The 57,671-nt window shown below is 50.8% G+C and carries 53 protein-coding genes (2 of these 53 cut by a window edge); 32 read left to right on the forward strand and 21 right to left on the reverse strand.

The features are described from left to right. Together B157_RS0111935 and B157_RS0111940 are read right to left on the reverse strand one after the other, a co-directional pair. Positions 1–1,062: the 5' portion of a porin family protein gene (locus tag B157_RS0111935; RefSeq protein WP_020603558.1), read on the reverse strand. Its footprint begins 522 nt before the window's first position; the window shows 1,062 of its 1,584 coding nt (coding positions 1–1,062); its start codon is at positions 1,060–1,062; its stop codon lies beyond the left edge, outside the window. Then, on the reverse strand, positions 1,052–1,660 hold the full coding sequence (locus B157_RS0111940) for an RNA polymerase sigma factor (RefSeq protein WP_020603559.1): 609 nt from the start codon (positions 1,658–1,660) through the stop codon (positions 1,052–1,054). Before B157_RS0111940 ends, B157_RS0111935 begins: the two co-directional genes overlap by 11 nt. 186 nt (positions 1,661–1,846) lie before the next feature. On the opposite strand from B157_RS0111940, the gene B157_RS36830 reads away from it, so the two are divergent. Genes B157_RS36830 through B157_RS0111965 form a run of 5 tightly spaced genes read left to right on the forward strand, consistent with a single transcriptional unit; the run spans position 1,847 to position 4,790 of the window. Further along, a complete protein-coding gene (locus tag B157_RS36830) occupies positions 1,847–2,662 on the forward strand; it encodes a hypothetical protein (protein WP_157618405.1) in 816 nt (271 codons plus the stop codon). Between the two features lie 33 nt (positions 2,663–2,695). Further along, positions 2,696–3,043: a hypothetical protein gene (locus tag B157_RS0111950; RefSeq protein ID WP_020603561.1), complete on the forward strand. Its 348-nt coding sequence runs from the start codon at positions 2,696–2,698 to the stop codon at positions 3,041–3,043. An 18-nt stretch (positions 3,044–3,061) separates the two neighbouring features. Next, positions 3,062–3,520: a QcrA and Rieske domain-containing protein gene (locus tag B157_RS0111955; protein ID WP_020603562.1), complete on the forward strand. Its 459-nt coding sequence runs from the start codon at positions 3,062–3,064 to the stop codon at positions 3,518–3,520. A gap of 6 nt (positions 3,521–3,526) precedes the next feature. Further along, on the forward strand, positions 3,527–4,204 hold the full coding sequence (locus tag B157_RS0111960) for a hypothetical protein (RefSeq protein WP_020603563.1): 678 nt from the start codon (positions 3,527–3,529) through the stop codon (positions 4,202–4,204). A 25-nt stretch (positions 4,205–4,229) separates the two neighbouring features. Further along, on the forward strand, positions 4,230–4,790 hold the full coding sequence (locus tag B157_RS0111965; protein WP_020603564.1) for a YceI family protein: 561 nt from the start codon (positions 4,230–4,232) through the stop codon (positions 4,788–4,790). A gap of 52 nt (positions 4,791–4,842) precedes the next feature. Here B157_RS0111965 and B157_RS0111970 read toward each other — a convergent pair whose 3' ends face one another. Together B157_RS0111970 and B157_RS0111975 are read right to left on the reverse strand one after the other, a co-directional pair. Beyond that, the gene (locus tag B157_RS0111970; RefSeq protein ID WP_020603565.1) at positions 4,843–5,991 is read right to left on the reverse strand and encodes a 5-(carboxyamino)imidazole ribonucleotide synthase; all 1,149 of its coding nucleotides are present in this window, start codon (positions 5,989–5,991) and stop codon (positions 4,843–4,845) included. A 107-nt stretch (positions 5,992–6,098) separates the two neighbouring features. Then, a complete protein-coding gene (locus B157_RS0111975) occupies positions 6,099–6,800 on the reverse strand; it encodes a head GIN domain-containing protein (protein WP_026308651.1) in 702 nt (233 codons plus the stop codon). A gap of 230 nt (positions 6,801–7,030) precedes the next feature. Here B157_RS0111975 and B157_RS0111980 point away from each other — a divergent pair, with 230 nt between their 5' ends. The 3 genes from B157_RS0111980 (at position 7,031) to B157_RS0111990 (ending at position 11,078) form a co-directional block, all read left to right on the forward strand. After that, the gene (locus B157_RS0111980; RefSeq protein ID WP_020603567.1) at positions 7,031–7,732 is read left to right on the forward strand and encodes an ABC transporter ATP-binding protein; all 702 of its coding nucleotides are present in this window, start codon (positions 7,031–7,033) and stop codon (positions 7,730–7,732) included. Between the two features lie 320 nt (positions 7,733–8,052). Beyond that, entirely contained in the window at positions 8,053–9,567 is a 1,515-nt protein-coding gene (locus B157_RS0111985) for a TolC family protein (RefSeq protein ID WP_245565065.1), read from the forward strand. Between the two features lie 98 nt (positions 9,568–9,665). Then, the gene (locus B157_RS0111990) at positions 9,666–11,078 is read left to right on the forward strand and encodes an efflux RND transporter periplasmic adaptor subunit (RefSeq protein WP_020603569.1); all 1,413 of its coding nucleotides are present in this window, start codon (positions 9,666–9,668) and stop codon (positions 11,076–11,078) included. A 353-nt stretch (positions 11,079–11,431) separates the two neighbouring features. On the opposite strand, the gene B157_RS0111995 is transcribed toward B157_RS0111990, so the two are convergent. Further along, entirely contained in the window at positions 11,432–12,091 is a 660-nt protein-coding gene (locus tag B157_RS0111995) for an ABC transporter ATP-binding protein (RefSeq protein WP_020603570.1), read from the reverse strand. Positions 12,092–12,257: 166 nt separating this feature from the next. Between B157_RS0111995 and sucC the strand changes: the two genes are divergently transcribed. Continuing rightward, positions 12,258–13,475, forward strand: a complete 1,218-nt coding sequence (gene sucC, locus B157_RS0112000; RefSeq protein ID WP_020603571.1) for an ADP-forming succinate--CoA ligase subunit beta — start codon at positions 12,258–12,260, stop codon at positions 13,473–13,475. An 83-nt stretch (positions 13,476–13,558) separates the two neighbouring features. Here sucC and B157_RS0112005 read toward each other — a convergent pair whose 3' ends face one another. Further along, a complete protein-coding gene (locus B157_RS0112005) occupies positions 13,559–14,380 on the reverse strand; it encodes a M48 family metallopeptidase (protein ID WP_020603572.1) in 822 nt (273 codons plus the stop codon). A gap of 200 nt (positions 14,381–14,580) precedes the next feature. On the opposite strand from B157_RS0112005, the gene B157_RS0112010 reads away from it, so the two are divergent. From B157_RS0112010 to B157_RS0112060, 11 genes are all read left to right on the forward strand, one after another. Then, a complete protein-coding gene (locus B157_RS0112010) occupies positions 14,581–15,192 on the forward strand; it encodes a fumarylacetoacetate hydrolase family protein (protein WP_020603573.1) in 612 nt (203 codons plus the stop codon). Between the two features lie 104 nt (positions 15,193–15,296). Next, the gene (locus B157_RS0112015) at positions 15,297–17,330 is read left to right on the forward strand and encodes a M23 family metallopeptidase (RefSeq protein WP_425423198.1); all 2,034 of its coding nucleotides are present in this window, start codon (positions 15,297–15,299) and stop codon (positions 17,328–17,330) included. A 78-nt stretch (positions 17,331–17,408) separates the two neighbouring features. Further along, the gene (bcp, locus tag B157_RS0112020) at positions 17,409–17,858 is read left to right on the forward strand and encodes a thioredoxin-dependent thiol peroxidase (protein WP_020603575.1); all 450 of its coding nucleotides are present in this window, start codon (positions 17,409–17,411) and stop codon (positions 17,856–17,858) included. A 102-nt stretch (positions 17,859–17,960) separates the two neighbouring features. Continuing rightward, complete coding sequence (locus tag B157_RS0112025; protein WP_020603576.1) at positions 17,961–18,818, forward strand: transketolase; 858 nt, start codon at positions 17,961–17,963, stop codon at positions 18,816–18,818. A gap of 91 nt (positions 18,819–18,909) precedes the next feature. Continuing rightward, the gene (locus B157_RS0112030; protein WP_020603577.1) at positions 18,910–19,878 is read left to right on the forward strand and encodes an AAA family ATPase; all 969 of its coding nucleotides are present in this window, start codon (positions 18,910–18,912) and stop codon (positions 19,876–19,878) included. 146 nt (positions 19,879–20,024) lie between these two features. After that, entirely contained in the window at positions 20,025–20,441 is a 417-nt protein-coding gene (locus tag B157_RS0112035) for a hypothetical protein (RefSeq protein WP_157618406.1), read from the forward strand. Between the two features lie 8 nt (positions 20,442–20,449). Then, the gene (locus B157_RS0112040; RefSeq protein WP_020603579.1) at positions 20,450–21,403 is read left to right on the forward strand and encodes a transketolase family protein; all 954 of its coding nucleotides are present in this window, start codon (positions 20,450–20,452) and stop codon (positions 21,401–21,403) included. Positions 21,404–21,523: 120 nt separating this feature from the next. Next, the gene (locus B157_RS0112045) at positions 21,524–22,096 is read left to right on the forward strand and encodes an RNA polymerase sigma factor (protein ID WP_020603580.1); all 573 of its coding nucleotides are present in this window, start codon (positions 21,524–21,526) and stop codon (positions 22,094–22,096) included. A 71-nt stretch (positions 22,097–22,167) separates the two neighbouring features. Next, positions 22,168–22,632, forward strand: coding sequence for a hypothetical protein (locus B157_RS0112050; protein ID WP_020603581.1), 465 nt, complete (start codon positions 22,168–22,170; stop codon positions 22,630–22,632). 9 nt (positions 22,633–22,641) lie between these two features. Then, positions 22,642–23,094 carry a hypothetical protein gene (locus B157_RS0112055; RefSeq protein ID WP_020603582.1) on the forward strand — a complete coding sequence of 151 codons (453 nt, stop codon included), beginning with the start codon at positions 22,642–22,644 and terminating at the stop codon, positions 23,092–23,094. 255 nt (positions 23,095–23,349) lie between these two features. After that, positions 23,350–23,772, forward strand: coding sequence for an OsmC family protein (locus tag B157_RS0112060; RefSeq protein WP_020603583.1), 423 nt, complete (start codon positions 23,350–23,352; stop codon positions 23,770–23,772). A 116-nt stretch (positions 23,773–23,888) separates the two neighbouring features. Here the strand turns inward: B157_RS0112060 and B157_RS0112065 are convergent, their stop codons facing one another. Continuing rightward, a complete protein-coding gene (locus tag B157_RS0112065; RefSeq protein WP_245565066.1) occupies positions 23,889–24,125 on the reverse strand; it encodes a hypothetical protein in 237 nt (78 codons plus the stop codon). Between the two features lie 263 nt (positions 24,126–24,388). Between B157_RS0112065 and B157_RS0112070 the strand changes: the two genes are divergently transcribed. The 7 genes from B157_RS0112070 (at position 24,389) to B157_RS0112100 (ending at position 33,425) form a co-directional block, all read left to right on the forward strand. Next, entirely contained in the window at positions 24,389–25,090 is a 702-nt protein-coding gene (locus B157_RS0112070) for an NUDIX hydrolase (protein ID WP_020603585.1), read from the forward strand. Between the two features lie 9 nt (positions 25,091–25,099). Further along, positions 25,100–26,749 (forward strand): ribulokinase, encoded by a 1,650-nt coding sequence (locus B157_RS0112075; RefSeq protein ID WP_020603586.1) that lies wholly within the window; start codon positions 25,100–25,102, stop codon positions 26,747–26,749. A 66-nt stretch (positions 26,750–26,815) separates the two neighbouring features. Then, positions 26,816–28,306, forward strand: coding sequence for an L-arabinose isomerase (araA, locus tag B157_RS0112080; RefSeq protein WP_020603587.1), 1,491 nt, complete (start codon positions 26,816–26,818; stop codon positions 28,304–28,306). 6 nt (positions 28,307–28,312) lie between these two features. Further along, on the forward strand, positions 28,313–29,854 hold the full coding sequence (locus B157_RS0112085) for an alpha-N-arabinofuranosidase (protein ID WP_020603588.1): 1,542 nt from the start codon (positions 28,313–28,315) through the stop codon (positions 29,852–29,854). Between the two features lie 96 nt (positions 29,855–29,950). Next, positions 29,951–30,649 carry an L-ribulose-5-phosphate 4-epimerase gene (locus B157_RS0112090; RefSeq protein ID WP_020603589.1) on the forward strand — a complete coding sequence of 233 codons (699 nt, stop codon included), beginning with the start codon at positions 29,951–29,953 and terminating at the stop codon, positions 30,647–30,649. Between the two features lie 93 nt (positions 30,650–30,742). Next, complete coding sequence (locus B157_RS0112095) at positions 30,743–31,909, forward strand: aldose epimerase family protein (protein WP_020603590.1); 1,167 nt, start codon at positions 30,743–30,745, stop codon at positions 31,907–31,909. A 28-nt stretch (positions 31,910–31,937) separates the two neighbouring features. Beyond that, positions 31,938–33,425: a sulfatase family protein gene (locus B157_RS0112100; protein ID WP_020603591.1), complete on the forward strand. Its 1,488-nt coding sequence runs from the start codon at positions 31,938–31,940 to the stop codon at positions 33,423–33,425. A 73-nt stretch (positions 33,426–33,498) separates the two neighbouring features. On the opposite strand, the gene B157_RS0112105 is transcribed toward B157_RS0112100, so the two are convergent. From B157_RS0112105 to B157_RS0112115, 3 genes are all read right to left on the reverse strand, one after another. Continuing rightward, positions 33,499–34,569 carry a dipeptidase gene (locus B157_RS0112105; protein WP_020603592.1) on the reverse strand — a complete coding sequence of 357 codons (1,071 nt, stop codon included), beginning with the start codon at positions 34,567–34,569 and terminating at the stop codon, positions 33,499–33,501. A gap of 57 nt (positions 34,570–34,626) precedes the next feature. Further along, a complete protein-coding gene (locus B157_RS0112110; RefSeq protein ID WP_020603593.1) occupies positions 34,627–35,931 on the reverse strand; it encodes an enolase C-terminal domain-like protein in 1,305 nt (434 codons plus the stop codon). Between the two features lie 83 nt (positions 35,932–36,014). After that, positions 36,015–37,460 carry a GntP family permease gene (locus B157_RS0112115; protein WP_020603594.1) on the reverse strand — a complete coding sequence of 482 codons (1,446 nt, stop codon included), beginning with the start codon at positions 37,458–37,460 and terminating at the stop codon, positions 36,015–36,017. A 214-nt stretch (positions 37,461–37,674) separates the two neighbouring features. On the opposite strand from B157_RS0112115, the gene B157_RS40485 reads away from it, so the two are divergent. From B157_RS40485 to B157_RS0112125, 3 genes are all read left to right on the forward strand, one after another. Continuing rightward, on the forward strand, positions 37,675–38,547 hold the full coding sequence (locus B157_RS40485) for a hypothetical protein (protein WP_425423197.1): 873 nt from the start codon (positions 37,675–37,677) through the stop codon (positions 38,545–38,547). Between the two features lie 25 nt (positions 38,548–38,572). Continuing rightward, positions 38,573–39,100 carry a hypothetical protein gene (locus tag B157_RS40490; RefSeq protein ID WP_425423199.1) on the forward strand — a complete coding sequence of 176 codons (528 nt, stop codon included), beginning with the start codon at positions 38,573–38,575 and terminating at the stop codon, positions 39,098–39,100. Between the two features lie 66 nt (positions 39,101–39,166). After that, the gene (locus B157_RS0112125) at positions 39,167–39,781 is read left to right on the forward strand and encodes a 2,3-bisphosphoglycerate-dependent phosphoglycerate mutase (RefSeq protein WP_020603595.1); all 615 of its coding nucleotides are present in this window, start codon (positions 39,167–39,169) and stop codon (positions 39,779–39,781) included. 538 nt (positions 39,782–40,319) lie between these two features. On the opposite strand, the gene B157_RS0112135 is transcribed toward B157_RS0112125, so the two are convergent. The 3 genes from B157_RS0112135 to B157_RS0112145 all read right to left on the reverse strand — a co-directional run bounded on the left by B157_RS0112135 (position 40,320) and on the right by B157_RS0112145 (position 44,543). Next, entirely contained in the window at positions 40,320–40,775 is a 456-nt protein-coding gene (locus tag B157_RS0112135; protein ID WP_020603597.1) for a RidA family protein, read from the reverse strand. Between the two features lie 51 nt (positions 40,776–40,826). Further along, entirely contained in the window at positions 40,827–43,301 is a 2,475-nt protein-coding gene (locus B157_RS0112140) for a sialate O-acetylesterase (RefSeq protein WP_026308654.1), read from the reverse strand. 192 nt (positions 43,302–43,493) lie between these two features. Next, complete coding sequence (locus B157_RS0112145; RefSeq protein ID WP_020603599.1) at positions 43,494–44,543, reverse strand: App1 family protein phosphatidate phosphatase; 1,050 nt, start codon at positions 44,541–44,543, stop codon at positions 43,494–43,496. Positions 44,544–44,604: 61 nt separating this feature from the next. Between B157_RS0112145 and B157_RS0112150 the strand changes: the two genes are divergently transcribed. Beyond that, positions 44,605–45,477, forward strand: coding sequence for a diacylglycerol/lipid kinase family protein (locus tag B157_RS0112150; protein WP_020603600.1), 873 nt, complete (start codon positions 44,605–44,607; stop codon positions 45,475–45,477). A gap of 46 nt (positions 45,478–45,523) precedes the next feature. Here B157_RS0112150 and fdhD read toward each other — a convergent pair whose 3' ends face one another. The 3 genes from fdhD to pyrR all read right to left on the reverse strand — a co-directional run bounded on the left by fdhD (position 45,524) and on the right by pyrR (position 49,681). Further along, positions 45,524–46,369 carry a formate dehydrogenase accessory sulfurtransferase FdhD gene (gene fdhD, locus B157_RS0112155; RefSeq protein WP_020603601.1) on the reverse strand — a complete coding sequence of 282 codons (846 nt, stop codon included), beginning with the start codon at positions 46,367–46,369 and terminating at the stop codon, positions 45,524–45,526. A gap of 74 nt (positions 46,370–46,443) precedes the next feature. Then, on the reverse strand, positions 46,444–49,023 hold the full coding sequence (locus tag B157_RS0112160) for a DUF5686 and carboxypeptidase-like regulatory domain-containing protein (protein ID WP_026308655.1): 2,580 nt from the start codon (positions 49,021–49,023) through the stop codon (positions 46,444–46,446). 118 nt (positions 49,024–49,141) lie between these two features. After that, positions 49,142–49,681 carry a bifunctional pyr operon transcriptional regulator/uracil phosphoribosyltransferase PyrR gene (pyrR, locus tag B157_RS0112165; protein WP_020603603.1) on the reverse strand — a complete coding sequence of 180 codons (540 nt, stop codon included), beginning with the start codon at positions 49,679–49,681 and terminating at the stop codon, positions 49,142–49,144. A gap of 288 nt (positions 49,682–49,969) precedes the next feature. On the opposite strand from pyrR, the gene B157_RS0112170 reads away from it, so the two are divergent. Further along, entirely contained in the window at positions 49,970–50,251 is a 282-nt protein-coding gene (locus B157_RS0112170) for a hypothetical protein (protein ID WP_020603604.1), read from the forward strand. Between the two features lie 5 nt (positions 50,252–50,256). On the opposite strand, the gene B157_RS0112175 is transcribed toward B157_RS0112170, so the two are convergent. The 5 genes from B157_RS0112175 to B157_RS0112195 all read right to left on the reverse strand — a co-directional run. After that, positions 50,257–51,258, reverse strand: coding sequence for an alginate O-acetyltransferase AlgX-related protein (locus B157_RS0112175; RefSeq protein ID WP_020603605.1), 1,002 nt, complete (start codon positions 51,256–51,258; stop codon positions 50,257–50,259). 20 nt (positions 51,259–51,278) lie between these two features. Next, positions 51,279–53,996, reverse strand: a complete 2,718-nt coding sequence (locus tag B157_RS0112180) for a hypothetical protein (RefSeq protein WP_020603606.1) — start codon at positions 53,994–53,996, stop codon at positions 51,279–51,281. Positions 53,997–54,095: 99 nt separating this feature from the next. After that, positions 54,096–55,487, reverse strand: coding sequence for a protoporphyrinogen/coproporphyrinogen oxidase (locus B157_RS0112185; RefSeq protein ID WP_020603607.1), 1,392 nt, complete (start codon positions 55,485–55,487; stop codon positions 54,096–54,098). A gap of 72 nt (positions 55,488–55,559) precedes the next feature. Then, positions 55,560–56,321, reverse strand: coding sequence for a glycosyltransferase family 2 protein (locus tag B157_RS0112190; RefSeq protein ID WP_020603608.1), 762 nt, complete (start codon positions 56,319–56,321; stop codon positions 55,560–55,562). A 207-nt stretch (positions 56,322–56,528) separates the two neighbouring features. Next, positions 56,529–57,671, reverse strand: the 3' portion of a protein-coding gene (locus tag B157_RS0112195; RefSeq protein ID WP_020603609.1) for an acyltransferase family protein. It continues 18 nt past the right edge of the window; the window shows 1,143 of its 1,161 coding nt (coding positions 19–1,161); its start codon lies off the right edge, out of view; it ends in the stop codon at positions 56,529–56,531.

The following is a 57,671-nucleotide window of genomic DNA, read 5'->3' on the forward strand; positions in this document are numbered from 1 at the left end:
GCCCAGCAGTGAACTACTAAGCTGGTCATGCCCAAGGCCCACCCCGGCCCCCGCCCACAGGGACGAACCTGCCACGGCTACCTTCGGGAAAGCCCAGTGAAGGCGGTGTCTGGGTGTCAGTCCCGACGTAATGGAAACAGCCTTCACCGGGCGAACCAGGCTGTTACTTAAAGCATATTGCAGTAACGGCCGGGCCTGTAAAAAGTCAGCGTTTACGGTTACTGCGCCTGATGGCTCCGGTATCAGGTCCATTGCCGCTTCGCTGTTTCCCGACGCAGTACGAACGTATTTCGTATTCTTCTCCGTTTGGCCCGGGTGGGTCGCCTGTGGTTCGGTTGCTACCAACGGATTACCCGACCGCTGGCTAGTTGTAAGCCGTATACTGGCTCCTTTCCACCTGGGGTCTGATACCTGTTTCTCCACATTGGCAGACTCATCAGGCACCCTGTCGTCGATAGCGTTAGCCAGTGGCCGGTTCGGATCAGTCAGTACAGAACCGGCTACCCGTTTTAGTTGCTTCCCGGCCAGACTATCCTCTTCCAGCGGCTGCCCACCGAGTGCTACATTCATCAGACCTGCCGATGGTGTTGGTCTTCCCGTTTGGGTTATGTCCCTAGTCAGGTCTGATCCGCCGGGAACGCGTTTGGCAGATGGACGGAGCAGAAGCTCATTCTCTCTTTCTCCAGCTCCAACTGGTTCAGTTTTTCGTTGCGGCACAGACACTATACGATCCTGATACCGGGTAATGTATACTGTATCGGGCTGACTGGCCGCTAACGAATGATGCGGCAACTGGCTTGCTGCATACTGATGCTTCAGCGAATCAATTGAACTGTAGAGGTTTTTATTCGTATGGTATTGGTTTATATTATACAAAAGAGAACCAATCAGCACAGCACCAGCCGTACCATAAAGGAGTGCTTGGCCCCAGCCGATGCCGGGTTTGCCGGGGCCATTAGCCGATAAATAGCCAAAAATACGATCCACATCGCCCGCGTCCGCTTCGGCCGGAAGACCGAGCATTTTGCGCCGGAGTTCGTCATCAAATCGTTCAGTTTTCATTGTATCGCTGGTGCGGCCAGTTATATTGCTGGTACAGGGCCGGGTGGATCTGTTTAATCATGGATTGTAATTTACGGCGGGCATCCCGCAGGTTCGACCTGGACGTACCCTCCTGAATATCCAGCATGACGGAAATTTCGGTATGTGAATACCCATCCACTACGAACAGCGTGAACACCATCCGGTAGGTGGTGGGTAATTGCTGAACCAGAGCCAGAATCTCCCGAGCCGACATGGCACTGATGATGTCATCATTCCAGTCTGCCACATCAATATCCTCCAGCCCAACCTCTCCGGCCCATTTCTGTTTTTTTCGGTAGTAATCGACCGCAGTGTTCACCATTATCGTTCGCAGCCAGGCTTCGAAGGACTGGGTTGGGTCATAACGGGCGAGGTGCGTAAAAACCTTGAGGAACCCATCGTTGATGATTTCGTCCGCTTCCTGCGGATGAGCGGCATAACGCATACACACGCTTTTGGCGAAGCCCGCAAACTGACGAATCAGCTCATACTGTGCCCGCTCATCCCCTGCCAGGCATGCCTGCAGAACGCTCGGCAAATCGTCCTTCGTAAAGCGCGGTTTTCGGGTAAACAGCAAAATGTCAGTCGTTATTTTCGTAGGCAGGCGTTCCTACTTATCCCATACGGATAAACAGGACGAAACGTGGGGTGAGTGGCCAACTATTTTCCAGACATTATTTTTTCATTAAAGCACCCCACGTTTCGAGCCGCTGCGCCGTAATAAAAGTTGAAGGCGGTTTACTCCCCGCCGAAAACAATGAACATGAATCGCATAGCCTCCATTCTGCTACTATTTTGCCTGTTTACACCTGCACTTATCAACGCTCAGGACAATATCGTGCTGAAAAGCGGTACTGAAATAAAAGCGAAGGTACTGGAAGTATCAGCCACCGAAATAAAATACCGTAAACAGGACAATCCCGATGGTCCCATTTACACATCGGGTGTGGACGACGTATTGTTGATCAATTATGCCAATGGCACCAAAGATATTCTGGGCAATGCCCCCTCTGCGGTAGTCCAACCATCGACTCCCCTCCTGTCTTCGTCGCAACCGTTGCGTTCGGTAGCAGGTTTACGCTACGACGGTGGGTGGTTCAGCCGCCATTTCAGTACGCAGCAGGGAGAAGTGATCCCCAATCGGCAGGTACGCTCGCTTCTCGTTACCAATCAACAGGCACTACACTCATTTGAACAGGGGCAACACCTGCGCCGGTGGACCTACGTAACGGCGGGCGCGGCCATTGCGTTACTGGGTACAGGGGCGGCTCTGGCGGCTTTCGGCGATGGCCGGTTCGGACACGACGGTAATCGAATGAATAACAACGATCCAAATGTGGGTAGTACCACCGATATGGACGGAAACAGATTTCGGCACCGGGGAGATGGAGCCACAATTGCCGGTGTGGCCGTGGCGGGTACGGGGCTGATACTGGGCGTCACCGCGCTGATTCTGGACCATGGGGGTACGGTGGCTTTTCGGCGGGCTGCTAATCGATACCGCAGCCAGCCCGCCACTAGTCTGCACCTGACACCGGGGTACCGGGGTACCGGTTTAGGCTTATCCCTGCGCTTTTAGCGGTCCATATGCTTACCAATAATCAACAAAACTATGGCATTCAACCTAGTTTCTTTACAGCAGTATCTGCTCGACCGGTTCAGGATTCCGCCCGGCTGGGTCTGGCTCGACACTTGCTTCCGGCAGGACCTGAGTTTATCCGAATCGGATATGAAGCAACTCCTCGGTTTTGTGAGTCAGCAAACCGGGCTGGCCTTTCCCGAAAGAACTGTTCGGGACATTTCGGATGTGTTCGATCTGCTGGTTCATGTCCTGCTGCAAACAGAAACAACCGAAATGAGCAGCGCTTACTTCGATTCGCTGGTATTCATGGGGCCCTCCTCCCAATCCGACTTTCAGCCCTTCGGTACTGCCCTGTTGCAACACGTTCTCATAAATTAATCAGTAACAATAACCCAAATGACGAATACAACCGAATCAATGGATCGCCTGGCTTTTCTTAAAGAGCTGGGTCTTAAGGGGGCGGCTCTTGTCGCTTTTTATTGCGGAGCCGGTACCCTTGAATCCTGCTCCAAATCGGATAATATAACCCCGGCGGCCGCGCTGTCCTCGCCTATTACACTGGACCTGACAACAGCAGCCTACTCTAAACTCACTACGGTTGGCAACTATGCGTACACAGGCAATATTCTGGTAGCCCACATAAAAAACGGGAGTTACATCGCCATCTCGAAAGTGTGTACCCACGAGGGCACAACGGTACAATACGTTTCCAGTTCAGACAGTATATATTGTCCAAACCACGGAGCTACCTTTACAACGGCGGGAACCGTTACGAGTGGACCAGCCCGGCAGTCGCTGACGCAGTACAAGACAACCCTAGGCAGCGACGGCAAGACCCTGCAAATCAGCAACTAAACGCTCATGAAAAAACTTCTTGTTCTACTACTTTGCTTCGGGTTGCGGATTCACGCCCAGGATACCACAAAGGTTACCGGCCAGACGACAACACCCATTACCGTGGCTACAACCTCTGCCGACCAGATGCTGGCCGCGATGACCGATTCGTCGACAGCCCAGCCGCTGTTGCCCCATAAAATGCTGTTTACCCAGCGGGTGTTCTGGGGGCCAAAGGGTTTATTACGGGTTATGAATCTGGCACCGCTGACCCCTGAGGGACGTGAGAAAGAGCTTAAAGTACGTCGGTCGATGCTGGTGGCACACCAGGTAATGGGATTCGTGACGCTGGCGGGTTTTGTGGTGCAGGGTATTCTGGGAGCAAAACTCTATAATGCCCAGGGCGACCAGTACCGGCGGTTATACGATGCGCACCAAACCTCGGCTGCCTTTATCAACGTTGCCTACGGTACTACGGCCCTGCTCTCCCTAACCGCTCCGCCAAAACTGCTGGCCGACCGGAAGGGACTGAGTGGCATAAAGTTGCATAAGTACTTAGCTATCGTTCACCTGACAGGGATGATCGCCACGAATATTCTGGCCGGTATGATTCGGCAACAGCCCGAACTGAAACCCTACCACCGGGCGGTGGCCTATACTACGTTTGGGGCTTTTGCGGCTTCCATCATCGCCATTAAATTCTGAGCAGACACCTTATTTACGACTCCCCATGCGTTATAAATTATTGATAAACGGGTGCTTAGGCCCTTTCCTGTTAAGTATCCTGATCGCGGCTACGGCGGCAAGCCATAAACTGATAGCCGACAAAAAAACGTCGACCGTCACTTACACCATGTACCACCCACTCCATACCTGGGACGGCGTTAGCCATGATGTCAATTGCGCAATTATGTACAACGACGACAGCAAACAGGTAGAAAGTGTAGCAGTAGCCATTAAAGTGGCCTCGTTCGATAGTAAGGACAGCAACCGGGATTCGCACGCGCTGGAAGTGCTCGACGCTATCCGCTACCCCAACGTCACGTTCGTCAGTCAGCAGGTTGTGCCTAATGCCGATGGCACGCTGAAAGCAACCGGGAAACTTACGTTTCACGGGGTTACCAAACCCACCGTGCTGGTTTGCACCCGGAAAGACAATGGCAACAGCCTGACCATCGATGGCTTGTTCGATATTAACATGACCGATTTCAACATCGAACAGCCGTCGTTACTGGGCATGAAGGCCGACAATGCCATAAAACTCAAATTCACCGCTAGCTTCACCCGGTAAAAGAAATCTATTTTCGGGGTAAAACAAGCGGGCTGTCAGGGCAGTTTTTTTTTCAGCCATTGGGATCAGCAACGACCCTGATGGCTTTTTTTACGTCCGATACTTTTTCCCGCAGCGCATCCAGCGAATCGTCCATGACGGTTACATGGCCCATTTTACGGAAGGGCTTTGTGATGGCTTTCCCGTACAGAAAGGGGAACACACCGGGCATGGCGAGCAGACTCTCCAGTCCTTCATAAACGGCGGGGCCGGTGTGTCCGTCTTCGCCGAGAAGGTTGACCATAGCGGCTGGCTGGTAGGCCGATGTGTTACCGAGGGGGTAGTTCAAAATGGCCCGCCAGTGCTGCTCAAACTGCGACGTGACGTTGGCCCGGATGGTATGATGACCGCTGTTATGCGGACGCGGAGCCACCTCGTTGATGAGTACGTTCCCCTGCTTATCCAGAAATAATTCTACCGCCAGCAGGCCAACAATACCGAATGCGTCGGCAGTTTGGCGGGCAATGGCCTGCGCCTGCCGGTCGATTTCGGTCGAAATTTCGGCCGGGGCAAACAGGTACTCCACCAGGTTAAGTTCGGGGTGAAACACCATTTCTACCGTCGAAAATGTTTGCACTTCTCCCCGTTCGTTGCGGGCCACGATAACGGCTAGTTCTTTCGCAAAATCAACCGCTTTTTCCAGAATACCCGGTGCATCAAAAGCTTTGCCCACATCGGCAATGGAGCCAATACGCTGAACCCCCCGCCCATCGTACCCATCCCGACCAAGTTTATGGAAGGCTGGCAGGAAGTCGGGCTGATCAATCTCGATCATGGCCACATCGGCGCGGTTATCGGTCAGGATAAAATCGGCAGTGGGCAGGTTATGGTCGCGGTAAAATTGTTTCTGAAGCCGTTTATCCTGAATAATACGAATCACGGACGGCTGCGGAAATACCCGCTTCCCTTCCCGTTCCAGGGCTTCGAGGGCTTCTACATTGACGCGTTCAATCTCAATGGTCAGCACATCAACCGATTGTCCGAACTGATAGACTGTATCATAATCGGTGAGCGAACCCATTGTAAACTGTGTACACAGGTGCCGACAGGGAGCTTCGGCGTCCGGGTCAAGAATATGAACGCGGAGGTTCCAGTCGATAGATGCCTGCAACAGCATCAAACCAAGCTGCCCCCCGCCAAGAATACCAATAGTAGGTGTCAAGGGAGTAAAAGAACGAAAGAGTGAAAGAGCGAAATCAGGCCAGTGATGCCGCATTAGCCGACAAAATTAGCAATTCGCACCGTTTCGGCGACTCGCTTTCGCTCTTTTTAGTCCTTTTGGATGATATCCGAGCCGCCGGATTCGCTCCTGGCCACCACTTTAGCGGAGCCGTAATAATAAATATCCGAGCCACCGGAGGCCTTCATCTTCAACTCATTTCGGGCATTGACATATACATCCGAACCGCCGGATGAGTTGGCATTGCAGCTTTCTACAACTAGTTTACGGGCATCGAGGTTAGACCCGCCGGAGCCACTGGCATTGAACATCCGGGCCGACCCTTTCAAAAGCGCATCGGCCCCACCCGATGCGGATGCGTTGAGATCGTGGGCCTTGAAATCCAGTTTAAGGTTGGAACCGCCCGATGCATCCAGGCTCAGATCATTGAACGACAGTTGCCCCTGTCCAATCACATCGGCCCCACCTCCGGCCCGTATGGTTTGTAATTGCCGGAATGTCAGGTAGGCTTTTACGGACGTATTCCGCCCCCAGGTCCAGCCGCTGAACCCTTTACGCTCAATGTAAAGTTTCAGCGTGCCGTTCCGTACTTCCGAAACAACCTGATCTTCATCCACTCCTTTTGCTTCCAGGGTCAGTTTTTCCGCATTGCCCTGCGTCAGATAAACGACAATACCGTTGCTGACATTCAGGCCGGTAAACCCCGATACGGGCCGGTCTTTTTTCCAGTCATCACTGGCGGTGTTCAATACGGTAACGAGTAACATAATGGATAGTATTAGTCCTTTCATAGCTTTCCTGGTTTATTGATTAGATACATACAAGATGGAAAAAAGCAGGGCTTCGTTGCATAAATGACCAAAAAAAGGTGTCCGGTTTTACGAATGACTTTGTCCGCTAACGGACGTTACGGACCTTAGGGTTACCGGTAGTCCTTTAGAAATCAAGGCAGTAAGAATCTGGCACGAGGGTTGAGTCATTATCAGTACGGCCAAAAACAATCGTTTAAACGTGACCAATTATGATTCAACTTCGTAACGTTTCCAAGTATTACCCCGCTGGTTTTGGTAAGGTATATGTTCTGCGTAACATTAGCCTCGCTATTGCTCAGGGGGAGTTCATTTCCATCATGGGACCCTCCGGCTCCGGTAAGTCGACCCTGCTGCACATTCTGGGCCTGCTGGAAGAACCCTCCGAGGGAGAATATCTCTTTGATGATCAGCCCGTTCAGAAACTATCCGAAAAAAGACGGACCGAACTGCACCGTACCCGCATCGGCTTTGTATTTCAGGCCTATCACCTGATTGACGAACTAACAGTATATGAAAACATTGAAACGCCCCTGCTGTATAAAGGACTGAACGGGTCGGAGCGCAAAAGCCGCGTGGCCGAGTTGCTCGACCGCTTCAATATGGTCGCCAAAAAAGACTTGTTCCCCGCTCAGCTATCGGGCGGGCAGCAGCAACTGGTTGGTATCGCCCGGGCACTGGCGGCAGAGCCTACCGTTATTTTTGCCGATGAGCCAACGGGGAACCTCCACTCCGACCAGGCCCGCGATATTATGGAACTGTTTCGCGAACTCAACAAAAAAGATGGCGTAACTATCGTACAGGTAACCCACTCCGAAGTTAATGCCGAATACGGTTCCCGGGTAATTCGGCTGAAAGACGGCTGGCTGGAAGAGTCAGCCCCTCAGCCACTGAGCGTACAGGCCGTAAAGTGACCGCAGAAACAGCACTTGATATCGGGATAGTATCCCTCACCTCTTTTTATTGATGCACATCAGGTCAGTAGAGAGCGTCAGGCTGCTATGCTGGTTATTAGCGGGACAAAATAACCTTTCCCGAATCTGCCTGACTTTATACCGTAATGGTTTAAAACAGTCCATGACTGTGTTGAACCGTATGATTATTTACCAGCCTGTTAACTTCATTTACAGGAATATATCCGATTTATAAACCAAAAGTAGGCTTAGTTTGCGCCGTTTATCCCAAAATGATAGCTGCGCCGACGCTAAGTTTGTAACATTGACCTATCAAAATTATGTGTATGCAAGTGGCGTGGAAACAGATGCGGGTTGTGATAGCCCTGTTGGTAACGACAGGATTGTCGAATGTTTACGCACAAAATGCGCCGGCCCGAACGGACGCAGCGGCCGTATCGCCGGCAAATGGAGTGGTTCCTACGGTAAACCGGCTGGATTTGCCGCAATGTATCGACATTGCCCTCAAAAATAATATCACGGTAAAGCAAAGTCGGTTACAGATCAACAACAGTGAAATACAACTGCAACAGGCAAAGCTAAACCGGCTTCCGAACCTGAATGGTTTTGCCACGCAGAATTTCAATTCGGGTTTTAACATCAACCCGGTTACTAACCAGTTTGTGTCTCGGTCGGTACTATCGAACAACTTTCAGTTGACCTCCTCCTCCACGATTTATAATGGTGGCGTTTTACAAAACACCATAAAGCAAAATGAGTTATTGCTCCAGTCGAACGAGAAGAATCTGGAGGCTACCAAGAACAACGTCATCCTGACCGTAATTCAGAATTACCTGAATGTACTGACGGGTCAGGAGCAGTTGGTAATTGCCCGGCGGCAGTCTGACGTAAGCCGGTCGCAGTTTGAGCGGACTCAGAAACTGGTTAGCGCCGGGGCGGCCGCGGAGTCGGCCCTGTTCGATTTACGGGCGCAGCAGGCTACCGATCAGTTAGCCATTGTGAATGCACAGAACAATATTGATCTGGCCAAAGTGGCTTTGCTCCAGTCAATGAACCTGTTCAGCGATCAGGCCATCGAGGTGGCTCCAATATCGATCCCGGACCCCAGCGTTAGTGCCTACGAAGCTTCGCCCCAGCAGATATTCGAAATTGCCAATGACAATATGCCGGATGTCAGGGCAGCCAACCTGCGCGTTCAGAGTGATGAGAAGGGAATTGCCGTAGCGCGTGGAGGCTTTTATCCGTTGCTAACGCTGAATGCCGGGTTGACCTCACTGTTCTCAAATTTCGGTTCGCAACGGGCCATTCAGAACGGCACGAGTCAGATTCCACAAGTAATAACCTTCAATGGGGTCCAGCAAACAATCCTTATCGAACAGCCTAATATTTCGTACGAAAGTTATACGCTTCCCTTCACGGATCAGGTCAAGAACAACCTGAATAAATCATTAGGCTTGTCCTTACAGGTACCTATCTTTAACCGGTTTCAGGTTCGAAACCGGGTTCAGTTAGCCACGCTGACCAAGCAAAACTCGGAACTACAGGCCGATAATACCCGGTTGCTGCTTCGCCAGAACATCGAAAATGCCTATGCTAACCTGGAGGCATCCGGAAACCGGTACCGGGCTACGCTGGCCCAGGTGCAGGCACTGGAATCAGCTTTTGGCGCATCGGAAAGCCGACTGAATGCCGGATCGATCAACGTAACGGAATACAATATCACCAAAACGAACCTGGATCGTGCCCGGGCCAGTTTGGTACAGGCTAAGTACGATTACGTGTTCAGAACCAAAATTTTAGATTTTTACCAGAATAAACCGTTCAGTTTTAATTAATGATTGAGCGAATCGGTACGCCGAAGCGAAGTGATTGAGTGAATAGCACATGGACGTTCTACTCACTCATCCACTCAATCACTCACTCATTCCCTATCATGAAGAAAAAGTCGAATCGCATTTGGTGGATATTAGGTGGACTAGTTGTATTAATTGTAGGTGGATTAGTCGCGGCAAAACAAGCTGGTCTGATTGGCAAACCAGAGGCAACAGAAGTTGATTTTGCAACCGTTAAACGGACGGATATTACCGAACGGGTCAGCGCATCAGGGCGCGTTCAGCCGCAGGTCGAAGTAAAAATCAGCCCCGACGTATCGGGGGAAATCATTGGACTGTACGTAAACGAAGGGGATCCCGTCAAAGCAGGTCAGTTATTGTGCCGCATTCGTCCTGACAATTATGAGTCACTACTGGCGCGGGCGCGGGCCACGGTCAATCAAAGCCGGGCACAGTTAGAGCAAACCAAAGCCGCCGTGGCGCAGTCGAGCGCCCGACTGATCCGGGCCAAAGCAGATTACGAACGGCAACAGAAGCTCTACGCCGATAAGGTCATTTCGTCGGCCGATCTGGAAACCAGCGCGGCCAATTACAATGTCGCCAAGCAGGAAGTCGAAGCAGCCAATGCCAACGTTCGGGCATCGTCGTTCAATATCAAGAGTGCCGAAGCCAGCCTGCGCGATGCAACGGAAAACCTGCGTAAGACAACGATATACAGTCCTGTAAACGGTACAGTATCAAAACTCAATATTGAACTGGGGGAACGCGTGGTGGGCACCTCTCAGATGGCGGGTACCGAGATTATGCGGATCGCCAATCTGCAAAATATGGAAGTTCGCATTAACGTGAATGAAAACGATATTGTCCGGGTCAACCTCAACGACACGGCTGATATTGAGGTGGACTCCTACACCATGACCGGCCGAAAATTTAAAGGGGTCGTGTACGAAATCGCCAATACAGCCAACGGACTAACGAGTTCAGCGGGGGCAGCCGCTTCCCTATCGGCCGATGCCGTAACAGAGTTTGAAGTGAAAGTAAAAATACTGAATAGCTCCTACGCTGACTTGCTGGCTCAAAAAGACAAAAAAGGCTATCCGTTCAAGCCCGGCATGACGGCTTCGGTCGAAATCCTGACCGACCGAAAATCCAATATTCTGGCCGTACCAATTGCGGCTGTCACAACGCGCAGCGCCGATTCAACCGCTATCGACACGGCTACAATGAAAGACAACCAGAACGGTACTGTTAATGAAGTACCAGCCGGACAAACGCAGAAGAAAGAGAAGACGAAGGAAATCGTTTTTGTCAATGCAGGAGGCAAAGCAATACAACGGAATGTAACTACAGGTATCAGCGACTTCGAAAACATCGAAATCTTATCAGGCCTGAAAGAAGGAGAGCAGATTATTTCCGGCCCCTTTATTGCGGTCTCAAAGAAACTTAAAAATGATGACCTTGTGATAAAGAGGGATCCGAAGAAGGACAAAAAGAAAGAAGACAAGGAAGAATAACGGGCAATCGACTTGCCGCTGCAATCCGTTTCAAAACAGCGATTTTTCTTCGCGACGAAGCGCCTATAAGCAAATTATACTTTTCCATTGACGTATAAGCAAACAAAAAAGCCAAGCGAGACACTCTCTTGGCTTTCTGATTTACTCAACGTTATGAAAAACTTTTCTTTTCGACACAATTATAAAACAAAATTAAGTAAAATTTATTAATCTCCCTGAATAATTTTTTCAACAAAGTCACAATCATCTGACAGCAAGAGCATTATAAATGAGATTATGTATACAACTAAACGGGCAGTTTAAGTAAAAATACTTAAACTGCCCGGCCAATTTCATGTATATATGAACTTATATTAATTAAAAAGCAATCCATCCCGAATGGTCACCGTACGGTCGGCAAGGGCGGCAAGGGCTTCATTATGCGTCACAATGATGAAGGTTTGACCCAATTCATCCCTGAGTTGAAAGAATAGCTGATGTAAATCTTCTGCATTACGCGAATCGAGATTACCGCTGGGTTCATCGGCAAAAACAATAGCCGGTTGGTTAATGAGTGCCCGCGCCACCGCTACCCGTTGCTGTTCCCCGCCCGACAATTGAGAAGGCAGGTTTTTCATCCGGTCCTGCAGGCTAAGTTTTTCCAGCAATTCAGTAGCCCGCTGGCGAACTGCCCCTTCGTCTTTCCCCGAAATAAACCCCGGCAAACACACATTTTCGAGGGCTGTAAACTCAGGCAGCAGGTTATTGAACTGAAAAACAAACCCGATACGCTCATTCCGGAATTTTGCCAGTTGCCGGTCGTTCAGGGCAAAAACATTCTGGTCGGCAATCCGTAGTTCCCCAGCATCAGGCCGGTCCAGGGTACCAAGAATTTGAAGCAATGTTGTTTTACCGGCACCCGATGCCCCAACGATGGAAACGACTTCGCCTGGCTTGATGGTTAGATCAATTCCTTTCAGGACGGCCAGATTGCCGTAATTTCGGCGAATATCAATGGTTTGAAGAAGCGACATTTGGACTTATGAATAATAAATGATGTATGATTAATTAATGGGATTGCAAACGGGGATTCACTTAATTTTCGACAAGCCCGTTCATCATTCATCATTCATCATTCATCATTTCCTGTTAACTTGCCGCACAAAAATACGATTTCCAATCCTCCTTGTTGCAGTTGCCATGAATATACACGAGTATCAGGGTAAAGAAATTCTTAAAAAGTACGGTGTCCGCATTCAGGAGGGTATCGTAGCAGAATCGCCCGAGAAAGCCGTTGAAGCCGCCAAACTCCTGATTGCCCAATCGGGTCAGAAGTTTGTGGTAGTAAAGTCCCAGATTCACGCCGGTGGCCGCGGAAAAGGCAAGATCGTTGGTTCTGAGCAACGGGGCGTAGCATTAGCCAAGAGTGTCGATGCGGTCCGTGATATCACCAAAAATCTTATTGGTAACGTACTGGTTACCCATCAGACCGGTCCGGAAGGCAAACAGGTCAATAAAGTCCTTATTGCTGAAGATGTGTATTACCCTGGTGCTACGGAACCAAAGGAAATGTACATCGGTATTCTGCTCGACCGGAACAAAGCCTGTAATGTCATTATGGCCAGTACCGAAGGCGGTATGGACATTGAAGAGGTAGCCGAGCATACGCCCGAGAAAATCGTGAAGGAATGGATTGATCCGGCTGTTGGCCTGCAACCATTCCAGGCCCGTAAGGTAGCGTTCGGTCTTGGGCTGGAAGGGGAAGCCTTCAAAGAGATGGTAAAGTTCATTACGGCACTTTACAGAGCATACGTGGATACGGATGCCTCCATGTTCGAGATCAACCCGGTGCTGAAAACGTCAGACAATAAGATTCTGGCCGTTGATGCCAAAGTGAACCTGGACGATAACGCTCTGTACCGCCACCTCGACCTAAAAGCCATGCGCGATCTGGCCGAAGAAGACCCCCTTGAAGTAGAAGCCTCTGCCAACGACCTGAACTATGTAAAACTGGACGGTAACGTCGGTTGCATGGTAAATGGTGCTGGCCTGGCGATGGCAACCATGGATATTATCAAACTGTCGGGTGGGGAACCGGCCAACTTCCTCGATGTTGGGGGTGGAGCCAATGCCAAAACGGTAGAAGCCGGTTTCCGGATTATTCTGAAAGACCCAAACGTAAAAGCTATCCTGATCAATATTTTCGGTGGTATCGTTCGTTGTGACCGGGTGGCTACGGGTGTTGTGGAAGCCTACAAGGCAATCGGCGATATTCCGGTTCCGATCATCGTTCGCCTACAGGGCACTAATGCCGAAGAAGGCGCTAAAATCATTGATGAATCGGGCCTGAAAGTACAGTCAGCTGTGCTGCTCAAGGAAGCCGCCGAGAAGGTTCGGCAGGTTATCGAGTCGTTATAACTGGTTCAGATAGACGCTGAATAAAAAGTAAAAGCCGGAACTCACGTTCCGGCTTTTACTTTTATCCATTACGTTACTCACAACTAGCGAGCTTTGTTGTAGTACTTCATAGCCTCGGGCAACAGTTTCTGTAGCTCGGAAATCCGGCGCTGATCGGATGGGTGGTCGGAAAGAAACTCAGGCGTTGATTTTCCGGAACCAGCTTTGGCCATTCGCGACCAAAAGGTAACGGCCTCTTGTGGATTGTACCCTGCCATCGACATAAAAATCAGGCCAAGGTGATCCGCTTCCGATTCCTGCGCCCGGCTATGCGGCAGGGCACGACCTACCTGATAGGCGGCAGGCAACCCGGCACCAACTGCCTGCATCAGGAGTGCTTTGGTAGTGTTACTCTGCTGCGCCTGCGAGCCAAGATACGCCTGTCCCACCTGCATCAGCCCATTAGCTACCAGGCTTTCGCTCATCCGCTCGTTACCGTGTTCGGCAATGGCGTGCGATACCTCGTGGGCCATAACGGTGGCCAATCCGGCTTCATTCTGGGTATAGGGAAGAATGCCGGAGTAAACGACAATTTTACCTCCGGGCATACACCAGGCGTTTACCTGCGGACTTTGTACCAGGTTATATTCCCAGTTGAACCCTTCCAGTCGTTTGCTGAGTCCATTCGCATTCAGGTATTGCTCAACAGCCTGGCGAATACGAGTCCCAACACGACGGACCATTTCAGCATCGTTGGAGTTCACCACCCGGCTCGTATCCAGGAATTGCTTGTATTGCTGACTGCTCAGCGCTAAAATCTGATCGTTAGGCACCAGCAGTAATTGCCGACGGCCCGTTAGCGGTACCCGTGCACAGGAGGAGATAAGTCCCACCACCACTAACATACCAAGGAGTGTCTTTTTCATTAATTTGCGTTTTCTTGTTTAGTGAGATTCTGACGTTATATGACTAGTGAGGGCTGGCATTTGTTCAAATTTTTATAAACCAGATGCGGTCAGGCCCTCTTTAGTCCTTAGATTTGCACTAATCTGAATAGTTTAAAAACTTGTGTCTACAACGGCAGGCCTATATCAACTATCAGGCCTGAACCGGTAGAGAATCCCGTATGAAAATCATCTGCGTTGGTCGGAATTACGTCGAGCACATTAAGGAGCTGAACAACGAACAGCCCGAAGATCCCGTTATCTTTATGAAACCGGAAACGGCTGTTCCCCTGAAAAACGAGCCGTTTTTCTACCCGGACTTCTCTCAGGATGTTCATCATGAGGTTGAAATACTGGTCAAAATTAATCGTGTAGGGAAAAATATAGAGGAGAAGTTCGCGCATAAATACTACGATGAAATTGGCGTTGGTATTGATTTTACCGCCCGCGATTTACAAAGCAAACTAAAGGCAAAGGGGCTTCCCTGGGAACTGGCCAAAGGCTTCAACGGCTCGGCCCCTATTTCGGGCTTCGTGCCAAAATCGGATTTCCCGGACCTCAAAAATCTAAACTTCCACCTGGACATTAACGGCGAAACCCGGCAGCAGGGCAATACCAGCCTGATGTTGTTTCAGATTGATTACCTGATTTCATTCGTGTCGCGTTTTTTCCTGCTCCAGCAGGGCGATATTTTATTTACAGGCACACCAAAGGGCGTAGGTCCGGTTCAGATTGGGGATAAGCTAACCGCATTTATTGAGGATAAACCCATGCTGACGTTTGACGTAAAGTAAGTTCATTTTGTCAGCGCAGCGTATCCATACACCCTGACACATCATCGACAGTTTTTCTTTTGAAACGAATCCTTTTTTATACATTCCTTACGGTTCTGACCTCAATGAATCTGGTCTTCGGTCAGTCGGCCAGGCCAGATTCGACCCCTTCATCAGAAACGACTGCAACAGGATACATAAAACCGGGCACACTCGTCAATGGGTATTTCATGTTTCCCATTCAGCCCGGCTCCGCCAACTCATTATCGGGGGGCGTGGGCGACTTACGCCCTAATCACTTTCACGCGGGTCTGGATATCCGAACGGGCGGCCGTGAGGGGCTTGATGTCCATGCCGCTGCTGATGGCTATATAGCCCGAATCGCGGTTTTTACCGGTGGCTACGGCAACGTTGTCTTCATCAAACATCCCAACGGGCTAACCACCGTTTATGGACACCTGAAGTCACTTAAGGATACGTTGGGAATCTATCTCAAGGAGCAGCAATATCAGAAAAAAACCTTTGAAATTGACCTGCGTTTCAAACCTGGTCAGTTTCCGGTCAAGCAGGGCGATGTTATTGCGGCATCGGGCAATACGGGTGGTTCTGGCGGGCCGCATCTGCACTTCGAGATTCGGGATGCGCACGATAACCTGATCAATCCCCTGCTGTACGGATTTTCGGAAATCCAGGACAACGTTCCGCCCTATTTTGAGCGGATTGCCCTGAAAACAATGACCCCAACCTCGCGCATCAACGGGGAGTATCACCGGGTAAGCTACGTACCGGTTCGCCGGGCCGATGGCACCTACGCCATTACACAACCGATAACGGCTTCGGGCCTGATTGGTATAGAAGTGCTGGCCTACGACAAAACCAGCGGTTCGCCTTACCGCATTGGTATCAGCTGCCTGGAAGTCCGACTCGACGGGCGGGAAGTTTTTGCGTATAACATGAATAGTTTTCCGAGTGAGAAAACCCGGTTCATGAACATTCACGAAAACTACGAAATCGAGCAGACCAGTGGGCAGCGATACCACCGGGCCTATATTGCCGATGGCAACCTCCTTAATCTATACAAATTACAGAACAATGCAACCTATCGGGGTCGTTTGCCCTTACTGGATGGCAAACCCCACGAGGTAACACTGATCCTCTTCGATGCTTTTGACCACTCTGCCCAGCTAACATTTACCGTTCTGCCGGAAGAAGCCCCAGACAGCGAACTCCGTCTGGATTCTCTGGCGGAGAGTCCGGTGGTCAAACCATCTGCGGCAGCCATGATTGAACAAGCTCCTACGGCTACCATCACGACGGATGAAAACGTACTGAAGCTAAGCGTTAAGAATTTACCGATTGATAACCCACCAGCGGCCAGACTCTTTGTTGGTCGCACCATAATTGAGCAGCCTGTCAGCTATCTTCATGCTAATCAAGCGGTTTATCTTATAGATTTGCGTCAGGTTTTGCCCGACTCAGTTGAGTTTGGTCATAGCATTATACGAACAAATTTCAGAAAAAAGCTGATTCCGGGTCGAAACGAGGTTGTTACAGATGGCAAAAACCGGTTGCAGTTCAAGGCCGGAACCCTGTTCGACACGCTTTATCTGGCTACGCGATTGTTACCGGGTGGGGGACTGGAAATTAACCAGTCCATTATACCTTTGAACGATTACCTGACGGTTTCGTACACCCCGAATTACCCCATCGCCATTGATACCGTCCGCACCAAAGTGTATTGGTCGAGTGGCGGAAATGATAGTTATCTGGGAGGTACCTGGAGCGGTGGGCACATTGAGTTCAAAACCCGGTCATTAGGCAGGTTTCAACTGATGACGGATACCAACCCGCCTAAAGTCGATATTCTGACGGCCACCCCGCAGGGCATTACGGCCCGCATTCGGGACGATCTGTCGGGCATTGCGGAGTTTAGGGCATTAGTCAACGGCGAGTGGGTATTGATGCAGTATGATTATAAACGGGCCTTGCTCTGGTCTGATAAGCTGAATTCGGAAGAACCTTTTGAGAAAGGGGCCGAGGTACTTATTCAGGTCAAAGACCGGTCGGGTAATATTGGTTCTGACAGTACGACCATAAACGAACCCCGCCCTGTTGTTCGGCGCAAAGCCGCCCCAGCGCGCAGGAAAAAAAGAAGATAAACCGATTTATGGTTTGTTGTTGCCCTGGCTAACGACAAACTACAAACTACAAACCACAAACTGTAAACTGTAAATACTATGTCCCTAGCCATCGGTGATACCGCTCCGGATTTTACGAGTGCTGACCAACAGGGTAACCCTATCCGGCTGTCCGACTACAGGGGCAAAAAAGTTGTACTGTACTTTTACCCGAAAGATGACACGCCGGGTTGTACCGCCCAGGCCTGTAGCCTTCGTGATAATTATGCCAACCTGCGGGCAGCGGGTTACGAGGTTCTGGGTGTGAGTGTCGATGACGCCAAAGCTCACCAGAAGTTTAAAACCAAGTACGACCTGCCTTTCACGCTAGTTGCCGACACGGATAAGCAGGTGGTGGAAGCCTACGATGTCTGGAAGGAGAAATCCATGTACGGTCGTAAATTCATGGGCATCGTCCGAACTACTTTTCTCATCGATGAGAGGGGTATCATTACGGACATCATCGAGAAAGTTGATACGAAAGAACACGCAAAACAAATTTTGAACTAAGTATTAGGAGTTAGGAGCGAGTAGTGAGGAGCCATCCGGCTGTTTTTTTACCGCCGGATGGCTCCTCACTACTCGCTCCTAACTCCTAACTCCTGAAAAACTATGGAAATCGAACAACTCAAAAGCACGGCTACGGCCGTTCGGCGTGACATTCTTCGGATGGTTGCGGCCGTTAACTCTGGTCACCCCGGCGGCTCGTTAGGCTGCACCGATTTTTTTGTTGCGCTTTATTTTGAGGTGATGAACCGGAAGAAAGATGCCCAGGGCAACCCAATCTTCGATATGGACGGCCGTGATGAGGACATCTTCTTCCTCTCCAATGGCCACATCTCGCCCGTTTTTTACTCGGTGCTTGCACGGGCGGGCTATTTTCCGGTTAAAGAACTGGCGACGTTCCGCAAACTCGACAGCCGGTTACAGGGGCACCCTACCACCGCCGAGCATCTGCCGGGCGTTCGGATTGCCTCTGGTTCATTGGGGCAGGGCCTGTCTGTAGCCAGCGGAGCTGCTTACTCCAAGAAACTCAACGGCGACAAGAGCCACGTGTACGTCCTCATGGGCGACGGTGAGCAGCAGGAAGGCCAGATTTGGGAAGCCGCCCAGTTTGCGCCCAACAAAAAACTCGGCAACCTGACCGCCGTTATCGACCTGAACCACGCCCAGATTGACGGTACAACCGACAACGTGAACAACAACCGGAGTCTGGCCGATAAGTACCGGGCATTCGGCTGGTTTGTCGACGAAATGGAAGGAAACGATATGGCAGAGGTCATCAAAACGCTAAAAAAAGCGCAACAGGACCCCGACGTCCCGACGATGATTCTGATGCATACCGAAATGGGCTTCGGCGTCGACTACATGGTAGGCAACTATAAATGGCATGGCACCGCCCCCAACGCCGACCAGCTAACGCAGGCCCTGAACGGCCTGCCCCTGACAGTAGGAATGGAGGATTATTAATTGTGTGGGTGTAGAGACGCATATTTGCGTCTCACATCCGGACGGTTTGCTGACGCCTATGAGACGCAAATATGCGTCTCTACATAGATCTATGAAAATCAAACGCCTTGTCATCGAAAATTTCAAGTCCATTGAACGGATTGAGTTAATTGAGCCCAATCCGTTCGCGGTCTTTGTTGGCCCCAACGGGTCGGGTAAATCGAATATTTTCGAGGCTTTGGAGTTTGTGAATAGATGCGTAAAAGTTTCCCCTAATGAAGCTGTTCGTGAATTCGGCGGCATTGCCAACATTCAAAATCGTAATGGAGCGGATCTAGCCCAATTTTTATTTGGCGTTTCGTTTAATGATAATGAAGATGAAGTAAAGTTCGCTTACGATAAGCTCATTGATTCAATCCGAAAGGATAATACGTTTGTCGTTGCAAAAGCGCCATCATCTGGTTATGAACAGTTTTATCTACATTTTAGCAGAGTTTTTGTAGGCAACAACAAAGTACCGAAGTTCAACTATCAAGATGACCGTTCTCTGAACTTTTCAGCCAGTAATCTAGAAAAAGTTTTGAAGCGCGTTCTAACAAATCCTATTCTGAGAGACGAAATCTTCGAGTGGCTCGAATTATTCGTACCAGGTTTTAAGGCCGTTGAAATAGATGATAGAGATGAATTGCATTGGTTTGAGGATTCCACACCAGAATATTTCACCAAAGAGTTAATCTCTGACGGTACATATAACATTCTGGCCTTGCTGACCGCCGTTTATCAGAGCGATGATAAACCGCAATTTTTGTGCATCGAAGAGCCGGAGAATGGGCTTCATCCGCAGGTAGCCGGGGAATTAGTCGATTTCTTCCGAATCATGTGCGAGGAAAGGGGGCATTACATCTGGCTTAACACTCACTCGCAATCAATGGCATCGCGCGTGAGACCAGAAGAATTTGTTGTTGTGGAGAAGAAGCAGGGAGCTACCACAGTCAGGCAGTTCGAAGAAGGTGATTTCCACGGTATGCGGGCAGATGAAGCCTGGCTTACAAACGCATTGAACGGAGGGCTAGCATGGTAAACATCGGATTTATCTGCGAAGGTGATACGGAAGTTAAAATTGTTAAATCGAGCGCATTCCAGCAGTTACTTATCGACTGTCGTCTACAATGTATATTTCCAATAGAAGACGCTGACGGTAACGGTAATTTGCTACCGCATAAACTAATGGAAAGGCGCAGTGTACTTGAGAAGGCCGGTACAAACGCCATTTTCGTATTGACTGATCTCGATCAGAACATTTCCATCGAAGATACACGACTACGAATTGGGGAATACAAAAATCAGCATATTGTTGTTGCTGTTCGGCAGGCAGAAGCCTGGTTTTTAGCCGATTCAGCAACGTTGAGCCGCTTGCTCGATAGCCATTTTCATGTCGAATACCCGGAACAGGAAACGAAGCCTTTCGAAAAAATACGTGATTTGTTCCTTCAGCGTACAGGACGTGGAGTTGGTACTAAACCGATACTAGCCCGACGAATGCTGAAGTATGGCTTCACCATCGAAAACGCAGCCAAACACCCGAACTGCCCCTCGGCGCAGTATTTTCTAACTAAATTGCAAACCCTCGCTTCGGCGAATTAATCGAGACTATGAAAAAATACGAGTATACCGAAAAGAAAGACACGCGTTCGGGATTTGGCGCGGGTATCGCCGAACTGGGCAAATCGAACCCCAGTGTCATTGCGCTGACTGCAGATCTGGCTGGTTCACTCAAGCTGGAAGCCTTTATCAAAGATAACCCCGACCGGTTTATTCAGTGCGGTATTGCCGAAGCCAATATGATTGGCGTATCGGCGGGGCTAACCATTGGCGGTCATATCCCCTTCGCTACCACGTTCGCTAATTTCGCAACGGGTCGGGTGTACGACCAGATTCGTCAATCGGTAGCCTACTCCAACAAGAACGTAAAAATCTGTGCCTCGCACGCGGGCCTGACCCTCGGCGAAGATGGGGCTACCCACCAGATTCTGGAAGATTTGGGCATGATGAAGATGCTGCCCAACATGACGGTCATCAATCCCTGCGATTATAACCAGACCAAAGCCGCTACCCTGGCTATCGCCGAACACGTTGGGCCGGTTTACCTGCGTTTCGGTCGTCCGGTAATACCCGTATTCACCCCCGCCGACCAGAAATTTGAAATCGGGAAAGCCTGGACGGTGAACGAAGGAAAAGACGTGTCCATTTTCTGTACGGGCCACCTGGTTTGGGAAGCCATCAAAGCGGGCGAAATCCTGTCGGAGCAGGGTATTGAAGCGGATATTATCAACATTCACACCATCAAGCCGCTGGACGAAGAAGCCATTCTTGCTTCTGTAAAGAAAACAGGCTGTGCGGTTTCGGCCGAAGAGCACATGATCAACGGCGGTCTGGGCGATAGCGTGGCACAGGTACTGGCCCGTTACTATCCGGCTCCTGTTGAATATGTAGGTGTTCATGATACATTCGGTGAGAGTGCCACTCCAGACCAACTCATGGAAAAGTACGGACTCACGGCCGACAAAATTGTTGAGCAGGTAAAAAAAGTAATAGCTAGAAAATAAAGGAATCAGGCGTTAGGAACGAGTAATGAGGAGCCATCCGGTTCCAATGATTGCTTCAGCATTTTTTATCGCCGGATGGCTCCTCATTACTCGCTCCTAACTCCTCGCTCCTGATGAAAAATGACTGACGAAGAACTACTTGCCAAATACCGCGACCCGTCGAGCCGGAACTATGCCTTTAACCTCCTGGTACGAAAGTATCAGCAGAAAATCTATTGGCATATCCGGAAAATGGTCATCGACCACGATGATGCTGACGATCTGGTACAGGAAACGTTCATAAAAGTCTGGAACAGTCTGGAACAGTTTCGGGGTGACAGTCAGTTATATACCTGGGTTTACCGTATTGCTACCAATGAGTGCCTGAACTTCCTCAATAAGAAACGCCGACGCTTTTTTCTGCCCATTGGCGACGTGGAAGGTGAGCTGATGGAGAAGCTGGAAACCAACGCCGATTACGTTACATCGGGCAACGAGTTGAGTGGAGAAGAGATACAGTTAAAGTTGCAGAAAGCACTATTGAAACTACCAGATAAGCAGCGACTGGTTTTCAACATGAAGTACTTCGATGATATGAAATACGATGAAATTTCGGACATTACGGGTACATCAGTTGGTGCGTTAAAGGCCTCTTACCACCTGGCTGTGAAAAAAATTGAAGATTATCTAACGAAAACCGATACAACCGATTAAACCACAGCCGGCCCAGACTGTCAAATTCTCAGAAACAAGATTAAATTGTGTATCGGATACACACCAATACAATGAACGCCAAAAACGAATTCAGGCTTGATGAGTTACCCCCCGAGCATCCACTGCGGCAAGTACCGTTTACGGCTCCGGATGGGTACTTCGATACGCTACCCTCTCGCGTACAAGCCCACGTAACAAAAAAGTCCAGGCCCGTTTTAAGCATTAGCTGGTCCTGGCAACGGACGGCAGCATCACTGGCGGGAGCCAGCCTGATTGCCCTGTTGATCTGGCAAACGCTACCTCAGCGCCAGGAGTCATTACCAGGTGAAGCACTGGCCGGAGTAAGCAATGAGATGATTACCGCTTACCTGGAAGAACAGGGAGTAAGTGCCTACGAACTTGCCGATAGCCAGCAACTTCACTCCTCACTGGGTAGCGATACAACCGCCATTGAATTTCTCAATGTGAATCCGGTCGACATTCAGCAACACATTAAAGAATATAACGTGCAGGATATTCCCAATCAGGGTTCCTGATTTTTTAGCATGATTAACCTTACTACAATGAGATACGTATTTATCGGTTGGCTGGTTAGTCTGATGTTTATGGCACAGGTGGCCAATGCACAGAATGACGGCAATGGACGGCAGAAAATTGAAGCAGCCAAAATTGGAATGATTACGAACCGGCTGAACCTGACTACCGATCAGGCTCCCCAGTTTTGGGCGGTTTATAATGAATACAATGCAAAAAAACAGGAGTTAAACCGGCGGGTTCGTCAGTTAAATAACGCTCCAAGCCGCTCCGGTGCAAACGACGAACAACTGGTGAACGGACTTCGGGAAGTGAACGCAACTAAGCAGAAACTCGCCGATCTGGATGAAGAATACATGGGTAGATTTTTGAAAGTGATCACAGCACAACAGTTAACCGAGTTGTACAAAACGGAACAGGTGTTCAATAAAATGCTGCTCAACAAACTGAATCAGGGAAATTAGTGCTGTAAATAGCTACATTTTACGGCTTTTATCTACCTCCCTTTAGCGCATCGATCACAGACCCACCGGCCTCAAAGATTAGTTGAGTCGTACTATTATCCCTGATTATTGGGTATAATAGCACGACTCAATCGTTTTCCGGAAAACAGGACAGACAGCCGAATTTGTAACAAAATTCTCCCATTGGGCTTTACTATATACCAACCCTTACACGGTTCGGCATTCACTGTAATTTACCGTATAAATTAATTCGACATGAACATTAAACGTAAAGCATCCGCCCATTGGGAAGGCTCGGGTAAAGAAGGAAAAGGAACAGTTTCAACGGCTAGTACAGTACTTAACCGTACACAATACTCATTCAACACACGATTTGCTGATGGCGTAGGTACTAATCCGGAAGAACTTATTGGCGCAGCACACGCGGGTTGTTTCTCCATGAAGTTGGCGTTTAACTTACAGGAGGCTGGTTTTACCGCCGATTCAATCGATACGCAGTGCGTCATTACACTCGATAGCGACGCTGGTCGCATCAGCGAGTCGCATCTGGTCGTAAAAGCAAGCGTACCGGAAATCGACAAAGACAGGTTTCAGTCGCTCGTGGACGATGCTAAAGCGAATTGCCCGATTTCCAAGTTGTTCGACACGAAAATCACAGTTGAGGCTACATTATCCTAGACCTATTAAGAAACCTACTTACTATAAGCATACAACAAAGGCCGGACTGATCCGGCCTTTGTCGTTTATATCTAAAAACTCTCCGGCATAAACACCGTTCTGTCAGGCGCTGAATGTCAGGGAAGTTTCTCCCGCAAAAAAGCCATAATTGTTTCCTGCCCGGTTCTAAGTTCGTCAAACTGCTTCTGCATCGATACAGTCAGGTTCGTCACACCTTTAGCCGTTGTTTCTGTCATTTTAGCGGCATAGTCTGCACGAACAGCGGCATTGGTTGCATTCTGGTCGGCGCGGGTAACCATATCAATAAGCTTCCCTGCCCCTCGACGATCAATTTTTCGGAGTGCGTCAGCCATTAACGGCTCTAGTTGGTCAAGTCTGCGTTCGGGTGTCATACCGCTAACATAGGGGTAATAGTTGGCTTTGAATGTACACTATTTCTGGTCCTGTCCGTGAAAAAACAAGGCTCGCTCAAACGAATTCTGTACGATCTACAATCAACACGAATCGACACGGCTCATTATTTCTTTAGAACAATTTATGGATTACAAATGCTTTTTCCTATAATTGTGTCTTATATACACTATTATAGATTTCCTGGACCTTCTTTGTTGTCACAATGGGTTATTACACGCATTCCAATCGGATCCTGGTTGCTCTGGACTGCATCATTTTCGGCTTCGACGGGGAAGACATTAAGCTGCTGCTCATCAAACGAAACTTTGAACCTGAGCTTGGAAAGTGGTCGTTGATGGGTGGTTTTCTGGAGGAAAATGAGGACCTGGAAACGGCTGCCCAGCGAATTTTGTATGAGTTGACAGGCCTGAAGAACAACTACCTCGAACAACTACAAACCTTCGGCTCCATAAATCGTGACCCTGTTGAACGCACCATTTCCGTTGTCTACTACGCCCTGGTCAACAGCCAGCAGCAGGATATAAACGCGATTAATGCGCATAATGCGTACTGGATTAATCTATCGGACAAGCCCGACCTGATTTTTGACCACAACAGAATGGTAGAACAGGCCAGGCAGCAGTTACGCTACAAAGCGGCTTTGCACGCCATCGGATTTGAATTACTGCCCGAACAGTTTACTATTCCCCAACTTCAGAAACTGTACGAAGCGATTTATAACCGCAAACTCGACCGGCGAAATTTCAGCCGAAAAATAATTTCTACCGGGCTACTACTCAGTACAGGTCAAAAAGACAGCAGGTCGGCCACCAAAAAAGGGCAACTTTACCGGCTGGATACCACCAACTACCAGCGCTATCTAAACGACTTCGTGAGTTTTTTTCCGGAACTAACTTTAACCTGACCGCCTACTATGACCAATCCCTATGTTATTGGTGTCGATTTTGGCAGTGACTCCGTCAGAGCGTTGGTTATCAATGCCCTGACAGGAGAAACCGTTGGCACCCATGTTCATGAATACACGCGCTGGAAACAGGGTCTTTACTGTGACCCCGAAGCCGCGCAGTTTCGGCAACACCCGCTCGACTATCTGGAAGGGCTGGAAGTATCCATCGTGGGTGCTCTAGCACAGGCCCCCGACGAGGTCAAACAGCAGGTAGTCGGCATTTCGGTGGACACGACTGGCTCCACACCCTGTGCGGTGGACGAAACGGGTCTTCCACTGGCCCTTCGCCCCGATTGCCTGGATAATCCCAATGGGATGTTTATTCTCTGGAAAGACCACACCGCCAACGCCGAAGCCAGCGAAATAAATGAACTGGCTCACCACTGGGATGTAGACTACACCAAATACGTTGGCGGCATCTACTCCTCGGAGTGGTTCTGGGCCAAATTACTGCATCAGCTTCGGGTAGATGCCTCCATCCGGCCGCATGCCTTTTCCTGGATTGAACACTGCGACTGGATTTCGGCTGTGCTGACGGGTAATACCAACCCACTCACGTTGCACCGGTCGCGCTGTGCGGCTGGCCACAAAGCCCTTTGGCATAGCGAGTTCGATGGATTACCATCCAACGAATTCCTGACAAAACTTGACCCGCTGCTTGATGGTCTGCGCGACCGTTTGTTCACGGAAACCTACACAGCAGACCAGCCAATGGGGAACCTATCCGCCGAATGGGCCGATAAATTGGGCCTGTCTACGGATGTGGTGGTGGGTATTGGTGCATTCGATGCGCATATGGGTGCTGTTGGGGCACAGATCGAGCCCTATGCGTTCGTGCGTATCATTGGTACCTCCACCTGCGACATTCTCATGGCTCCCAACCAGGAGATTGGTCACCGGCTCATCCGGGGAATCTGCGGTCAGGTTGATGGTTCGGTAGCGCCGGGCATGCTGGGGCTGGAAGCGGGGCAGTCGGCCTTCGGCGATGTATACGCCTGGTTCGCCCAACTCATTGCCGGTCCCGTACGGGAGTTGCTAGGTAATGAAGCAGCCGACAAATTAAGTCAGCAACTCATTCCACACCTGTCCGATAAAGCTGCCCAATTACCTGTAACCGAACAGGATGTGCTGGCGCTGGACTGGATAAACGGTCGCCGGACACCCGATGCCAACCACATGCTGAAAGCGGCCCTTACCGGTCTGAACCTCGGCACCGATGCGCCCAAAGTGTTTAAGGCACTGGTAGAAGCAACGGCATTTGGCTCCCGCAGCATTGTGGAGCGGTTCATTGAAGAAGGTGTGCCCATCAAAAAGGTAATTGCCATTGGTGGTGTCGCTAAAAAATCGGCTTTCGTCATGCAAACCCTGGCCGATGTCCTGAATAAACCTATTCAGGTGGCCACGGCCGATCAGGCCTGTGCGTTGGGAGCAGCCATGTGCGCGTCGGTAGCGGCTGGCTTTCACCCCACGCTGGAAGCCGCCCAGCAAGCCATGGGTTCGGGTTTCGACGCTGAGTACACGCCCCGCCCCGACAAGGTGGCTATATACGATAGCCTTTACAAAAAATACCTCGAACTGGGAGCGTTTGTTGAGCAACACACGGCCCAGCCTGGCTAAGCAAACAATACAGGAAATAGGTCGACAATCAGATGTTGGCCAGTCTATTATAAATTTATTCATCTAATGATTGACCTGAAAAAATACGAAGTCTGGTTCGTAACCGGTAGCCAGCATTTATACGGCGAAGAAACACTCCGTCAGGTGGACGACCACTCGCAAATCATTGCGGAATTTCTGGATAAAGCCGCCCCCATGCCGATTCGGGTGGTATTTAAACCCGTCGTCAAAACGCCCGACGAGATTTACGCCATCTGTCAGGAAGCGAACGTAGCGCCCAGTTGCGTAGGTATCATCACCTGGATGCACACGTTCTCTCCCGCCAAAATGTGGATTCGGGGATTAGCCGTCCTCCAGAAACCATTGCTCCACCTGCACACGCAATTCAACCGCGACATTCCCTGGAGCAGCATCGATATGGATTTTATGAACCTCAACCAGTCGGCTCACGGCGACCGGGAGTTTGGGTTCATCATGGCCCGTATGCGGTTGAACCGGAAAATTGTGGTCGGTTTCTGGCAACAGCCCGACGTAGTGGAAAAAATTGCGGCCTGGTCCCGCGTGGCCGTGGCGGCTTTCGAGTTAAAAACCATGAAAGTGGTTCGCTTCGGCGACAACATGCGGCAGGTGGCCGTAACGGATGGCGACAAAGTTGCCGCCGAAATGACGTTTGGCATGTCGGTCAATACGCACGGTATCGGCGACTTAGTAGCGGTAATCAATCAGGTGAGCGACTCCGCAATCGACCAGCTGATTGCGGAGTACAACGATACGTATACGCTAATGGATTCCCTGCGTAAAGGCGGGGCACAGTATAGCTCACTACGTGATGCGGCCAAAATTGAACTGGGGCTGCGGGCTTTCCTGGAAGATGGTAATTTCTCGGCCTATACCGATACGTTCGAAGACCTGCACGGCATGACCCAGCTCCCCGGTATTGCCTCCCAGCGACTAATGGCCGATGGCTACGGCTTTGGGGGTGAGGGCGACTGGAAAACGTCGGCCATGGTACGCACGATGAAAGTGATGGCCTCCGGCCTGCCGGGCGGCAACTCATTCATGGAGGATTACACGTACCATTTCAACCCCGAAAACCCGTTGGTGCTGGGTTCGCACATGCTTGAAATCTGCCCCTCCATCGCAGCCGATAAGCCCACCTGCGAGATTCATCCGCTGGGTATTGGTGGCAAGGCCGACCCGGTTCGGCTGGTGTTCAATGCGTCGGCGGGTCCCGCTATCAACGTGTCGCTGATTGACATGGGTAACCGGTTCCGGCTGCTGGTCAACGAAGTGGAAGCTGTGTCTGTATCGGAAGCGTTGCCCAAACTACCCGTGGCGCGTGCGTTATGGAAACCCATGCCCGATATGCACACCGGCTGTGCGGCCTGGATTCTGGCCGGTGGTGCCCACCATACGGTGTACAGTCAGAACTTGACAACCAGCCATGTAGAGGATTTGGCCGACATATTCGGGGTAGAACTGGTGGTCATTGACCGTGATACGAATCTGCGTCAACTGAAAAATGAACTTCGCTGGAGTGAATCCTATTACCGATAATATTTTATGAAAAAACAACTCACAATCGTTCTCCTGTCAGGCATTAGTCTGTTCGCTAAGGCGCAGAATACGGTGATCATCAAAGGAGATGATGGCAAAACGGTCATCAGCCGACACATTTACGGCCATTTTGCCGAACACCTCGGCCGTAGTATTTATGACGGCTTTTATGTGGGCGAAAACAACACCAAAATCCCTAACAAGAATGGGGTACGGCTGGATGTGGTGGATGCTCTCAAAAAGCTAAAGATTCCTAACCTCCGCTGGCCGGGCGGCTGTTTTGCCGATACCTACCATTGGAAGGACGGCATTGGTCCAAAAGATAAACGCCCAACCATCGTGAACACCTGGTGGGGTGGCGTGACCGAGAACAACAGTTTCGGTACGCACGACTTTCTGAACATGTGCGAACTGCTGGGTACCGAACCTTACCTCTCGGGGAACGTAGGCAGCGGTACCGTACAGGAATTGAGCGAGTGGGTGCAGTACGTCAACTTCCCGAAAGACAGCCCCATGTCTACCCTTCGGCAGGAGAACGGGCGCACCGCCCCCTGGAACGTACGCTACTGGGGCGTGGCCAACGAAGCCTGGGGTTGTGGCGGCAACATGAAACCCGACTATTACGCCAATCTATACCGGCAGTACAGCACGTTTATGAACGCAAACGTCGGTAAAGAAAAGATTTTCCGGATTGCATCGGGGGCCAGCGACGACGATTATAACTGGACCGAAACGCTGATGAAAAACATCCCCATGAATATGCTGGAGGGTGTGGCCATGCACCACTATTCGGTGTTCGGCTGGGGCGAAAACGCCAAAGGATCGGCGACCGATTTTACCGAGACAGACTACGCCCACACGATGGACGAAGCACTTAAAATGGACGAGTTCATTGGGAAGCACGCGGCCATTATGGACAAGTACGACCCGAGTAAAAAAGTAGCACTCATTGTGGATGAATGGGGTGCCTGGTACAACGTGGAGCCGGGTACGAATCCGGGTTTTCTGTATCAGCAAAATACCATGCGGGATGCCATACTGGCCGGTTCTACGCTCAACATTTTCCACAATCACGCCGACCGGGTCCGCATGGCCAATCTGGCCCAGGCCATCAACGTGTTGCAGTCGGTTATTCTGACGAAGGGGGAACAAATGATTCTCACGCCTACCTACCACGTCATGGAAATGTACAGCGTCCACCAGGATGCTACTCTCCTGCCCATCGACATCAAATCCGGCAGTTATGAGGTGGATAAGTACAAACTCCCGGCGGTATCGGTATCGGCCTCCCGCGATAAGGCTGGCAAGACGCACATTTCACTCGTGAACATTGACCTGAACAAGCCGCAAACCATTACCCTGACGCTGCAAGGCGTAAAAAGCACATCCGTGACCGGTCGTATTCTAACATCGGCGCACGTTCAGGACCACAACACCTTCGATAAACCGGAAACCATCAAACCAGTTGCTTTCAACGGGGCCAAATTGTCGGGTAATACCCTGACGGTAACCCTACCCCCCGTATCGGTGGTTGTACTGGAAATGTAAAAATGAGCGAAAGAGTGAATGGCGAAAGAGCGAATAGCAGCCGCACCCATTCACTCATTCGCTCTTTCACTCATTCACCCTTTCACTCTTTCACCTATGTATCAAACCTTAAAAGAAGAATGTTACGAGGCCAATATGCAGCTTCCCAGGCTGGGCCTGGTACTGTTTACCTTCGGCAATGTGAGCGCCGTTGACCGCGAGCGGGGCGTGTTCGCCATCAAGCCCAGTGGCGTTCCTTATGAAGAGTTGACCCCGTACGACATCGTTATCTGCGATTTCGACGCCAACGTCATCGAGGGTATCTACCGCCCTTCGTCCGACACGAAAACCCACGCGCTGCTCTACAAAACCTGGGATAGTATCGGTGGTATTGCGCACACGCACAGTACATACGCCGTAGCCTGGGCGCAGGCGGGTATGGACATTCCCATTTTTGGCACCACCCACGCCGACCACACCCATCAGGATATCCCCTGTGCCCCCGTCCTGAGCGATACTATGATTCAGGGCGATTACGAACACGAAACCGGTAACCAGATTGTCAACGCATTTCACGAAAAAGGACTTTCGCCGAGCGACATGGAGATGGTGCTGTTACAGAATCATGGTCCATTCACCTGGGGTAAAACGGCGGCCAAAGCCGTCTACAATTCGGCAGTATTGGAAGAAGTAGCCCGTATGGCTCAACTGACGTTACAGATAAACCCCCATACGCCCCGGATTAAGGACACACTCCGGCTCAAACATTACGAGCGGAAACACGGCCCTGATTCCTACTATGGGCAGGAAGAGTAAAAAGGCTATCTATCATCAGTTTATAGTATGAACGTCCCCATTTATTCTTTACTAACTACACAAAGACTCACTTCCTAAATTCCTTAATCATTCATGAACGCTTTGACCCATTGTTTATCTCTGGCCCTGCTGACGGGCCTTCTGACTATGACATCCTGTTCTTCCAAAAAAGAAAATACGGCCGACGAACAAAAGCCCGGCATCGAAAAAACAACGTACGGCCAACTGCCCGATGGCCAAACGGCTGATTTATTCACGCTGCAAAACGCGGCCGGTATGACCGCCAAAATCACCAACTACGGCGGTATCCTGGTGGCGTTGACCGCCCCCGATAAAGAGGGGAAGTTTGAGGATGTAACGCTGGGTCTGGATTCATTGTCGAGTTACGTCAAAAACAATCCCTTCTTTGGGGCACTGGTCGGGCGGTATGGCAACCGGATTGCCAAAGGAAAATTCACGCTGGATGACAAGCCCTATAACCTGTTTATCAACAACATGGGCAACCATTTGCACGGTGGTAAAGTAGGTTTCGATAAAGTGCTGTGGACTGCTACCCCTGTGGATGGCGACGAACCCGCCCTGAAACTAACCTACACATCGAAAGATGGCGAAGAAGGGTATCCGGGTAATCTGTCCGTAACGGTGACCTACACCCTGCAAAAAGATAACGCCCTCAAGATTGATTACGAGGCCACGACCGATAAGCCAACCGTGGTAAACCTGACCAATCACACCTATTTTAACCTGACAGGGGATATTAAACGTGACATCCTTGACCACGTTGTAACCATCAATGCCGATAAGTTTATACCCGTTGATGAAACCCTGATTCCAACCGGCAAACTCCAGCCCGTGGCCGGTACTCCTTTCGATTTTACGAAGCCAACGGTGGTAGGTGCCCGTATCAACGATTCCACCGACACACAGATAAAATACGGCGGTGGTTATGACCACGCTTGGGTACTGAACGGAGAGGCCGGTTCGCTGAAAAAGGCGGCTACCGTTTATGAGCCAACCTCCGGGCGGGTAATGGAAGTAAGTACCACAGAACCCGCCGTGCAGTTCTATACCGGCAACTTCCTGAATGGCAAAGTTGTAGGCCGCGAAGGATTTCCGTACAAAAAACGCTACGCCCTCTGCCTGGAAACCGAACACTACCCCGATTCGCCCAACCAGCCGTCGTTTCCGACAACGACCCTACGCCCCGGCGAAACGTATAAAACCACCACCATTTATCAGTTTTCGACGAAGAAAGAGTAACGCATTCGTCGGCTAATTTTCGGAAGCGATGAAGCAGTTTTTAATTCTGGCCAGCCTTTGCTGCCTGCTGGTACTCCTTTTGACAGGCTCATTTCCGGCTAAAACGTCGCCCCAAAAAAGCACTCCGCCCAACGTCGTCCTGATTTTTATGGACGACATGGGCTACGGTGACCTGGGCTGCTACGGCGCCACGCAGTACCAGACGCCCAACCTCGACCGGATGGCTTCGGAAGGTATTCGGTTTACGAATTTTCTGTCGGCACAAGCGGTTTGCTCGGCCTCGCGGGCCGCTTTACTCACGGGTTGCTACCCTAACCGGGTGGGCATTAGCGGTGCGCTGGGGCCAAGATCAACTGTGGGCCTGAATCCTGACGAAACCACCCTGGCCGAGGTCCTCAAAAAACAGGATTACGCTACGGCCATTTTCGGTAAGTGGCACCTTGGCGATAACCCGGCCTTTTTCCCCGGCAAGCAGGGGTTCGACACCTACACCGGTTTATTGTATTCCAACGACATGTGGCCAGTCGATTATGACGGAAAGCCCATTACTGACGAGACTAATTACCGAAAGAAGTCGTACCCAACGCTGCAACTGATGGAGAACGACAGGCCCCTGCGTGACATTACTACCCTCGAAGACCAGGCCACGCTGACCGGCGAATATACCAAACGGGCCATACAATTTATCAAAAAGCAGAAGCAGAATAATACCAAACCGTTTTTCCTGTATATGCCGCACAGCATGACGCACGTACCCATTGCGGCATCAGCACCGTTTCGGGGGAAAAGTCAGCAGGGGTTATACGGCGATGTGATGATGGAAGTCGACTGGTCGGTGGGTGAAATTCTGAAAACACTGAAAGAAACGGGTATCGACAAAAATACCCTCGTCATATTCACTAGTGACAATGGTCCCTGGATAAACTTTGGTAACCATGCCGGGTCTACGGGTGGCCTGCGCGAAGCAAAAGGCGTTAGTTTTGAAGGGGGTCAGCGGGTGCCGTGCCTCGTGCGCTGGCCCGGCGTAGTACCCGCCGGACGGGTATGTACAAAACTCAGTTCTACCATCGACCTGTTGCCCACCATTGCCGCTGCCTGTTCGGCCAAACTGCCCGAAAAGCGCATTGATGGTATTAGTCTGATACCGCTGTTTAAAGGCGATTTTGCCCAGACACCCCGCCGGGAGTTTTATTATTACTACCGAAAAAATAACCTGGAAGCCGTTCGGCGCGACGACTGGAAACTGGTTCTGCCGCATCCGGGTCGCTCGTACGAAGGTCAGTTACCGGGTAAGGATGGTTTCCCCGGTAAAGCCCCGGAAGACCACCCCTACCCGCTTGCTCTCTACGACCTGCGCCGTGACCCCGGCGAACGGTACGATGTGCAGGCCATGTACCCGGAGGTGCTGGCAGATCTGCAAAATCTGGTCGAAAAAGCCCGCGTCGACCTGGGGGATGACCTCACTAACCGCACGGGTGCCAACGTTCGACCCGTGGGGAAAGTAGCGGATAAATAGTTCAGACGCAGATAGACGCAAGACAAAGACTTTAGCAGTCTTTGTCTTGCGTCTTCTAAAAGCTTACTTTAATCTACGCCCAAACCCGGCGCAGGAACCGAAGCCAGTTACCGTGCATGACATTGGCTACATCGGCCTCCGTGTACCCCCGTTGCCGCAGCAGGTCGGGTATTTTCTGTAAATCGGCAATGGTTTCCAAATCCGTCGGCGACTGCTCTTTACCAAAAGCACCATCCAGATCGGAGCCAATGCCGATATGCCGGGCATTACCGGCCAGCTGGCAGATATGGTCCAGGTGGTCAATCATGACAGAAAGCGTACAGTTTGTCCCCTCCGGTGTAGATTGCCCCCGTACCCAGCCGGGCACCATCATCCAGGCATCCAGTGGCCCACCAATCACGGCATCCCGCGCAATCAGTTCCTTTAGCTGCTCATCGCTGAACTGCCGGTTATGATTAACCAGGGCGCGGCAATTGTTGTGGCTGGCCCAAACCGGCCCACCGAAGTAATCGAGGGCTTCCCAAAAGCTATCGTCGCAAAGGTGCGTAGCGTCCAGAATAATGTTAAGCCGCTCCATTTCCTGCAACAACGCCTGACCGGCAGGTCCTACTCCACCGCTGGCATCGGTGCCCTGCGCGTACCGGCCGGGGCCGTAATGGGCGGGGCCAATGGCCCGCAGGCCGTAGTTATAAGCGGTTTCAACGTCGGCTGGCGTTCGTAACGAATCGGCCCCTTCCAGACTCAGGATGTAGCCTACCGGTTTCTGGTCGTTGGGGTTTCCATCCTGCCAGCGCGTCAGGTGCTTCTCCAAACCGGCCAGGTCACGAATCTGTACCATTTCTCCCGCATCCTCCATCGCGTTGTACCAGGCACGCTGTCCCTGCGTTTGCGCCCATGCCTGCTCCGGCGAGTGCCAACCGGGCAATGGGTTATCGGGAGCCACGTAGCGGGCTATCTGCGTGGCCACCACCAAACCAATATTTCCCCGGCGTAATTCGGGTAAGGAAACGGTGCCTTTTGCCCGGTCGGGTTTATCGGTCATACCCGCTTCGCGCTGGCGCAATTGGGCTACCGGCTGACGCAGGTCGCGGTTCCACTCCAGGGCATTCATACTCAAATCGAGGTGAGCATCTATCGTAAGCATCAAATCAGGTTGTTAAGTTGGAAGGAATTAAGTGATTCACAATCAGTAGTTCGATTGCTACCAGCGTACCGACTGAAAGGTCCAGCCCGGTTGTATTTTCTGCATCTCTACTTCATCATCCCGTTTTGTGAGCCCGCAGTTCAGGTAATTCTGATGCAACCGGGCCAGAGCCACCCGGTCAAGCTCAACGCCAAGACCGGGCTCTGTTGGCACCAGTACCGCTCCTTCCTCGAATGTAAAACGCCCGGCCGTGATTACCTCGTCCGATTGCCAGGGGTAGTGCGTATCCAGCGCATAGGTCAAGTGCGGAATGGCCGCACCCAGATGCACCATCGCAGCCAGCGAAATACCCAAATGACTATTGGAATGCATCGACAATCCCCGCCCAAACGTTTCGCAGATACCAGCCAGAGTCATGGATGCCCGCAGCCCACCCCAGAAATGGTGATCGCTCAAAATAATATCCTCCGCCCCCAGCCGGATGCTGTTGGGAATGTCCCCAAACGATGTCGTACACATATTGGTAGCCAGCGGAATAGTTAGCACCTGTCGAACCTGCGCCATATTCTCCTGACCCCGGACCGGGTCTTCCAGGTATTCGAGGATGGGTTCCAGTTGGCGACCGTATTTGATGCCCGTTTCCAGTTTCCAGATGGCATTGGGGTCAAGGCGAAGAGGGACATCAGGGCCAAAGGCTTCGTGCAGGGCAAACATAGCATCCACTTCCTGTTGCGGCTCAAATACACCCCCTTTCAACTTAATGGACTGGAAGCCAAACGCAGCGCACATCGCTTTTGCCTGCGCCACTAGTTCGGCTGGTGTTAGCCCGCTTGCCTGCCGGGCGGCTGCCCAGCCCGTTGCGGCTGGGTCTGTACCGAAACCCAGTTCTCCCCCCGCGCCCTCATATTTATAGAACAGATACGCGGCAAACGGCACCCGATCCCGCATCTTACCGCCCAGCAAATCAACAATCGGCCGACCCGTTACTTTCCCGATGATATCCATACAGGCCACCTCGATGGCACTGAAAATATGCACCAGTTTACGTTGATCCCAGGGCGTTTCACCCCGTTCGGCAGCCGTATCGGTCCCAAACTGATCAATAAGCACCTGCCTGATTTCATTGAGCTGAAACACGTCTTTCCCAATGAGCAGGTCGATGGAATCGTGCAGGGCGGCATCAATGGCCCTATTTCCCGGAATTTCGCTAATCCCCGAAATACCATCGTCCGTCACCAGTTCCACGATGGTCCGCAGGGCATAGGGAGCGTGCAAACCGGCGGCATTCAACAACGGCGGGTCAACAATGGCAATGGGCGTAATGGTAATGTCTTTAATTCGGGGACCCGTTTTTTCAGGCATAAGCATAGCATCAGTAGTAAAATCAGTGGCTAATGGCAAAGGTATTATTCGTATCTGTTTCTCCCGATACCTGCGGCACCGGGTTATACTAACGGGAACAACTGAGCCGCAATAAGAATGACAACCAGACCTGTTAAGCCCATGACCACCAGCAGGGGAGAAATCGTTTTGAGCGCTTCCTGCTCAGTCAGGTTACTCAGTTTGCAGATGATCCAGAAACCGGAGTCATTCATCCAGGGAACCAGTTTTGAGCCGCACCCTATGGCCAGACCCAGATACAGCGGATGGAATCCCAGATTCGCATTTCCGGCCATTCCAGATAAAATTCCCGACGCGGTAATGAGGGCCACCGTGGCCGAACCCTGCGCGGTACGCACAACGGCGGCAATCAGGAAAGCCAGCGGAATCAGAGCCATCTGGTAGGTGGAGGTCATGTCGGCAATACGGGAACTGATACCGGTCTGCTGCAACATACCCCCAAAAGCGCCACCCGCAGCGGTAATCAGAATAATCCCTCCCCCACTCATCAGAGCGGTCTGCACAAAAGCCGTCAGCCCTTCTTTAGTGCCTTGCTTTTGCCGGGCCAGGATGAGCAACGCGACGATGCCCCCCGTAATGATGGCACTATTTTTATCGCCAAAAAATTTGACCAGGCTCACCAGTTTACTCCCGAAAGCAGCATTCGTAAGGGGGACACCCGGCGTGGTCATGGCCCCAAGAGCGGTATCGGCGCAGATAAATACCAGTGGAATCAGCACCGGCAACACGGACAAACCCAGCGGGGGTAAATTCACAGTGTCTTTGGCGGCAATGGCCCTGATATCGTCCAGACGAGCATCCAGCGAATCCCGCAGGGGTATCGGCCATTTACGATTGGCCCACACCGAAAAAAAGTAGCCGGACGTAATGGTAAAAAGGCCCACAATGGTACCGCCAATCATCATCATGCCAATGGGAATACGCATTTCGCCCACCAGAAATAGGGGCCCTGGTGCAGGAGGTACCAGCGAATTAGCCATAGCCGCCCCCGCCATAATACACAATACCAGCAGCAGGTAATTTTTGCCAATCCGCAGGGCCATCGCTTTCGCCAGCGGAACCATCAGAAAGATGACCGTATCGAAAAAAACGGGAATACCCACAAAGAAACTACCAACCAGAAAGGCTACGGGCGCTTTTTCGATGCCCGTGAGTCGTAGCATCGACCGGATAATCCGTTCGGCGGCCCCACTTTCCAGCATACATTTGCCAATGATAGCGGCCATAGCAATCAGGATACCTATTTTGCCGCAGGTATTCCCGAACTCCGTGGCGATGCGTTCGCCAATGCCTTTTTTAGCCAGGGCAGCGGCAGCCGCCGGAGCTGTTCCCTTAGCCAGGGCAAACTGTTCTATGGCGGCAGCCGGTGTCATGAGGGCTACGACAAACGCCCCCAGCAACAGGGCTAAAAAAGGGTGTAGTTTCAACCCAATAATTCCACCGACTACGATTAAAACACCGGCGGCTAAAATTAAAAGCGGATCAGTCATCAGGGAAAAAAGTTACGGTCGTTTGCGTGGGTGGCTTGATCCGTCAGGTCAGATTTTCCATCTCAGAAATAAAGGTGTAAATACGGCTGCTTTACTTCTTACTGCAGGAAATCGTGCCGACAGGGAGTTAACAGCCAGTATTTGGGGATTTTCCTACTTTTCTACACCTTTATGATAATCCGCAGCTGCAAACTAACCAGTCCTCTAACGAACGATGCCCAACCCGGAAACCGAACCCAATATCCTGAACCGTCGGGAATTCATGACCTGTGCCGGTGCGTCCGTAGTGGCTCTTGGTACAGCGGGATTACCCCCCGCAGCGGCCGAACCAACCAGACCGGGTAAGGCACCGGTCCCGATTCGAATAGAAAATGTGAATGCCAACTTCGAGCGGGAGCCGCTGAACCCCTACCGGTTTAAGGGGAGTGCCATTACCGATAGCTGGCAGACCGTGGCCCGGCTTGACTCAGCATCCGGGAGACACGCCGTTGGTTTGGGCACGCAGGGTGTTCTCTGGTCGGACTCCCGTGTATTTGCCGCCCACTCCGAGAGTGCCGGAAACGCCCTTATGTATGCCATGAGCGAACGGGCTTTGCAGCTACTGAAAGGAACCTCCTTTACCAATCCTATTGAGCTGATTGATTCGTTACTACCCGAGGTATTGGCTTATGGCAAGCAGATAACGGGCAATCCTGACTTACGAAAAACCTTTGCCCTGAATGCGCTGGTATGCGTCGATAATGCCGCCTGGCTCCTGTATGCGCAGGAAAACAACATAACCCGGTTCGATGATATGATTCCCGATACCTACAAACCGGGCTTATCGTATCGGCACGATAAAGTAGCCAGTATCCCCTCCTTCAGCGTCGGAACAACCGCCGAAACGGTTAAGGCGGCTGCCGACGAAGGTTATTTTATCCTGAAACTCAAGACAGGTTCCGCGGGTACGCAGCCCGAAATGATTGAGAAGGACATTGCCTTTCTGACAGCCGTGCATCGGGCTATCGGGCAGTACGAAACCCCCTATACGCCCCTATACGAAGAGCGGCAAAATACCGTATTACTTCGATGCCAATGGGCGGTATGAAAAGAAAGAGACGCTGCTCCGTTTTCTGGATCACGCCAAAAAGATTGGTGCTTTCGACCAGATTGCGGTGATCGAAGAACCTTTTGCCGAACACAATGAGGTGTTTGTGGGCGATTTAGGCGTACGGGTTGCTGCCGACGAAAGTGCCCATACGGTGGAAGATGCGGCCCGGCGCATCGAGCAGGGTTATTCGGCTATTGCCGTGAAGGCCATTGCCAAAACCCTGAGCGTGACCATGAAGATTACCCAGCTGGCTTTCGAGAGAAAAGTACCCTGTTTCTGCGCCGATCTGACTGTGAACCCCATTCTGGTCGACTGGAACAAATGCGTAGCCGCCCGGCTCCCCCCTTTTCCGGGCATGACGGTTGGTTTACAGGAAACCAATGGGCATCAGTACTATAAAAACTGGGACAAACTCATGACGTACCACCCCAAAGCGGATGCTGCCTGGATACGCGCCCACAAGGGTATTTTTCGTACGGATAAATCATTCTATGCCCAAAGCGGAGGCATTTTTGTCCCTTCAGCGCATTACGAGAAACTCGTTGGCTAATTAGAAAACTGCCGTAAAAACCAGGCTGGCTGAACAATCTTAGTGCTTTGGCAGTAATCAACGCATATGTCTCTCTTAGTTATCGTCCGGCACGGCCAATCGCAATGGAATGCCGAAAATCGCTTTACGGGTACAACCGACACACCGCTTACCGACCTCGGCAGACACGAAGCCCGCCAGGCCGGTGACTTACTAAAGGCAAATCAGCCAACTAATTTCAGTATTGGCTTTACTTCGGTTTTGCAACGGGCCATTGACACGATGGCTATTATCCTGGATGAAATCAAGCAAACTGACCTGCCCGTTGAACGCAGTGCGGCTCTCAACGAACGCATGTACGGTGATTTACAGGGGTTGAATAAGACGGAAGTAGAAGAACGCTTTGGGGCTGACCAGCTTTTCCGCTGGCGTAGGGGTTATACCGACACTCCCCCAAAGGGTGAAAGTTTAGCCGACACCCGCGCACGGGTAGTTCCCTATTTCAACACAGCCATTTTGCCCCATCTGCAAGCCGGGGAAGCCGTTCTGGTGGTAGCGCACGGCAATAGCCTGCGGGCGTTGCTGATGGAACTGGAACAAATCAGCCCGGAAGACATCGAGAAGGTAGAACTGGCCACCGGCGTCCCGCACCAGTACGATTTTGACAACAAGACCGGCGCATTTCGGTTACTACCTGCCTAGTACGGGTCTGCTGTCAGCATTATACGCGCAATACCCGGTTTGTCATTCCCTTCGTTATGCTGCACTACCTGTAAATGAGGGTAGCAATTAAGAACGGGGAATAAAAATACACTGGGCAGAAGTAGACGTCACTAAGTAAGCCTTACTTTCTTCGGATAGCTGTCACCTCAAGACGTGAATGATAATTCCAATCCCCATAGTTGCAGGGAGGGCGAAGGCTCCCGCTGACGTAAACGGTATCAATATCGTTGACTTTCCCTTTTATGAATTCAGGGTTACAATAAACCGCTGTATACAACTGCCATCCCTGCTGAAGATGATCTGGGTCCAGAATACTGATCAAGCTAATGTTGTGAATGGCTAAAGCATCATTTAATACATTGTACGGTTGTCCCTGACAATCACAACCCAATTCGCCATCCGGTCCTGTCTCTTTATGGCAGGAGCTAGATATAGAAAGTATCAGTAGGATGTACACCGCAAGTTTCATATCAGGCAATTATCTCTTTTACATCAGTACTCTTACGTCAATCCACGCTTACTTTATGGCGATCACTTCTATTTCGATTAACACATCGTCGCGGACGGTCTGGGTAACGGCTTTGGTTTCAGTAATCTTCGGTGGAGTAGACAGATAAGCAGCCTCAACTGCCTGCAATGCCTGTGCCTGGGCTACTGGTACGGCTACGATGTCTGGCCCTGTTTTAACCGAATACTTGATCTGGTTTATATCTGTCAGGTCCATATTGACCGTAGCCAGTGCCGTTTTTATATTTTCGAAAATCTGCCGGGTCTGTGCCGTCAAATCACCCGCTCCCACCAAATCACCATTGGCGTTGAATGGCCGCTCTCCACATATGTATACCTTTTTACCGGGAATACCGGGTTCTACGGGGTATAGATACCCTGATGGAACCTTGGGCGCAATGGTAGTCTGGGCCTGGCTACACGAAGCCAGTGCCAGACAGATCAAAAAATTACGTATGTATTTCATCGTTATGTAGGATTTAAACCAGTAACAATAAGTTTGCCTATCCTGTCAAAATCAGCCGTTTGTACGAATATACGTACTGGCCTGATCATCTTCACCATTCGTATAGCCATTACCCGGTGTTGAATCGGAGTCGGGCTGATCAACGGACATAATCTGGGCCTTGTTGGTGAACATACCGCTACCGGTTACCTGAACAACGAAGGTCAGACTCGTGGATTGCCCAACGGGTATCTGCCCAATTGTACCACTCACCGACGATCCGTTGGCGGTCATGCCCGATGAGGAAGTAACGAACTGAAGACCGGCAGGCAGTACATCTGTCAACGCTACGTTGGTAGCAGCCAGCCCCCCCCGATTCTGCACCGTGAGTGTAATGGTCAGGGATTGTCCTGACTGTACAGCCTGACTGCTGGTCTGCATGAACAAACTCAGGTCGGCTTTATCTGGTTCGGGCGCAGGCTGATTCGGCTGAACGGGTGGTAACGGTCCCTGGTTGGGGTTTGGCGACACGTACACATTCCCCGACGTTACGGTTGTCCGCAAATCAGTCTGCGTCTCGTCTTCCTCCCCGTTAGCCGTACCATTATTCAGGGTTACGTTTGGAATCGGGTTAATACTGGCTGTCAGTTCGGCAGTGGGGAAATAGGCTCCTTCCGCCGTCAGGCGGGCAGTATAACGTCGGGTTACTGTCTCACCAGTACCAATGTTGCCAATGATGCCACCCACTACGTTGTTCAATGCAGACAGGCCACTGGCAGAAACAAATGAAACATTGGGTGGCAAACGGCTCTGAATGCTTACAGCACCCGCATCGCAGCCACCTTTGTTCTGTACCGTTAACCAGAAGCTTACCGTGTCGTTCAACGCCACAATACGTCGGGTTGTTTGCATGCTCAACCCCAACTCCGCCGGAGCCAGATCAATTGTTTTGGAAACCACCTCCGATAAGCACCCATAAACCGGATTCCGGGCTTGCAGCGTATAGGCCCCCGGCGTGGTAACGAGTATCGATTGCGCGGAAGAGCCGGTACTCCAATTGTTCGCCCCGGTATAGGACGAGGTAAGAGTCAGACCCTTACTCTGGCAAATGAATGACGTACCGTTATCCGTCACCACTGTTGGCGTTCCGGGCTGAACGTTACCGGGCACTACTACGGCAGGCGGAAAGTATATCTTGTTCTGCGGATTTTTCAGCCTTGCCGAGTAAGTTCCCATCCCAACCGTTACACTGCTGTTGGTACTGCCGGTAGTCCAGTTGTACTGGAAACCAGCGGGTTGGGTAAGCAATAGCTGGTTGGAGGTTGCACAGGCAATGGTAGCTATTGGTTGTGTTTCGGCAAGGTAAGGGGTGATGGTGTTCAGGTAAGCATCACTAATGGCCGAAGCCCAGGCCTGTCCCGCTTTTATCTGTCCGGCAGGTGAAAAGTGGAGTTGATCGGGTCGGTCATCTAGTGAGTTGATATTATCAAGATCAGGCCCCTGGAAAGCTAGATAACCCGGCCTGCCAATAGTTTGAAACTGCGGCTGCCGCACATTGTCGAAACGCGCGCCCACATAAGAAGAAATGGCCACAATAAAGGCTAGATTCGGTTTACTAAATTCATTCCTGACCTTATCGATAAAGCCACCATAATATTTATAGGTTGAATCGGCGGGGTTAGCCCGGTCATTTTCTCCGTGCTGTACCAATACAGCCCGCAATCCCGTAGTGGGTACATACAGGTTCATCAGGTTACGCGTATTGGCAAAGGGCATGCGCAGGTCATAGCGAACGAATGAATGCTGAAAGGGAATATCATACGCTGCCCAGTAGGTTTGCTGCATGTTTGTTCCACCGAATCCGGCATTATACAGCAGCACGGGCACATTGATTCGCTGAACGAGTGCATCGCCCATGGGTCCCCACAGCCAGGATATACTGGCGAATGGCGACATGCCCCCATTAGTCAACAGCTTACTAAAGGCCAGTCCCGGCAGATAGCGGGTATCGGCCGTGTTGAGGTAAGTTTGAAAATCGCTGCTGCTCTGGTCGAGGGCTACAATAGTGACCCGGTCATCACTCGGCCCGTTCGTAGTCGGGCATCTGTTTGTTCCGTCGACATAACAGGCTGAGCCCTGCGCATTGGAGTGTCCCATGATGGCAAATACCTCCCCCACCCCAAATCGGTCTACCACATCTGATGCCACCACACCCCCTCCGCTCAATCCCCGAACTTCCAGCTGATACCATCCCCCCCGCACCGTTAGCGAACCGTTAAATTGCCCATTTGTGGGGTTATTCTGCAAAGGCACCCAGTCCGTTGACGTTCCCTGACCCGCTACCCGCGCCACTACCCGTGCTTCAATTGATTCTACTGATTGGGAATAGCTACCGGCAATCTGTACTGTTGCCTGGTTATTATTATTACGCTGGACAACCAATCGGCTAACAGGAAATGTAATTTTAAGTTGGGCTTTTGCCTGCCAGGTACATAAAAGACTACCTATGCAGGTCAAAAGCAACACCGCGCTCGCTCTTACTATCATGCTGTATACTCTTTCAGCGTTGGATAAACTATATGTATGTATCAAGCAAGAATCATGCTTGTCTTTATTATTCCCAGTTTTAGAGGCACTAAAAAAAAGCAATAATGGAATAAAAAAGGGTAGAAATAACAGAAACATTAAATTTTAATGTAGTACAGCCATTCCGTAGTAATCAGACAAAAGCAATCATTTTCACGCCTGCACTAACCCAATAGTAATCGAATGCCGACGAGCCTCGGCACTGTGGACAAAGTAACAGCAGGCTACCCCCGCAGCGTCTATGGTGGCTACTATCTGTTCGGTACGTGTTTTATTGGGTGCGTAAATTTGTCGAATGTATACACAGCGAATCTGCGCGGGAAACTGCGCTACTATCCGTGCATAGATAACGGGGTCCTGCTGCGAGTCGTCGCCCAGCAGAACAAACTGCCGGGTTGGGTATAAGCGGATAATCTGTTCTATCCGGTCAAATTTAGTATGGTGTTTCCCTCTGCCTGTTTTGAGCAATTCGGTCAGGCGTTTGAGCGGACTAAGCCGGTATACGCCCTCTGGCAACCCGTTTTTCTGAGAAAACTCCAGAATATAGCTGTACAGATTCCACTCACTGCTGGATACATAGAAGAATGGATTAAGCGCCTGCTTATTCGCTCCCGCTTCGGCCAGAAGCTGGTAATGAGCCACTACACCGTCAAAAGGAGTACGGCTGTGGGCGTTCTCAGTCAGGAGCACCAGTAATCGCTTGGCGATGGTTGAGGAGTGCGAAATCAGGAATGTGTCGTCGATATCCGAAATGCAGATGAACGGCGTTGAGTTTGGTATCAGCACCTTCCCCTCATCCTCGGCAATTAGTAGCTCAGGCGTTATTACCTGCGATACAACCTGTGCTTTTATCCGATGCCAGCCGGGAGGCAAAGGTTCCATCAGGGTTAGGGCAGTGGCAAAGTAACCATTGGCATTGGCCTTCGTTTCAATGACCTGCTCACCAAAGTAGACCTTCACCAACGCATTGGGATAGGGTTTTACCAAAAAAAGGCGTAGCACGGCCAGCAGATTGACGAAGTCGATGTTGCGGTACCGATTCCGGGCCAGGGCACTGCGTTTGAATACATGCCCGTCAATCAGTAGTTGGGTATCGTTACCAAATCCCCGGTACAGGCGCACCACCGGCTGATCACTCAACCGTAGTTTTGCCAGGAAAAATCGTTTTATTTTATCCTTCAGGCCAATTTTTTGTTTATTCATTATTGACGGGCTGCTGAGGTTATAGATCCCTATCATTTACAACGTTTAATTTCCCTATAAGTTGACTTTTTTATTCGCCATCAACCCCGCTTCGGGCGGTACGGACAAAACCCCATGGGAAGAGGGTATCCGCACTTTCTTTGCCGACTCCCCCCATCAGTTCTACCTGTTTCACCTCAACGGAGAAACCGATGAGCAGACCCTGCCCCAGCAGATTAAGCAGCATAAACCAGATCGGGTAGTAGCCGTAGGAGGTGATGGTACCATCAAGTTTGTCGCTACTTTTCTGCTCGATACAGGCATTCCGCTGGGCATACTACCGGCTGGCTCGGCCAATGGTATGGCCCGTGAGCTGGATATTCCTACCGACGTTGCCGGTAGCCTGGAGGTTCTGGTGGAGGGGGAGACCAAACCCACCGATGTGGTACTCATCAATGATGATGATATCTGCCTGCACCTGAGCGATATAGGACTGAACGCCCAGTTAGTACAGCACTACGAAAAAAACAACCTGCGTGGCAAACTGGGTTATCTTCGAAGTGTAATTAATGTATTGAAAAAACGTCGGCTACTGCGAGTATCCATTACCATTGGCGACTCCTGCGTGGAGCGGGCGGCCCTTATGGTGGTACTGGCCAATGCCCGGATGTACGGAACCGGAGCCGTTATCAATCCTAACGGTTCTCCCTTCGATGGCCAATTTGAAGTCGTTATTTTTCGTCGGCTTTCGGTATTGGAGATTATAAAACTGTTCTGGCGGTATAAGCCCTTCGATCCCAGAAATGTTGAAATTTTCCCGGCTACGTCTATTACAATCGAAACGCACCGGAAAGTTTATTTTCAGGTAGATGGCGAGTACCGGGGCAAGGTAAATCACATCAAAGCCACTATCAAACCGGGGTCCCTGCTGATAGTACTACCAAAGTCGCCATAAACCATGATATCAGGCGGCAAAACAGAAAAGTCGGTGAGTGATCCGGCTAAGCATTAACCGGTATATGGATACGTTGTGGCTCACTGTACAGGTTGAACCGGTTATTACGAACAAAACCCGCCAGCGTTATCCGGGCTTCCTGAGCCATCTGTACAGCCAGACTCGACGGGGCACCTACGGCGGCTATGAGTGGTACGCCTGCCATCCAGCTTTTCTGTACCAGTTCTACGCCAATCCGGCCACTCAAAAAGACACCAGCCTTACTGAGAGGCAACCAGTTGTGCCAGAATGCCGCACCAATCAATTTATCCAGCGCATTGTGCCGGCCAATGTCTTCTCGCACCAGCAACAACTTCCCTTCCGTATCGAACAGAGCAGCCGCATGAATCCCCCCCGTATGGGTAAAAGCCGGCTGGGTTTCCCGAACCCGATCCGGCAGAGTGTGCAACACCGACGAACAAAGGCTGGAGTCCGATAAAACGGGGCCGGGCGTAAGCGACCGTACCGCTTCAATGGAGGTTTTGCCGCACAACCCACAACTGGACGACGTAAAGGTATTACGCTCCAGCCGCGACCAGTCTACTAACACATTCGGCTGGAGTTCAACCCGGATCACATTACCTTCTTTTTCGGCATCCTGTACACAATGCCGGCACGACAGTACGTCGGCTGGCTGGTGAATGATGCCTTCGGTGAACAGAAACCCTAGTGCCAGTTCTTCATCGTGGCCGGGTGTTCGCATCGTTACCGATACGGCCCGCTGCTGGCGGTCGTTCAGCGAACCAAAGCCCAGTCGAATTTCGAGGGGTTCTTCAATAGCTAATAAATCCGGTGCTTCACGCTGGCTGTTACCGGAAACTTTCTGAATGGTAACGGGGGAAACAAGAGACATACAGAAAAACGTTTCAGGAAGAACAGGCAATAGTGGCAGAAAGTTATCAGCCCGGACACGGCTTCACAGAAAACTCAAAAGTTGAGAGAGGCCGATGCTTTCAGTGCAAATGAGCTGAGCGGGATATTATTGGGACCATCATCCAGGTAATTGAGCCGGTGAATGGCCTGAATACGAATGAGTTTAAAGATATTATCGATACCGTAGCCTACTTCTACATAAGGCTTGTTTTTATCGAGGGCACCAAAATAAATAGGTCGCGTGCCGCTTGGTAACATTTTCCGGGAAGCTACTGCCTGATTTTCATCGGATAAACCTCCCCATAAAGCATCTACATTGGCAATCAATCGCCAGTTTAGCTTTCGAATCAAGGGCAGGCGGTTAAACAAAAGTCCTTCAAACTTATGCTGGATGTGAACGGCAACAAAACGGTCGCTCACAAACTCGTAAAACTGCATTCGGTTAAAGGTATTGACCGTGAGCAGGGGCGTAGGATTACCAATGTGCGGAAACAGCATGGGGGCAGGCATCACATCGGGCGTATATCCTGCCGACAGCAGGTAGGTCATCCGACCAAGGGTTCCGATTCGCAGCGACTGCTGTGCCCGCAGGGTAATCCGGCGGTAATTGAAATCGCTACCCAACGATTTCATCCCCTGCGTGTAGCGGATGGTTAAAACAGGCGCGCGTTTGGTACCGAGGGTAATGCGGTTGTTCCCCTCCATAATGTACTTTTCCTTCCGGGCCAGTCGCGCTTCAAACGACCAGTAAGCATCATTAATGTCAGAAGCCAGGGTAGACTGGTCGCCCAACTCAGGTTCCAGCCGGTAACGAAACGGGAACAATGGGTCGAAGGTACGGCTCCCAAGCGTGGCTGTCAGCAAAACCCCTTTTATTGGCTCTGTTTTAATATAAGCTTCTTTCTGATAGCTCTGGTATGCTCCGCGATACCGGCCAAAACGGTTCAGGGCATAAAAAATCCGGTTACCCCCAATCAGTTCGGGCGTAAGACCCAGGCGTTCCAGATCGCTGGATATCCGCACACCCGCTACCGTCCAGTGCTGCCGGGAAAACAGGTAATCCAGTTCACCCCCGTATTTGAACTGCCCATCCAGTGTCCCGTAGGCCAGGTACCCCCGCACTACCCAGTTGCGGCTAAAATCATCGTTGGTCCGAAAACCAATGCGGGTGCGTAGTCCTTCTACACTGTTCACGGCAAACAGATACGGATACGGCCCCAGGTCGAACCCGCCTACTTTATAAAAACCCGTCACTAGTATCTGCCCGATCGCTTCGGCTTTCTTTACCGCTGGTACCGACCGCAGTTTAGCGATCACCTCACGGGTCTTCAAATCCTCTTTACTCAACGAGTCGTTGCCAGCCAGGTTGCGCTGGATGGAATGCCAGAAAGCCTCATTTTCCGTAGCCACCGTATCGCTCAGTTCGACGGCCTGCTCATAAAAACCCGGTGGATGTGGTCGGTTCACGATGATGTTGTCATTCCGGAGCGTTACCTGCGCCCGCAGACCCAGCGATTGTTTGCCCACGCCCGTCAGGTTGGCCGAAAGCCGGATACTGATGGGCAACCAGCCTGCCGTAGCCCCCTTACCCGATGAAGAGTCGATAGTCGATTCCAGTTCCTGCTCGATGGTGAGAGACCGGACATAATTCAGATTAGCTCCGCTGCCAATACGGGTTTCGATCTGGCAGAGCGCAAATGAAGTAGTATCGATCCACGCTTTCCCGATAAACGCAAGGTCCTCCTTGCGCTTGGGATCGAACTGGATTTCGTAGCAGACATGGTCGCCAATCTGAGTGGTATCGGCCAGAAAAAATTCGTACCAGCTTTTCCAGTTATCACCAACGGGCGAGGCAAAATCTTTGCCCAGAATTGGAATGTAATTGTCGTAGAAATTCTGACTTACCAGGTTGGTACCGCCCAGCAACTGCGAACTCAGCCCGGCATCATCTACGGCAACCCCTCTAATCCGCGTTTTCCGGATGTCTTCCCGTTTGCGGTCGGGACTGTCTCTGAAGTAATACCTTGACACCGATTCGGAAGCCAGCAACGGCAATAACTTATGCCCCTCATCATCCACAATCGAGTCATATTTACTCATGGCCTTGTTAATGCTTTTGATGAGTGGATTCCTGCGCATCCGGTCCGTAACATGACTAATGGCAATATCAGTTTTCACATAACTATCGTACTCATAAGCAGCCAGGCGTTTACGGTCGTTCAGGTCCCGATTTTTACGGAGTTGGCGGAGTACGCGCCAGGCGGGGTTTTCACCAGCCCGAACGGTTACCTCCTGGAGGGCCATGCCTCCTGATTTGAGTTTAAAATCGACCGCCTGAGTAGTTCGTTCGGGATCGATAGCCAGCCGAAGTGTCTTATAGCCCATTGAGCTAACGGCCAGCGAATCAGACAAAAGCTTGGCGGTCAGCGTATAACGACCCAGTTCATCTGCCATAGCACCATTCTTTTTGCCAACGAGGGAAACACTGGCAAACGGGATTGGTTCACCCGTATTCGCGTCAGTAATCAGGCCGGTAACAGTGTACACAGTTTGGGAATATGCACTGCCAGCCGGAATGATACAAATAAAGAAGAAGGCGCACAAGCGCAGCAGACGGTTTATAGTACTAATCACAGTCTGCTAAATTAAGTAAAAATCACCCATTAATATACCTTAGTTGTGTGAAGTGATACAAGTAAAGTGCTAAGTAGCAATAATCTACTACTAAGTGTTTTTACTCACTCCGAAATCGTTATCCAACGAGCCAGATTCGGTCCGTCTCGGCCCCCTGCTCTGTCCATTCAACCAATACCTGTTGCGATTCGAGCGTGTTGACCCGTTTGCCGGTATAATCAGGTTTGATGGGTAAATCGCGGTTGTAACGCCGGTCAATCAACACAACAAGTTCTACTTTCCGGGGTCGTCCGAAAGCGGTCATGGCATCCAGGGCAGCCCGCACCATGCGGCCCGTTGCCAGCACATCGTCGATCAGGATTACCCGTTTATTTTCGATAATAAAAGGAACGTTCGTGGTATTGGCACGCAACGGGCTATCGCGCCGACGGAAATCGTCCCGGTAAAAAGTGGCATCCAGATAACCAAGCGGTACCGTTTGCCCTAATGCCCGATTCAGTTCCTTCGCTACGCGTTCGGCAAAATAAATACCCCGTGGCTGCATCCCCAGAATGACCGTATCGGAAAAATCCTGGTACGTTTCGATCAATTGTTGTGCCAGTCGGCTAATAACAATTTCAAGCAGCGGGCTGGACAGAATCAGGCGTTTTTGGTTCATGATGTAAAAATAGCAGGTAAGTCCATTGTCTGTTTACCTTGTGTACTGCTTATTACCCGGATACAGGCCTTAAGCAGTAGCGTTTTTACAGGCAGCGGTTTTGCAGACAGTAGCCCTGTTTCTTATACGTACATGGCCGTTCGCTTTATGAAAAGTAAACTGAACGCTTAGCGCAGTGCATTTGGCAGGTACTAAGCAATCAGCAGGACCAAAATGGTAATCAGCAGGATAAACCGATTCGGGTGTTTTGAGTTATCTATGTAGTATACCTACTTTAACAATACGCGCATGGAAAACGTAAATCAGGATGCGATGCTGAATAAACGCCCGCAGCCAGCCCAGCCCAATACGGGCGAAACAGCCCAGGTCCCCGACGATAGTGTCATGCTTAATGAAGACTATAACCCGACCGATTTAGCAGGCGAGGTGGATAGTGGGCCGGACGGTGTTGGTGTAGCATCGGGCAGCCCGACAATGCAACAAGATACCAATAACTATGGCAACGGGGATTCACTGGGCAATAACGATGGCACCGAACCCGATCCGACCCTAACGGATACCGCACAGTAGTCTGTTCAAATTCCACACTTCTGCCGCACCAGACCGAGCCAGATAGCCCGGCCTTCGCAGTTCCAGTGGGTGTCGCTTTTGAGGTAGGGAGACACCGGGCTCTGCTCAAATGCCCGATAGGTATCTATAGTTGGTACCGTTAGACGCGGGTTGTTCTGAACCCGTTCGATCAGGTGGTTGTAGTCGTCCCGTTCCTTTTCCAGAATGGTGGCTTTGTTGGGGATAATGGATAAATAAACGGCATCGAAACCCAGTTGCCGGTAGCGGCTTGCTACCGAATTGGCACTGTCGACCAGGGCGTTAATTTCCAGATCCGTTACCGCTACAAACGACGAGTTCAGGGGCTTTTTCGGATTCGTGTCGCTGTTCAGGAACAAATAGTGATGGTTTTTCGATAAACTGACACTTGCATTTGCCCGGTCAAACCAGTTCAGTGTCAGACTGGCTTTCAACTCCTTGAACCAGAATGCCCAATCCTGACTAAACAGAGCCGATTCGAGCCGTTCTTCTACATCAGTCCAGTGAATTTCAAGGCTAATCCGCTGGAATATCGTTGGGTTGGTGGCACGATGCCGGGCCGTATCCTGCTCGACAATAAATTCATTAACAGGTCGGCCAAAGTGCTCCCGAAAATGACGCTCGACCGATTCAATCAACAGTATGTTTCGCTTCGTTGAATCCAGCTCAATCCGTTGCTGATTGTCCCAGCCTACGCGCCGGTAATAGCTGACCCGAAAGTCATCTTTACTCAGGCGCTGTGGTTCCGAGAAACTATCGCCAATCAGGTACAGGTGCGTAGAAGCCGAATCACTCGCCCGGTTAGCGGGTGGACAAACAGGCTGTGCCAGCTTAAACTGATGCAGGGCCGAAAGCCGGTATAAATCACCATACCGGTAATCATCCGCAATGATGCCGGTACGATAAAGCCAGCGTGATACGGTGGTAGACAGACCTCCCGCCCACAGAGCAAGGGCTATTGCAAAAACGATATAGCGAAGAAAGTGCATTAGCGTAAAATCAAATTCTACTACCTCAACCGAATACTAAATAACTCAACAGCCTGCTGGGCACCACTCAGTACATATAACTCATTGGTGCGCTCATCAAATTGTAAAGCTACCGGAAAGTCGCTCGGAATGGGTCGGTCATTCAGGATGCGCCCGTTCAGGTCATACAGCATGGTAAAGTTACCGGATTGAACGCTGATTAACTCAATTCCTGCCCCCAGCCGATGATAGCGAACACTGTTACGTCCCGACTGCAATGCCCGAACGTCGAACAGGCGCTGGCCCCGCTGATCCAGCACGGTTACTTCGGTATCCGTAGTACGGAGCAACAGCCAGTTCGTCTGGTCTTCGTCGGGAAAGAGTCGGAATGTACCGCGCCGTACGGGTCGGTACAATTGGGTTCGCCTGGCAATCAGGCCATTGCTGTTGATGGCGAATAGCTGCCCTTCGTCGGCAATGGTCTGAATCATTGATTGACCCGCCGGTAGCAACGCTGGTCCGGCAAACCGTATTTTGGGTTGTTCTTCGTTTTGCCGCTCAATTCGGGTGGGAAAATGTGGATACTGTGTTCCATTCTCCCGCCAGTGATTCAGGGTACCATCCGTCTGAATAGCCAGTACATCCATCCCTTCTGGCGTCGTAATGACCTGAAAAGGTAGCTGCAACGTGTCTTTGTGCGGAGCAGTCATCAGGCGGACGAACGTTCGGCGTTGCCGGTCGAGGGCATAGATGTGACCCTCTCTGTGGGCTACCAGTGCAACCAGATTTCGTTGCTGACTACCCCGTGGCCGTGCCAGATAGGATGGATCGATACCTTTTGGCAGCGGAATAGCCTGCAAGGCTACCTCCTTCTTAATTCGTACGGGGTCGGCAATATATAGCGTCCGGTCAGTCATGAACAGGTATTGCAATCGTCCATTGTTCAAAAAATCGACTCCCAGGGCGTTGCTGCGTATAGGTCCATCGGTACTATTCTGCACCAGTTTGTCGCCAGCGGGGGTTACCAGCACAAACTGACCGGCGTTGTTCTGTGCGTAAAACTGAGCCGAACTATCACTCAGATTGCCCGTTACGATAGGGGCCGAAATCAGCGGGGCATTGAATTCCGTTTTCTTTCTCAGCAGTACTTTATGAAGAACTGCCCGGCTGGCCCGCTTAGTGGTGCGGCCCAATATAACTGTCGACTGAATATTCTCGTTACCATAACTGGCCTGATAGGCCATATTTTCCAAATTTGACAACGAGGGGCTACCAGTTGCCAGATCGACCTGGTCGAGTAAATTCTGCCAGGCTAAAGGCCAACTGGCGGGTACAGTCGTCTGGCCCCGGTGCAACCGGGCGAAGGCCGTGAAATTAGCCGGACGCAGCGTCGCATTCAGTAACTCAGCCTGCGGTTCGTCGGCTGTCCAAACGGCTCCCCGTGCCACCTGCTGCAAATAATCCTGCATCGTTTCCTCACTGTTCGTAACAATCAGTGCGGGGCCGTGTTGGGTAATCCAGCTTTGTGGGAAACCCGCAAAAAGGCTACTCAGGAGTGAGGCCGGCAATTCAGGTACATTGAGCCGCAGGATTTTGTGGCCCAGGTAATTTTTTGGGGCATCGGGGGCTCTGGCTCCGGCCCGGAAAGCTACCTGCTGATACGCATTGGCCAGTAACCGTCCGTTCCTGGTGGTCAGAATCAATACCTGACGGGGGCCACCCGTAGCCGATTCCAGACGGCACAACAGAATATCACTAGCCAATGCCTCATAAAGAGCTTTTGTTTCTGGCTTAATCTGACTGAACCGGTCGCGCAGGAAATCGCTGGAAGCCGACCCCAGCAAGGTGCTGAGTGACTGCCCAAAACGCGGAGCATCACTAATGCTTATGTGGTACAGCGTGGCCGTCGTTTGCGGAATAAGTTCCGGATGCTGGATACGCTGGGGGGTTTGATTCGCAAACAGGGCTGCCACATCGCGCCGACCGCCAATCTTATCGACCGAATAGCCAATGAGGTGGGAACGGGAGGCCGAATACCGAAATTGCAGGTTCAACTCTTCGGGCAGGAACAGCCTCACCAGTGAACCAACATCGCTAAACAGCGACTGTAAAACGTCGGGCCGCACGGATAACCCGGCTATGTGGTCGGCATCCATGCGGAAATTATGCACTTTTTGCGTCCGTTTCAGGGACTGGTGCATTCGTTTAGCCACATTCTCAATGAGAATACCCGATACGCTGCCAACCAGAAAATGTTCTGTCAGGATAAATGACCCGACCGGTTCATTACCCCGATTGACCAGATCAAGAATTTTCTCCCCCGAAAAAGTATGGTTCAGGACGCGGTATTGTCGGGGGTCAGGATTGGTTACCCGGTTAATAAACGACTGATCTTTATCAGAAATGGGGATATAAAAGATAAAGTCGAGGGTCGTTTTTGAGATGGAGTGTAACGAGTAGCGGACATCCCGACCCGAGATAAATTTCAGCACCGTGGCCGTATCGGCCGTTGCGTACAGAAACCGGTCGAGCCGCTGACGGGCTTCGTCGAAGATTGGTACTTGCCGCAGGGATATTTCAGTACGCAGCGTCCGGGCGGAAACGGTATCCTGCAACCGATTACTGGTGATTACCAGCAACGCCCCCGGTGGCATCAGCGAATCGACAGTGCGACCGGCCGGAAACAATTGCCGGTAAAAAAACCAGCCTGCTACCAGTAAAGCTACCGCGCCAATACCAATCCAGAGACGTTTATGCATAGAATAGTGGTAAGTGAGTATGTTATAACGTAGTAAGTGGCTGACGCACAAATATCGGTGTCGCGTCAGCCACTTACTACGTTGTACCTCACGACTTATTTATTTTCCCCACATCGCATTGGCGGTTTCGGGGAAAGGCATTGTCACTTCAGGAACATTAGCAGCAACCCGGTTGGCCCACTCAACACCCTGCATCAGGGAGTGATCCTGGTTGCTGACTTCGTATTTCCAGGCACCAAACCGCCCCCGCGAATAGATACCAAATGGCTCCAGTTTGGGCAGAACAGCCTTCAGAATACCATCCCGCTCCACCGACGGCGTCGGGTATCCATAATCGAAAGCCATGTGAAAGGTTGAGATAACATCATCGGCAGATTCGATAAGCTGATCCTCTATCAGTGCCTTTATAGTATCCTGAATCAACGTTTCGCGGTCGACCGGCTTGGCCGATGACTCACTCGTTTCAGTCATCAATGACCAGTTCTGATTGATATCCGGCACGTTGTTTGGGCTGTAGTTCGAGAATACCGTTACCCGATAATAAGGGCTGTTGTATTCTGGAAAATACATCCAGCACATGGTTTTCAGGCTTTCCTTCGGTTTCCCCTTCAATCCGATACCGACTACGTTGGTAGAGGAGTGTTTCAACCCCTGTGCCTTTTGTACCGTTTCGGCATCGAGGCCTTCCACCTTCTGCGTAAACAGATCGAGCGGTACGGTGCTCATCAGGTATTCGTACTGAATATCGGTACCATCGGCCAGCCTGATTCGTTTCTCGGGGCCGATCACTTTTTCAACGGTAGCGTTTAGCTTCACATACTCCCGACCGATGAGGTTACCTACTGATTCCCAAATGCTCCCCGTACCTCCCTGTTTAGGAAATTTAAAGGTACTGTTAGGCCCCCACGAAAAATCGTCCTGATTGAAAATGATATTTTTGGTAACCCGTTGCAAGTCGGTAATAGCTACCCGTTCCCCTACCCAGACGGCGTTCATATCCTCGGGTGGATACGCCCACACCTTAAAGTTATACGGAAACATGAACGTATCGGCCAGTCCCTGCCCGAACGTGGCCAGAATCCATTCGCGGAAATTGGCTGGCTTCTGATTGGTCGGAAACTTATAGTTATGGATAATCCCTTCCAGGCATTTCCACATGGTTTCGGGAGACAGGTATTTGATGTTGTTCTGAAACGGGTAAGGGACAAAGCGGTTTTCGATCCAGACCCACGATTCACGCTGGTGACTAAGCCATCCATCTTCCCCTAATGCCTTAAGCATCAGGTCGTCGAAGTATTTGTAGTGAGAAAACTGGACGTGACCACCCACATCCCAGGTAAACCCTTTGTCGTCCACAAAGCTACGGGACAGCCCCCCAATACGGTTTTCTTTTTCTAAAACGATGAAGTCGGTAATACCTAACTCTTTCAGGCGGTAAGCAGCTCCCAGACCCGTTGGGCCGGAGCCAATAATAACGTATTTATAATTCATTGCTGAGTGATCAGTTCAAGGTTTCCTGCTTAAGGTTTATCGTTAGCTGCCCAACAATCCTCAAACTATTATTTATGCCGTTACCGGCTCTGGTTTTCTGAGTGCTTTAACTTTACCAGCCAATTCAAAGCGGAACTGAGCCAACTCTTTAAAACTCTGGAAACAGACTTCCAATAGTTTCCATTTCAGGATAGATACCGTTCCCGTTAGCCTTTCCTTGTGCGTAATTGGGATATCGAACGTATTGAAACCCGCTTTTTTTGCCATAACGGCCAGGAAAATATTGGGCGCAAAAGGAGTTGGGGTCGGAAGCTGCGCCAGTAATTTCCGAAGGAACGAGCCCCGGATAAGCCGGAACGGGATATTACTATCCATGATGTGCGTTCCGTAGATTAGCGTAATGCTCCACCGAAGAATTCGGGTGATTACCAACCGGGGCAGGGCATCATACCGCTCTTCCCGATAACCCAGAATAAACGGGGATTCCGTACGTTTGGCCCACAATCGGGCAAAATCGTCGGTAACGAACTGATCATCACTATCCGTCTGGAACACATAGTCCGAATCCAGCGCAACGGCTTGCCGATACCCGTTTACAACGGCGTTTCCATGACCACCATTTGGCTGATGAACAACCATCAATTTTGGGTACCGACTTTTGATCTGATCAAGAATTTGCCCGGTTTTATCTTTAGAGCCATCATTAACGACAATCAGTCGGGTATTTTCGCCAGGAAACTGACGGGTCAATAGATCAGTCCACTGCTTGACAACAGTTTCGATTACTTCTTCTTCATTGTAAGCTGGCATTACAATGGACAGCATGAGGCTCATTCAGTGTACTTTAGGAGGTTGACAATACCCTTCGTTTGTCAACAGGTTTGAAATAGACTAGGCTAATTAATCAACGAATTGACTGTACGTATTACTACTGCAAATATAAGGAAATTGTTAGCGGGTAAATGCCTTAACCCGTCATGACCTTATTGTGTGGTCAATGCAGAGATGACCGTGAGAGCCGATACCGGATACATCTGCTGGTCAGTAAGAGAAGCGATCCTTGAGTGAATTGACTGGTTTTTCGATCAGAAACCAGGAAATCGTGGCCAGCAGAACGGTCAGTAGAACAAAAAATGAAAACTGAAAAAAATACGTACTATTCAGCACCGGCAGGTGGTTTGTCAGCCAGTTCCAGGAGCGTACCGTAAAATGGGTAGGTTTCGTATGATAGACATTAAAGACGAAATTATGGTAGAGATACAGCCCGTAACTGATACGCCCCATGTACTGACTGACGGGGTTTTCGAGTATCCATTTCATAGCCCCGCCGAAACCCAGTACCGCACGCCCAATCAGGAAAAACCCGAACAACGAAGCCGCCAGCCGCTCCCACACATCAGACATAACGTTATGATAGCCCCGTGGCGAATCGATGGCAATCCAGTTATTCAGTACGCCAACGCCAATAAAAAGTAACAGGCTCAGCCAGACCCAGACCGATGAGCGAAAGAACCGGTTAAACCAGTCGCGCTGGTAAAGCCAGCCGTACGCCATGAGCGCACCCAGCCCAAAAGCATCCAGACAGGTTGGTGTTGATACGTATCCGATGAACCAGGGCATGTGCGCCCGATACAGGGCATAACGCAGAGCCACGCTACCAATAATCATCAGAAAAGCCGTGAGCGGAACAAAACGGCGGGGTACAAAGAACAGCAACAGGGGCAAAAACATATACACCTGCTCCTCCACTGCCAGCGACCAGAGGTGATCCACGGTACCCAGCCAGGTGTGTTTGAGGGCAATATAGATATTAGTGCCGTACAGTGCCAGCCAGGCAAACTTTTGCCGAACAGGCGGCTCATTAACCAGTGCCAGTATAAACAGGGTGAGGTAATAGACGGGGAAAATCCGAATAGTACGGCGGATATAGAAGGTCTTGAGGTATTTCCCCAGGCCCCCATTGGGCTGATTGCTGAGTTTATCTTTGCTGGATAGCAGAATACGGGTAATCAAAAAACCACTGAGTACAAAAAAGATGGTGACTCCCAATGCGCCCAATGCACCCACTGGCAATGCAATGCGCTCCATGGTCCAGTGATCGAACAGGACCAGAGCAACGGCAATGAACCGAACCCCGTCCAACTGAATCAGGTGGTTCAGGGCCGGGCGGGTAGGCTTCACGAA

It is taken from the genome of Spirosoma spitsbergense DSM 19989 (genome assembly GCF_000374085.1).
Classification (GTDB): Bacteria; Bacteroidota; Bacteroidia; order Cytophagales; family Spirosomataceae; genus Spirosoma; species Spirosoma spitsbergense.

What these genes read in the sequence shown, in the direction of transcription:
- B157_RS0111960 (WP_020603563.1), top strand. Translation starts at nt 3,527, where the DNA reads ATGAAAAAACTTCTTGTTCTACTACTTTGCTTCGGGTTGCGGATTCAC.
- B157_RS0112035 (WP_157618406.1), top strand. Translation starts at nt 20,025, where the DNA reads ATGGAAAGGCGCAGTGTACTTGAGAAGGCCGGTACAAACGCCATTTTC.
- B157_RS0112110 (WP_020603593.1), bottom strand. Translation starts at nt 35,931, where the DNA reads ATGCCTGAAAAAACGGGTCCCCGAATTAAAGACATTACCATTACGCCC.
- sucC (WP_020603571.1), top strand. Translation starts at nt 12,258, where the DNA reads ATGAATATACACGAGTATCAGGGTAAAGAAATTCTTAAAAAGTACGGT.
- B157_RS0111980 (WP_020603567.1), top strand. Translation starts at nt 7,031, where the DNA reads ATGATTCAACTTCGTAACGTTTCCAAGTATTACCCCGCTGGTTTTGGT.
- B157_RS0111955 (WP_020603562.1), top strand. Translation starts at nt 3,062, where the DNA reads ATGACGAATACAACCGAATCAATGGATCGCCTGGCTTTTCTTAAAGAG.
- B157_RS0112180 (WP_020603606.1), bottom strand. Translation starts at nt 53,996, where the DNA reads ATGCATAAACGTCTCTGGATTGGTATTGGCGCGGTAGCTTTACTGGTA.
- B157_RS0112075 (WP_020603586.1), top strand. Translation starts at nt 25,100, where the DNA reads ATGACCAATCCCTATGTTATTGGTGTCGATTTTGGCAGTGACTCCGTC.
- B157_RS0112170 (WP_020603604.1), top strand. Translation starts at nt 49,970, where the DNA reads ATGGAAAACGTAAATCAGGATGCGATGCTGAATAAACGCCCGCAGCCA.
- B157_RS0112185 (WP_020603607.1), bottom strand. Translation starts at nt 55,487, where the DNA reads ATGAATTATAAATACGTTATTATTGGCTCCGGCCCAACGGGTCTGGGA.
- B157_RS0111995 (WP_020603570.1), bottom strand. Translation starts at nt 12,091, where the DNA reads ATGTCGCTTCTTCAAACCATTGATATTCGCCGAAATTACGGCAATCTG.
- B157_RS0112095 (WP_020603590.1), top strand. Translation starts at nt 30,743, where the DNA reads ATGAACGCTTTGACCCATTGTTTATCTCTGGCCCTGCTGACGGGCCTT.
- B157_RS0112190 (WP_020603608.1), bottom strand. Translation starts at nt 56,321, where the DNA reads ATGAGCCTCATGCTGTCCATTGTAATGCCAGCTTACAATGAAGAAGAA.
- B157_RS0112175 (WP_020603605.1), bottom strand. Translation starts at nt 51,258, where the DNA reads ATGCACTTTCTTCGCTATATCGTTTTTGCAATAGCCCTTGCTCTGTGG.
- fdhD (WP_020603601.1), bottom strand. Translation starts at nt 46,369, where the DNA reads ATGTCTCTTGTTTCCCCCGTTACCATTCAGAAAGTTTCCGGTAACAGC.
- B157_RS0112115 (WP_020603594.1), bottom strand. Translation starts at nt 37,460, where the DNA reads ATGACTGATCCGCTTTTAATTTTAGCCGCCGGTGTTTTAATCGTAGTC.
- B157_RS0112040 (WP_020603579.1), top strand. Translation starts at nt 20,450, where the DNA reads ATGAAAAAATACGAGTATACCGAAAAGAAAGACACGCGTTCGGGATTT.
- B157_RS0112085 (WP_020603588.1), top strand. Translation starts at nt 28,313, where the DNA reads ATGAAAAAACAACTCACAATCGTTCTCCTGTCAGGCATTAGTCTGTTC.
- B157_RS0112030 (WP_020603577.1), top strand. Translation starts at nt 18,910, where the DNA reads ATGAAAATCAAACGCCTTGTCATCGAAAATTTCAAGTCCATTGAACGG.
- B157_RS0111990 (WP_020603569.1), top strand. Translation starts at nt 9,666, where the DNA reads ATGAAGAAAAAGTCGAATCGCATTTGGTGGATATTAGGTGGACTAGTT.
- B157_RS0112005 (WP_020603572.1), bottom strand. Translation starts at nt 14,380, where the DNA reads ATGAAAAAGACACTCCTTGGTATGTTAGTGGTGGTGGGACTTATCTCC.
- B157_RS0112145 (WP_020603599.1), bottom strand. Translation starts at nt 44,543, where the DNA reads ATGAATAAACAAAAAATTGGCCTGAAGGATAAAATAAAACGATTTTTC.
- B157_RS0112070 (WP_020603585.1), top strand. Translation starts at nt 24,389, where the DNA reads ATGGGTTATTACACGCATTCCAATCGGATCCTGGTTGCTCTGGACTGC.
- B157_RS40485 (WP_425423197.1), top strand. Translation starts at nt 37,675, where the DNA reads ATGCCCAACCCGGAAACCGAACCCAATATCCTGAACCGTCGGGAATTC.
- B157_RS36830 (WP_157618405.1), top strand. Translation starts at nt 1,847, where the DNA reads ATGAATCGCATAGCCTCCATTCTGCTACTATTTTGCCTGTTTACACCT.
- B157_RS0112025 (WP_020603576.1), top strand. Translation starts at nt 17,961, where the DNA reads ATGGAAATCGAACAACTCAAAAGCACGGCTACGGCCGTTCGGCGTGAC.
- B157_RS0111950 (WP_020603561.1), top strand. Translation starts at nt 2,696, where the DNA reads ATGGCATTCAACCTAGTTTCTTTACAGCAGTATCTGCTCGACCGGTTC.
- B157_RS0112090 (WP_020603589.1), top strand. Translation starts at nt 29,951, where the DNA reads ATGTATCAAACCTTAAAAGAAGAATGTTACGAGGCCAATATGCAGCTT.
- B157_RS0112055 (WP_020603582.1), top strand. Translation starts at nt 22,642, where the DNA reads ATGATTAACCTTACTACAATGAGATACGTATTTATCGGTTGGCTGGTT.
- B157_RS0111975 (WP_026308651.1), bottom strand. Translation starts at nt 6,800, where the DNA reads ATGAAAGGACTAATACTATCCATTATGTTACTCGTTACCGTATTGAAC.
- B157_RS0112050 (WP_020603581.1), top strand. Translation starts at nt 22,168, where the DNA reads ATGAACGCCAAAAACGAATTCAGGCTTGATGAGTTACCCCCCGAGCAT.
- B157_RS0112015 (WP_425423198.1), top strand. Translation starts at nt 15,297, where the DNA reads ATGAATCTGGTCTTCGGTCAGTCGGCCAGGCCAGATTCGACCCCTTCA.
- B157_RS0112105 (WP_020603592.1), bottom strand. Translation starts at nt 34,569, where the DNA reads ATGCTTACGATAGATGCTCACCTCGATTTGAGTATGAATGCCCTGGAG.
- B157_RS0112045 (WP_020603580.1), top strand. Translation starts at nt 21,524, where the DNA reads ATGACTGACGAAGAACTACTTGCCAAATACCGCGACCCGTCGAGCCGG.
- B157_RS0112135 (WP_020603597.1), bottom strand. Translation starts at nt 40,775, where the DNA reads ATGAAATACATACGTAATTTTTTGATCTGTCTGGCACTGGCTTCGTGT.
- araA (WP_020603587.1), top strand. Translation starts at nt 26,816, where the DNA reads ATGATTGACCTGAAAAAATACGAAGTCTGGTTCGTAACCGGTAGCCAG.
- B157_RS0112100 (WP_020603591.1), top strand. Translation starts at nt 31,938, where the DNA reads ATGAAGCAGTTTTTAATTCTGGCCAGCCTTTGCTGCCTGCTGGTACTC.
- bcp (WP_020603575.1), top strand. Translation starts at nt 17,409, where the DNA reads ATGTCCCTAGCCATCGGTGATACCGCTCCGGATTTTACGAGTGCTGAC.
- pyrR (WP_020603603.1), bottom strand. Translation starts at nt 49,681, where the DNA reads ATGAACCAAAAACGCCTGATTCTGTCCAGCCCGCTGCTTGAAATTGTT.
- B157_RS0112060 (WP_020603583.1), top strand. Translation starts at nt 23,350, where the DNA reads ATGAACATTAAACGTAAAGCATCCGCCCATTGGGAAGGCTCGGGTAAA.
- B157_RS0112065 (WP_245565066.1), bottom strand. Translation starts at nt 24,125, where the DNA reads ATGGCTGACGCACTCCGAAAAATTGATCGTCGAGGGGCAGGGAAGCTT.
- B157_RS0112125 (WP_020603595.1), top strand. Translation starts at nt 39,167, where the DNA reads ATGTCTCTCTTAGTTATCGTCCGGCACGGCCAATCGCAATGGAATGCC.
- B157_RS0111965 (WP_020603564.1), top strand. Translation starts at nt 4,230, where the DNA reads ATGCGTTATAAATTATTGATAAACGGGTGCTTAGGCCCTTTCCTGTTA.
- B157_RS0111985 (WP_245565065.1), top strand. Translation starts at nt 8,053, where the DNA reads ATGTGTATGCAAGTGGCGTGGAAACAGATGCGGGTTGTGATAGCCCTG.
- B157_RS0112010 (WP_020603573.1), top strand. Translation starts at nt 14,581, where the DNA reads ATGAAAATCATCTGCGTTGGTCGGAATTACGTCGAGCACATTAAGGAG.
- B157_RS0112140 (WP_026308654.1), bottom strand. Translation starts at nt 43,301, where the DNA reads ATGATAGTAAGAGCGAGCGCGGTGTTGCTTTTGACCTGCATAGGTAGT.